45 protein-coding genes are annotated in these 45,873 nt (G+C 64.1%); 19 read left to right on the top strand and 26 right to left on the bottom strand.

The window, feature by feature from the left end:
* From sdhD to accD, 17 genes are all read left to right on the top strand, one after another.
* A partial coding sequence (gene sdhD / locus ACMUOY_RS07475) for a succinate dehydrogenase, hydrophobic membrane anchor protein (RefSeq protein ID WP_413892074.1) occupies positions 1–166 on the top strand: 166 nt, incomplete at its 5' end.
* A gap of 28 nt (positions 167–194) precedes the next feature.
* On the top strand, positions 195–2,003 hold the full coding sequence (gene sdhA, locus ACMUOY_RS07470) for a succinate dehydrogenase flavoprotein subunit (RefSeq protein ID WP_413892071.1): 1,809 nt from the start codon (positions 195–197) through the stop codon (positions 2,001–2,003).
* A 25-nt stretch (positions 2,004–2,028) separates the two neighbouring features.
* Entirely contained in the window at positions 2,029–2,733 is a 705-nt protein-coding gene (locus ACMUOY_RS07465; RefSeq protein ID WP_413892070.1) for a succinate dehydrogenase iron-sulfur subunit, read from the top strand.
* A gap of 12 nt (positions 2,734–2,745) precedes the next feature.
* Positions 2,746–3,069 carry a succinate dehydrogenase assembly factor 2 gene (locus ACMUOY_RS07460; protein WP_413892069.1) on the top strand — a complete coding sequence of 108 codons (324 nt, stop codon included), beginning with the start codon at positions 2,746–2,748 and terminating at the stop codon, positions 3,067–3,069.
* A gap of 25 nt (positions 3,070–3,094) precedes the next feature.
* Positions 3,095–4,405, top strand: coding sequence for a citrate synthase (locus ACMUOY_RS07455; protein ID WP_413892068.1), 1,311 nt, complete (start codon positions 3,095–3,097; stop codon positions 4,403–4,405).
* A gap of 316 nt (positions 4,406–4,721) precedes the next feature.
* On the top strand, positions 4,722–5,672 hold the full coding sequence (locus tag ACMUOY_RS07450; RefSeq protein WP_413892067.1) for a LysR family transcriptional regulator: 951 nt from the start codon (positions 4,722–4,724) through the stop codon (positions 5,670–5,672).
* Between the two features lie 34 nt (positions 5,673–5,706).
* Positions 5,707–7,167: a 3-isopropylmalate dehydratase large subunit gene (gene leuC, locus ACMUOY_RS07445; RefSeq protein ID WP_413892066.1), complete on the top strand. Its 1,461-nt coding sequence runs from the start codon at positions 5,707–5,709 to the stop codon at positions 7,165–7,167.
* 11 nt (positions 7,168–7,178) lie between these two features.
* A complete protein-coding gene (locus ACMUOY_RS07440) occupies positions 7,179–7,307 on the top strand; it encodes an entericidin A/B family lipoprotein (protein ID WP_413892065.1) in 129 nt (42 codons plus the stop codon).
* 3 nt (positions 7,308–7,310) lie between these two features.
* Positions 7,311–7,961: a 3-isopropylmalate dehydratase small subunit gene (gene leuD / locus ACMUOY_RS07435; protein ID WP_413892064.1), complete on the top strand. Its 651-nt coding sequence runs from the start codon at positions 7,311–7,313 to the stop codon at positions 7,959–7,961.
* Between the two features lie 71 nt (positions 7,962–8,032).
* Positions 8,033–9,103: a 3-isopropylmalate dehydrogenase gene (leuB, locus tag ACMUOY_RS07430; RefSeq protein WP_413892063.1), complete on the top strand. Its 1,071-nt coding sequence runs from the start codon at positions 8,033–8,035 to the stop codon at positions 9,101–9,103.
* Positions 9,104–9,429: 326 nt separating this feature from the next.
* On the top strand, positions 9,430–10,560 hold the full coding sequence (gene asd, locus ACMUOY_RS07425; RefSeq protein WP_413892062.1) for an aspartate-semialdehyde dehydrogenase: 1,131 nt from the start codon (positions 9,430–9,432) through the stop codon (positions 10,558–10,560).
* 189 nt (positions 10,561–10,749) lie between these two features.
* Positions 10,750–13,563, top strand: a complete 2,814-nt coding sequence (locus tag ACMUOY_RS07420; RefSeq protein ID WP_413892061.1) for a FimV/HubP family polar landmark protein — start codon at positions 10,750–10,752, stop codon at positions 13,561–13,563.
* A gap of 36 nt (positions 13,564–13,599) precedes the next feature.
* Complete coding sequence (truA, locus tag ACMUOY_RS07415) at positions 13,600–14,382, top strand: tRNA pseudouridine(38-40) synthase TruA (RefSeq protein WP_413892060.1); 783 nt, start codon at positions 13,600–13,602, stop codon at positions 14,380–14,382.
* Positions 14,370–15,158, top strand: coding sequence for a phosphoribosylanthranilate isomerase (locus ACMUOY_RS07410; protein ID WP_413892059.1), 789 nt, complete (start codon positions 14,370–14,372; stop codon positions 15,156–15,158). The genes truA and ACMUOY_RS07410 overlap by 13 nt, the downstream gene beginning before the upstream one ends.
* A gap of 9 nt (positions 15,159–15,167) precedes the next feature.
* A complete protein-coding gene (gene trpB / locus ACMUOY_RS07405; protein WP_413892058.1) occupies positions 15,168–16,463 on the top strand; it encodes a tryptophan synthase subunit beta in 1,296 nt (431 codons plus the stop codon).
* A complete protein-coding gene (gene trpA / locus ACMUOY_RS07400; RefSeq protein WP_413892057.1) occupies positions 16,460–17,269 on the top strand; it encodes a tryptophan synthase subunit alpha in 810 nt (269 codons plus the stop codon). The genes trpB and trpA overlap by 4 nt, the downstream gene beginning before the upstream one ends.
* A 49-nt stretch (positions 17,270–17,318) precedes the next feature.
* The gene (gene accD, locus ACMUOY_RS07395) at positions 17,319–18,191 is read left to right on the top strand and encodes an acetyl-CoA carboxylase carboxyltransferase subunit beta (protein WP_413892056.1); all 873 of its coding nucleotides are present in this window, start codon (positions 17,319–17,321) and stop codon (positions 18,189–18,191) included.
* Between the two features lie 35 nt (positions 18,192–18,226).
* On the opposite strand, the gene ACMUOY_RS07390 is transcribed toward accD, so the two are convergent.
* Entirely contained in the window at positions 18,227–18,775 is a 549-nt protein-coding gene (locus tag ACMUOY_RS07390) for a YggT family protein (protein ID WP_413892055.1), read from the bottom strand.
* 81 nt (positions 18,776–18,856) lie between these two features.
* On the opposite strand from ACMUOY_RS07390, the gene ACMUOY_RS07385 reads away from it, so the two are divergent.
* Entirely contained in the window at positions 18,857–19,495 is a 639-nt protein-coding gene (locus tag ACMUOY_RS07385; RefSeq protein ID WP_413892054.1) for an LON peptidase substrate-binding domain-containing protein, read from the top strand.
* A gap of 67 nt (positions 19,496–19,562) precedes the next feature.
* Here ACMUOY_RS07385 and ACMUOY_RS07380 read toward each other — a convergent pair whose 3' ends face one another.
* The 14 genes from ACMUOY_RS07380 to ACMUOY_RS07315 form a co-directional block, all read right to left on the bottom strand.
* Positions 19,563–21,371, bottom strand: a complete 1,809-nt coding sequence (locus ACMUOY_RS07380) for a polysaccharide biosynthesis protein (protein ID WP_413892053.1) — start codon at positions 21,369–21,371, stop codon at positions 19,563–19,565.
* Positions 21,358–22,863: a DegT/DnrJ/EryC1/StrS family aminotransferase gene (locus ACMUOY_RS07375; RefSeq protein ID WP_413892052.1), complete on the bottom strand. Its 1,506-nt coding sequence runs from the start codon at positions 22,861–22,863 to the stop codon at positions 21,358–21,360. Before ACMUOY_RS07375 ends, ACMUOY_RS07380 begins: the two co-directional genes overlap by 14 nt.
* Positions 22,860–23,570, bottom strand: a complete 711-nt coding sequence (locus ACMUOY_RS07370; protein WP_413892051.1) for an acetyltransferase — start codon at positions 23,568–23,570, stop codon at positions 22,860–22,862. The genes ACMUOY_RS07375 and ACMUOY_RS07370 overlap by 4 nt, the downstream gene beginning before the upstream one ends.
* Complete coding sequence (neuC, locus tag ACMUOY_RS07365) at positions 23,536–24,681, bottom strand: UDP-N-acetylglucosamine 2-epimerase (protein WP_413892050.1); 1,146 nt, start codon at positions 24,679–24,681, stop codon at positions 23,536–23,538. Before neuC ends, ACMUOY_RS07370 begins: the two co-directional genes overlap by 35 nt.
* Positions 24,681–25,718: an N-acetylneuraminate synthase gene (gene neuB / locus ACMUOY_RS07360; RefSeq protein ID WP_413892049.1), complete on the bottom strand. Its 1,038-nt coding sequence runs from the start codon at positions 25,716–25,718 to the stop codon at positions 24,681–24,683. Before neuB ends, neuC begins: the two co-directional genes overlap by 1 nt.
* Complete coding sequence (locus tag ACMUOY_RS07355; protein WP_413892048.1) at positions 25,715–26,422, bottom strand: cytidylyltransferase domain-containing protein; 708 nt, start codon at positions 26,420–26,422, stop codon at positions 25,715–25,717. Before ACMUOY_RS07355 ends, neuB begins: the two co-directional genes overlap by 4 nt.
* Before the next feature lie 8 nt (positions 26,423–26,430).
* Positions 26,431–27,081, bottom strand: coding sequence for an imidazole glycerol phosphate synthase subunit HisH (gene hisH / locus ACMUOY_RS07350; RefSeq protein ID WP_413892047.1), 651 nt, complete (start codon positions 27,079–27,081; stop codon positions 26,431–26,433).
* Complete coding sequence (hisF, locus tag ACMUOY_RS07345) at positions 27,078–27,833, bottom strand: imidazole glycerol phosphate synthase subunit HisF (RefSeq protein ID WP_413892046.1); 756 nt, start codon at positions 27,831–27,833, stop codon at positions 27,078–27,080. Before hisF ends, hisH begins: the two co-directional genes overlap by 4 nt.
* A gap of 9 nt (positions 27,834–27,842) precedes the next feature.
* The gene (locus tag ACMUOY_RS07340; RefSeq protein ID WP_413892045.1) at positions 27,843–29,159 is read right to left on the bottom strand and encodes an N-acetyl sugar amidotransferase; all 1,317 of its coding nucleotides are present in this window, start codon (positions 29,157–29,159) and stop codon (positions 27,843–27,845) included.
* A 71-nt stretch (positions 29,160–29,230) separates the two neighbouring features.
* Positions 29,231–30,430 (bottom strand): UDP-glycosyltransferase, encoded by a 1,200-nt coding sequence (locus ACMUOY_RS07335; protein WP_413892044.1) that lies wholly within the window; start codon positions 30,428–30,430, stop codon positions 29,231–29,233.
* Complete coding sequence (gene asnB / locus ACMUOY_RS07330) at positions 30,427–32,238, bottom strand: asparagine synthase (glutamine-hydrolyzing) (protein ID WP_413892043.1); 1,812 nt, start codon at positions 32,236–32,238, stop codon at positions 30,427–30,429. Before asnB ends, ACMUOY_RS07335 begins: the two co-directional genes overlap by 4 nt.
* 89 nt (positions 32,239–32,327) lie before the next feature.
* Complete coding sequence (locus ACMUOY_RS07325; RefSeq protein ID WP_413892042.1) at positions 32,328–32,882, bottom strand: sugar transferase; 555 nt, start codon at positions 32,880–32,882, stop codon at positions 32,328–32,330.
* Positions 32,879–33,712, bottom strand: coding sequence for an aldolase/citrate lyase family protein (locus tag ACMUOY_RS07320; RefSeq protein WP_413892041.1), 834 nt, complete (start codon positions 33,710–33,712; stop codon positions 32,879–32,881). Before ACMUOY_RS07320 ends, ACMUOY_RS07325 begins: the two co-directional genes overlap by 4 nt.
* A gap of 12 nt (positions 33,713–33,724) precedes the next feature.
* The gene (locus tag ACMUOY_RS07315; RefSeq protein WP_413892040.1) at positions 33,725–35,311 is read right to left on the bottom strand and encodes a lipid II flippase MurJ; all 1,587 of its coding nucleotides are present in this window, start codon (positions 35,309–35,311) and stop codon (positions 33,725–33,727) included.
* Between the two features lie 130 nt (positions 35,312–35,441).
* Here ACMUOY_RS07315 and lysS point away from each other — a divergent pair, with 130 nt between their 5' ends.
* Positions 35,442–37,007: a lysine--tRNA ligase gene (lysS, locus tag ACMUOY_RS07310; protein WP_413892039.1), complete on the top strand. Its 1,566-nt coding sequence runs from the start codon at positions 35,442–35,444 to the stop codon at positions 37,005–37,007.
* Between the two features lie 91 nt (positions 37,008–37,098).
* Here the strand turns inward: lysS and ACMUOY_RS07305 are convergent, their stop codons facing one another.
* The 11 genes from ACMUOY_RS07305 to ACMUOY_RS07255 all read right to left on the bottom strand — a co-directional run.
* Positions 37,099–37,437: a hypothetical protein gene (locus tag ACMUOY_RS07305; RefSeq protein WP_413892038.1), complete on the bottom strand. Its 339-nt coding sequence runs from the start codon at positions 37,435–37,437 to the stop codon at positions 37,099–37,101.
* A gap of 65 nt (positions 37,438–37,502) precedes the next feature.
* Positions 37,503–38,585, bottom strand: coding sequence for a beta-hexosaminidase (nagZ, locus tag ACMUOY_RS07300; RefSeq protein WP_413892037.1), 1,083 nt, complete (start codon positions 38,583–38,585; stop codon positions 37,503–37,505).
* An 84-nt stretch (positions 38,586–38,669) separates the two neighbouring features.
* Positions 38,670–39,062, bottom strand: coding sequence for a holo-ACP synthase (gene acpS / locus ACMUOY_RS07295; RefSeq protein WP_413892036.1), 393 nt, complete (start codon positions 39,060–39,062; stop codon positions 38,670–38,672).
* A gap of 10 nt (positions 39,063–39,072) precedes the next feature.
* A complete protein-coding gene (locus ACMUOY_RS07290; protein ID WP_413892035.1) occupies positions 39,073–39,825 on the bottom strand; it encodes a pyridoxine 5'-phosphate synthase in 753 nt (250 codons plus the stop codon).
* Between the two features lie 35 nt (positions 39,826–39,860).
* Complete coding sequence (gene recO / locus ACMUOY_RS07285) at positions 39,861–40,640, bottom strand: DNA repair protein RecO (protein WP_413892034.1); 780 nt, start codon at positions 40,638–40,640, stop codon at positions 39,861–39,863.
* A 118-nt stretch (positions 40,641–40,758) separates the two neighbouring features.
* A complete protein-coding gene (era, locus tag ACMUOY_RS07280) occupies positions 40,759–41,715 on the bottom strand; it encodes a GTPase Era (protein WP_413892073.1) in 957 nt (318 codons plus the stop codon).
* A gap of 35 nt (positions 41,716–41,750) precedes the next feature.
* Positions 41,751–42,437, bottom strand: coding sequence for a ribonuclease III (rnc, locus tag ACMUOY_RS07275; RefSeq protein ID WP_413892072.1), 687 nt, complete (start codon positions 42,435–42,437; stop codon positions 41,751–41,753).
* Positions 42,438–42,439: 2 nt separating this feature from the next.
* Complete coding sequence (locus ACMUOY_RS07270) at positions 42,440–42,799, bottom strand: DUF4845 domain-containing protein (protein WP_413892033.1); 360 nt, start codon at positions 42,797–42,799, stop codon at positions 42,440–42,442.
* A 24-nt stretch (positions 42,800–42,823) separates the two neighbouring features.
* Positions 42,824–43,789: a signal peptidase I gene (gene lepB, locus ACMUOY_RS07265; RefSeq protein WP_413892032.1), complete on the bottom strand. Its 966-nt coding sequence runs from the start codon at positions 43,787–43,789 to the stop codon at positions 42,824–42,826.
* Complete coding sequence (gene lepA / locus ACMUOY_RS07260; protein WP_413892031.1) at positions 43,789–45,597, bottom strand: translation elongation factor 4; 1,809 nt, start codon at positions 45,595–45,597, stop codon at positions 43,789–43,791. The genes lepB and lepA overlap by 1 nt, the downstream gene beginning before the upstream one ends.
* A 12-nt stretch (positions 45,598–45,609) precedes the next feature.
* On the bottom strand, positions 45,610–45,873 hold a 264-nt coding region (locus ACMUOY_RS07255; protein WP_413892030.1), incomplete at its 5' end, for a hypothetical protein.

Below are 45,873 nucleotides of genomic sequence, written 5' to 3'. Positions count from 1 at the left end.
CTTCTGCGTGATCATTGCAATGCTCTACCACGTCTGGGTCGGCATGCGTGAGCTCTGGATGGACTACGTCAAGCCCATCGGCCTGCGTCTGGTCCTGAACACCTTCTCCCTGGTCTGGCTCGTGGGTTGCGCAGGCTGGGCCATTCAAGTTCTGTGGCGCCTGTGAGCCGCGTCGAATCGCAAGGCTGAAATTCATGACCTATTCCAAGAACGAGATTACGAAACGGAAGTTCGATGTCGTCATCGTCGGCGCCGGCGGCTCCGGCATGCGCGCTTCACTCCAGCTGGCGCGCGCCGGCCTGAATGTGGCAGTGCTGTCGAAAGTGTTCCCCACCCGCTCCCACACGGTCGCGGCACAGGGCGGTATCGGAGCCTCGCTGGGCAATATGTCCGAGGACAACTGGCACTATCACTTCTACGACACGATCAAGGGCTCCGACTGGCTCGGCGACCAGGATGCGATCGAATTCATGTGCCGCGAAGCCCCCAAAGTCGTGTACGACCTTGAGCACATGGGCATGCCCTTCGACCGCAATCCTGATGGCACCATCTATCAGCGTCCATTCGGCGGCCATACGGCCAACTACGGCGAGAAGCCGGTGCAGCGCGCCTGTGCGGCGGCTGACCGCACTGGTCACGCCATGCTGCACACGCTGTACCAGCAGAACGTCAAGGAAAAAACCAGCTTTTTCGTCGAATGGATGGCCCTGGATCTGATCCGTGACGCCGAGGGAGACGTCGTCGGCGTCACCGCGCTGGAAATGGAGACCGGCGACCTGCACATCCTGGAGGCCAAAACCGTGCTGCTGGCCACCGGTGGTGCCGGGCGCATCTTTGCAGCTTCCACCAACGCCTTCATCAATACGGGCGATGGGCTGGGCATGGCGGCACGCGCTGGCATTCCGCTGCAGGACATGGAGTTCTGGCAGTTCCACCCGACGGGCGTTCATGGCGCCGGCGTGCTGCTGACCGAAGGCTGCCGTGGCGAAGGTGCCATCCTTCTGAACAGCAATGGCGAACGCTTCATGGAACGCTACGCGCCCACTCTGAAGGATCTGGCCCCGCGCGACTTCGTGTCTCGCTGCATGGACCAGGAAATCAAGGAAGGCCGGGGCTGCGGCCCCAACAAGGATCACATCCTGCTCAAGCTGGACCATCTGGGCGCTGAAACCATCCACAAGCGGCTGCCCTCGGTCTACGAGATCGGCGTGAACTTCGCCAACGTCGACATCACCCGCGAGCCGATTCCGGTGGTGCCCACCATCCACTACCAGATGGGCGGCATTCCGACCAACATCAATGGTCAGGTGGTCACGCAAAATGCGGACAACAAGAGCGAAGTGGTCAACGGGCTCTATGCCGTCGGAGAGTGCTCCTGTGTCAGCGTGCATGGTGCCAACCGCCTTGGCACGAACTCCCTGCTTGACCTGCTGGTGTTCGGCCGCGCCGCCGGCAACCACATTGTCGAGTTTGCGTCCCGGAGCAAGGCACACAAGGCGCTGCCCGCTGACGCCGCCGACCGCACCCTGGAGAGGCTGAACCGCCTGGAATCCGACGGCAGCGGCGAGTACGCTCAGGATGTCGCCAACGATTTGCGCGCCTCCATGCAGTTGCACGCCGGCGTGTTCCGCACGCAGGCCAGCATGGATGAAGGTGTCAAGAAGATCGCTGCCATCGCTGATCGCGTGAAGGCGATCGGCCTGAAGGACAAATCACGTGTTTTCAACACCGCCCGCATCGAGGCACTCGAAGTGGAAAACCTGATCGAGGCCGCGCAGGCAACCATGGTGTCTGCGGCGGCGCGGCATGAATGCCGTGGCGCCCACACCGTCAATGACTACGAACGACCGGCCGACGATGCCGTGTCGCCGCTGGGTCGTGACGACGCCAACTGGATGAAGCACACCCTGTGGCACAGCGCCAGCAACAGCCTGACCTACAAGCCTGTCAATCTCAAGCCTCTGACGGTGGACAGCGTGCCGCCCAAGGTCCGGACGTTCTAACCCGCAGCCTCACACGAGAAGATCCATGCAAAAACGCACATTCCAGATCTACCGCTACGACCCGGAGAAGAACACCAAGCCCTACATGCAGACCATCGAGGTTGAACTCGACGGCAACGAGCGCATGTTGCTGGACGCCTTGATGAAGCTCAAGGCCATGGACCCGACGATCTCATTCCGTCGTTCGTGCCGCGAAGGGGTCTGCGGATCGGACGCCATGAACATCAACGGCAAGAACGGTCTGGCCTGCCTGACCAACATGAACACGCTCAAGGGCACCATCGTGCTCAAGCCCTTGCCGGGTCTGCCGGTGATCCGGGACCTGATCGTGGACATGACGCAGTTCTTCAAGCAGTACAACTCGATCAAGCCGTACTTGATCAACGACAACGTGCCACCGGAGAAGGAGCGGCTGCAAAGCCCCGAGGAGCGCGAAGAGCTCAACGGCCTTTACGAATGCATCCTGTGCGCGAGTTGCTCCACCAGTTGCCCGAGCTTCTGGTGGAACCCCGACAAGTTCGTTGGGCCGGCCGGTCTGTTGCAGGCCTACCGCTTCCTGGCCGATAGCCGCGATCAGGCCACTGGCGAGCGCCTGGATAACCTCGAAGACCCCTACCGCCTGTTCCGGTGCCACACGATCATGAACTGTGTCGATGTTTGCCCCAAGGGTTTGAACCCGACGCGTGCCATTGGAAAAATCAAGGAAATGATGGTCCTGCGGGCCGTCTGACGGAACCGATCAATGAGCGACGCCTTTCTCCCTCAAGGGGCGCCCGGCGAGTTGCTCGACGAGCGGGACCTGAGCAAGCTGCGCTGGCGGTGCCGGCGTGGCCTGCTGGAGAACGACTTGCTGATCGAGAGGTTTTTTGAGCGATATGCCGGCAGTCTGACGGTGGGACAGGCACGGGGATTGCATGCTTTGATGGAGTTGGCAGACAACGACCTGTTGGACTTGTTGCTCTGGCGCAAGGAACCCGGGGTTGACATTACTACAATGGAAATGAGCGAAGTGCTGGGGATGTTGCGTGGCGGGCGTGTTGGCGCCCGAGAGCAACTCGCCGGTTGATGGGCAAGACAATCAAGGAACTAAAATGAAACTTTCTGATAACAAAGCCACCTTGTCGTTCAGCAACGGCAGCCCCAGCGTTGATCTGCCTGTGTACCAGGGCAACATTGGTCCGGACGTCATCGATATCCGAAAGCTGTATGCACAGACGGGGATGTTCACCTATGACCCCGGCTTCCTGTCGACGGCATCGTGCCAGTCGGCCATCACCTACATCGATGGCGACAAAGGTGAGTTGCTGTACCGTGGATACCCGATCGAACAACTAGCCACCAGCTGCGATTACCTGGACACCTGCTATCTGCTACTCAAGGGCGAATTGCCCAATGACAAGGAGCGCAAGGACTTCCACAAGCTCGTGATCAACCACACCATGGTCAACGAGCAGATGCAGTTTTTCCTGCGTGGCTTCCGCCGGGACGCCCACCCGATGGCCGTACTCACGGGCTTGGTCGGCGCACTGTCGGCCTTCTACCACGACAGCACGGACATCAACAACGCCGAGCACCGCGACGTTGCGGCGATCCGCCTGATCGCCAAGATGCCCACGCTTGTGGCCATGGCCTACAAGTACGGCATCGGCCAGCCTTTCATGTACCCGAAGAACGACCTGAGTTACGCCGGGAACTTCCTGCGCATGATGTTCGGCACGCCGTGCGAGGACTATGTGGTCAACCCGGTCATCGAGCGGGCGATGGACCGGATCTTCATCCTGCATGCGGACCACGAGCAGAACGCATCCACCTCGACGGTGCGTCTGTGCGGCTCGTCCGGCACCAACCCGTTTGCCGCTATCGCAGCCGGCGTGGCCTGCCTGTGGGGCCCCGCGCACGGAGGTGCCAACGAAGCCTGCCTGAACATGCTGGAAGACATCCAGCGCCAGGGCGGCGTGTCCAAGGTTGGCCAGTTCATGGAACAGGTCAAGGACAAGAACTCCGGCGTGAAGCTGATGGGCTTTGGCCACCGCGTGTACAAGAACTACGACCCGCGCGCAAAGCTCATGCAGGAAACCTGCAACGAGGTTCTGGCCGAACTGGGCCTGGAGAACGACCCGCTGTTCAAACTGGCCAAGGAACTCGAAAAAATTGCCCTGGAAGACGAATACTTCGTCTCGCGCAAGCTCTACCCGAACGTCGACTTTTACTCCGGTATCGTGCAGCGCGCCATTGGCATTCCGGTCAACCTGTTCACCGGCATTTTTGCCCTTGCCCGCACTGTCGGATGGATTGCCCAGCTCAACGAGATGATCAGCGATCCGGAGTACAAGATCGGCCGACCGCGCCAGTTGTTCACCGGCTCCGTCCGGCGCGACGTGAAGCCACTGTCCCAGCGCTGATCCGCACTGCCTTGGCATCAACCCGCGCGGTGGTCACACCGGCGGGTTTTTTCTTATCCGCTCCTTTTTCAGTAGCCGCCAGTGACCGAATGATGCTGGGACGTGCCGAGAATTTTCCGCATTATTCTGGAACGACGTCGCACGGGGCTTGACCCCGCTCTCCCGCGGCTGCGGGGCGCTCGGATGTCACTGATTCAAGCCCGTTCAGGGCAACACACCACAATTGGGCAATTCTGTCATCGTCGTTAGAGACGACGAGAGCCATCCAAATAGTAGAAAATTTGAAGTCTTCTCTGATCGAGAAGACTTTGACACCATGAAGGTTTCCGAACGCAACTTCACCCGCCGGATCGATCTGACCTCATTGCAGCTGTTCGTCGCAGTCTGCGAGTTGGGCAGCATCGGCAAGGCCGCAGAGCGCGAATTCATCGCCGCGTCAGCGGTGAGCAAGCGCCTGAGCGATCTGGAGACCACCCTCGACACGCCCCTGCTCTACCGACACACCCGCGGCGTGGACTTGACCCCGGCCGGCGAGAGCCTGCTGCACCATGCGCGCTCGGTCCTGTTCAGTCTGGAGAAAATGCAGGGCGAACTCAGCGAGTACGCCGATGGGGTCCGTGGCCATGTGCGCGTGCACGCCAGCATCTCCGCCATCGTGCAATTCTTGCCTGAGGATCTCGGTGCCTTCATCCGTGATCATGGCGGCGTCAAGATCGACTTGGAAGAACACTTGAGCACCGAAGTGGTGCGTGCGGTTCGCGAAGGCGCGGCCGACCTCGGCATCTGCAACGCCAGCGCCTTGACCACGGCTGGCGCCAGCGAACTGCAGAGCCTGCCCTACCGGCAAGACCAGTTGGTGTTGATCGTGCCGGCCGGCCACCCCCTGTCAGGACGGGGTGCGCTGCCTTTCGAAGACAGCCTGGATTTCGACCACGTCGGTCTGCATGCCAACAGCTCGATCTACCTCGCAATGCACCAGGCAGCCACGCAAAGTGGTCGCGCCATCAAACTGCGCATTCACGTCACCGGACTGGATGCCATGTGCCGCATGATCCACAACGGCTTGGGCGTGGGCGTGATGCCGCGCCGCGCCTTCGAGCTGATGCATGGCGTCGGCGATCTGGACTGCGTGCTGCTGACTGACGCCTGGGCACATCGGCAAATCGACCTCGTCGCACGCGACTTCACCACCCTGCCCGTCACCGCCCGCGCCCTGGTGGACCACCTCGGACGCGACGCTCCCGGCGCGATGGCGGCCGCCGAATAAAATCAACCCCTTGCCCTGAAAGACGATGGAACGCATGACCTCGCCCACCCGCACCCTGTACGACAAGATCTGGGACGAACACGTCGTCCACGCCGAAGAGGATGGCACCGCCATCCTGTATATCGACCGCCATCTGGTGCACGAAGTGACCAGTCCGCAGGCCTTCGAAGGCCTGCGCCAGGCCGGCCGCAAGATCTGGCGGGTGAGTTCGGTCGTGGCCACCGCCGACCACAACACGCCCACCACCGGCTGGGAGCGGGGTTACGACGGCATCACCGATCCGATCAGCCGCGAACAGGTCACCACGCTGGACGCCAACATCCATGAATTCGGCGCCGCAGCGTTCTTCCCGTTCCTGTCGAAGCGCCAAGGCATCGTGCATGTCATCGGCCCGGAGAGCGGCGCCACGCTGCCCGGCATGACAGTGGTCTGCGGCGACTCCCACACCTCCACCCACGGCGCATTCGGCGCCCTGGCCCACGGGATCGGCACCAGCGAGGTCGAACACGTGCTCGCCACCCAGACCCTGCTCGCCAAGAAGGCGAAGAACATGCTGGTGCGGGTCGACGGCCAGACCGCCCCCGGTGTCACGGCCAAGGATATCGTGCTGGCCGTCATTGGCAAGATCGGCACCGCCGGCGGCACCGGCTACACGATCGAATTCGGTGGTTCGGCCATCCGGGCCCTGTCGATGGAGGGTCGCATGACCGTCTGCAACATGGCCATCGAGGCCGGCGCGCGCGCCGGGCTGGTGGCCGTGGACGAAAAGACCATCGACTACGTCAAAGGCCGCCTGCTGGCCCCAGGCACCGACGCCGCCACCGGCAAATTCGTGGGTGGCCCGGAGTGGGATCACGCAGTGGCCTACTGGAAGACGTTGCACTCGGACGCTGGCGCCCACTTCGACACCGTGGTGGAGCTCGACGCCGCCCAGATCGTGCCGCAGGTCACCTGGGGCACCTCGCCGGAAATGGTGCTGGGCATCGATGCCCGCGTGCCGGATCCGGACCGGGAGAAGGACCCGAACAAGCGCGGCGCCATCGAGCGCGCACTGACCTACATGGGGCTCGCCCCCGGCAAGCCGCTGAACGACATCACGGTCGACAAGGTGTTCATCGGCTCCTGCACCAACAGCCGCATCGAAGACATGCGCGAGGCCGCCGCCATCGTGAAGAAGCTCGGCCGCAAGGTTGCGCGCAACGTCAAGCTGGCCATGGTGGTGCCGGGTTCCGGGCTGGTGAAGGAGCAGGCCGAGCGCGAGGGTCTGCACGACATCTTCACCGCGGCCGGCTTCGAATGGCGGGAGCCCGGGTGCTCGATGTGCCTGGCCATGAACGCCGACCGGCTGGAGCCAGGCGAACGCTGCGCCTCCACCAGCAACCGCAATTTCGAAGGCCGCCAGGGTGCCGGCGGTCGCACGCACCTCGTCAGCCCGGCCATGGCCGCCGCCGCCGCCGTGCACGGCCACTTTGTCGACATCCGCCCCTTCGTCTGAAAGGATTTCCCATGAAACGATTTGCCACCCTGTTCGCCCTGGTCGGCCTGTTTGCACTCACAGGCTGCAACACCGTCAAGGGCGTCGGCCAGGACGTGCAGAAAGCCGGATCCGCCATCGAAAACGCCGCCAAGAAGTAAACCATGCAGAAATTCAACATACACAAAGGCCTCGTGGCCCCGATGGATCGTGAGAACGTCGACACCGATGCGATCATCCCCAAGCAGTTCCTGAAGTCAATCCGCAAGACCGGCTTCGGCCCCAACCTGTTCGACGAGTGGCGCTACCTGGACGCCGGCTTCCCCGGTCAGGACCCCGCCACCCGCAAGCCCAACCCGGATTTCGTTCTGAACCAGCCGCGTTATGCCGGCGCGTCGATCCTGCTGGCGCGCAAGAACTTCGGCTGCGGCTCGTCGCGCGAGCACGCGCCCTGGGCGATCGACCAATACGGCTTTCGCGCCATCATCGCGCCCAGTTACGCCGACATCTTCTTCAACAACTGCTTCAAGAACGGCCTGCTGCCCATCGTGCTGCCCGAATCCGTCGTGGCCCAGCTGTTCGACGAGGTCTATGCCTTTCCCGGCTACGAACTGACCATCGACCTGGAGCGGCAGGTGATCGTCCGTCCGCAAGGCGCCGAAATCCCGTTCGAGGTGCAGCCGTTCCGCAAGTACTGCCTGCAGGGCGGGCTGGACGACATCGGCCTGACGCTGCGCCAGGCCGACCGCATCCGCTCATTTGAAGCCAATCGGCTGGCCACCAAGCCCTGGCTGGCCCATACGGCAACCGTCTGAGCACTTTTCTTGCCATTCAGGCCACTTCCCAGCGTGGAATGGTCATCCATTGCTACTAATTCCATATCAACATGAAAATCGCAGTTCTCCCCGGTGACGGGATCGGCACCGAAATCGTGGCGGAAGCCGTCAAAGTCCTGAAGGTGCTCGGCCTTCCTTTCGAGATGGAGACCGCCCTGGTCGGCGGCGCGGCCTTCGAGGCCCACGGCCACCCGCTGCCTGAGTCCACGCTGAACCTGGCCAAGGCGGCCGACGCCGTGCTGTTCGGTGCCGTGGGCGACTGGAAGTACGACAAGCTCGATCGGCCACTGCGCCCGGAGCAGGCCATCCTGGGTCTGCGCAAGAACATGGGCCTGTTCGCCAACTTCCGCCCGGCCATCTGCTACGAGCAACTGGTCAGTGCCTCCAGCCTCAAGCCCGAACTGATTGCCGGCCTGGACATCCTGATCATCCGCGAACTGACCGGCGACATCTACTTCGGCCAGCCCCGCGGGCGCCGCACGGCTGTGGACGGCCATTTCCCTGGCGCCGAGGAAGCCTTCGACACCATGCGCTACAGCAAGCCCGAGATCGAGCGCATCGCCCACGTGGCCTTCCAGGCTGCCCGCAAGCGCAACAAGAAAGTCACCAGCGTGGACAAGGCCAACGTGCTGGAAACCTTCCAGTTCTGGAAGGATGTGGTCACCGAAGTCCATGCCCAGTACCCGGACGTCGAGCTGGAACATATGTATGTCGACAACGCTGCCATGCAGCTGGTGAAGAAGCCCAAGGCCTTCGACGTGGTGGTCACCGGCAACATGTTCGGCGACATCCTGTCGGACGAAGCCTCCATGCTCACCGGCTCCATCGGCATGTTGCCCTCGGCCAGTCTGAACAGTCGCAACCAGGGCCTGTACGAACCCAGCCACGGCAGCGCGCCGGATATCGCCGGCAAGGGCATCGCCAACCCGCTGGCTACCATCCTGTCCGCCGCCATGATGCTGCGTTTCAGCCTGAACCAGGAGGAAGCCGCCCAGCGCATCGAAGCGGCCGTCCAAAAGGTTCTGGCGCTGGGTTTGCGCACACCCGACATCTGGAGCGAAGGAACAACCCAGGTCGGCACAGCCCAGATGGGCGACGCGGTGGTGAAGGCTCTGGGCTGACCAGACGCAGGCACAGGCACAGGGAGAAACGGCTGCGCCGATAGGATTGTTGCGCGCGGCTCACAGGCGAAACACCGTGGCTTCGTTGTTGTAAGGCTTGCCAAAGGCTACATGCGCTAAAATCCAGCCTATGTTTGCCGCCCGCCTGTTCCCCCTGAACCCAGCACCCGCCGCCACGGCCGGTGTGGCTGCGCGCGCAATCTCCACCAAAACCACGACCATTAAGGGCTGATCCGGCCTGGTTCGTCGTGCGCCCTCCCCGGCCAGACGAGCCGGGCAAACAGTCTGGTCTGGCACTGTTTTCTTCATTTGAAAGGGCGTTTGAAATGAGCAAGTTGGTAGGTCTGGTCGGCTGGCGCGGCATGGTCGGCTCGGTATTGATGGATCGCATGTTCGAAGAAAATGACTTTGACCTGATCGAGCCGTTGTTCTTCTCCACCTCCAACGCCGGTGGCAAAGCCCCCGCGATGGCCAGGAACGAGACCACGCTGCAGGATGCGAACAACATCGAAGCACTCCAGCGCTGCGAGATCATCATCACCTGCCAAGGCGGGGACTACACTAACGAGGTCTATCCCAAGCTGCGCGCCGCCGGCTGGAATGGCCACTGGATCGATGCAGCATCGGCCCTTCGAATGCACAAGGACGCCGTCATCATCCTGGACCCGGTCAACATGCCGGTCATCAAGAACGCCCTCACCAAAGGCGGCAAGGAGTGGATCGGCGGCAACTGCACCGTCTCCTGCATGTTGATGGGCGTGGGCGCGCTGTACAAGGCCGGCCTGGTCGATTGGATGTCCACCCAGACCTACCAGGCCGCCTCTGGTGGTGGTGCGCAACACATGCGCGAACTCCTGACGCAGTACGGCACCCTGAACGCGGAGGTGAAAGCACTTCTGGACGATCCCAAGAGCGCCATTCTGGAGATCGATCGAAAGGTGATCGCCAAACAGCGCAGCCTGTCCGGCGCCGAGACAGCCAACTTCGGTGTGCCGCTGGGCGGTTCGCTGATTCCCTGGATCGACAAGGACCTGGGCAACGGCATGTCCAAAGAAGAGTGGAAGGGCATGGCCGAAACCAACAAGATTCTCGGTCTGGGCGAGGGCTTCGGCTCGGCGCCGATTCCGGTCGACGGGTTCTGCGTGCGCGTGGGCGCCATGCGCTGCCACAGCCAGGCTCTCACCTTCAAACTGAAGAAGGACGTACCGGTTGCCGACATTGAAGCCATGATCGCCGCCGACAACCCGTGGGCCAAGGTCGTCCCCAATACCCGCGACGCCACGATTCGTGATCTGACCCCTGTGGCCGTCACCGGCACGATGACGATCCCGGTGGGCCGCATCCGCAAACTGGCGATGGGCCCTGAATACGTCGGCGCCTTCACGATTGGCGACCAACTCCTGTGGGGCGCCGCCGAGCCGCTGCGCCGGATGCTGCGCATTTTGCTTGACGCCTGATCCGGGGAAGCGAGGCTGCGCAAGCCGTAACCTGGGGTAACAGCACGTTGCGACAAGGCAACATGCAACCGCGGCAAGACGCGGCACGATGGAGGGTCACTGAGTTAAACACTGTCTTAGCTTGTCAGCGTAAGGCATTGCTGTTAATGTCAAAAACCACTATTCAGTGTCGAGACTCTCATTCACATGATGAACAAATATCTGCTTGACGATCGGTCAGGGACGGCCGGCAAGACGTGGCGTATGTCACCTCCCTCGCACTTGCGCGCGGCGGCTGTTGCTGTTGCCGTCGTCCTTGGAGCATTCGGCTCCCTCGAAGCGCAGGCGCTGAGTCTGGGCCGCGTAACGGTCCTGTCTGCGCTCGGCGAGCCATTGCGGGCTGAGATCGAGATTCCACAGATCACCGCAGAAGAAGCGGCCAGTCTGAAGACCGGCATTCCAAACCCTGCTGCGTTCCGAGCTGCGGGCGTCGAGTACAACCCGGCTCTTGCCGGTGCCGCCATCACGCTGCATCAGCGCCCCGACGGACGCTCGTACCTGCGCCTGGTAAGCGACAAGACGGTCAGTGAGCCCTTTGTCGACCTGATTCTTGAGGCCCAATGGTCGTCCGGTCGCCTGGTTCGTGACTACACCCTGCTGTTTGATCCACCGAGCATGCGTTCGCCGGCGCCACTTGCGGCAGGAGCCCCGCAGGTATCGACACCATTGGCAGACAGTCCGACCCCTGGCCCTCAAACGCCGCGCGGCACACCCGCGCCTGCAGCCGCCCCGGTTGCAGCGCCTGCAAAACCCTCGCGATCGCAGCCTGAGCGAACGATCGCGGCGGCGCCGGCAAAGGGCTTGGATGCTGGTGGCAAGACCTTGAAAGTACAGGCCGGCGACACGGCCGGAAGAATTGCCGCCGCCAACAAGCCTACAGAGGTTTCACTGGACCAGATGCTGGTTGCTTTGCTGCGGACCAACCCCGATGCATTCATCAACGGAAACATCAACCGGATCAAGGCCGGCGCACTGATTGAGATTCCGACTGCGGAACAAGCCTCCAATGTCCCAGCAGGAGAGGCACGCCAGTTCCTGTCGGTGAAAAGCGCTAATTTCAATGAGTTCCGCCGCCGACTGGCCGACGCGGCGCCCGCGCAGCAGGTCTCGGCGGCAGACCGCCAAGCCTCGGGCCGTGTTCAGCCCAACATCGAGGAGCGGAAAACGGCGACCGCTTCGCCGGACAAACTGACCCTTTCCAAAGGATCGGTCAAAGGTGCGGCACCCGAAGCCCAGATTGCACAGGCGCGCCAAGGCAAGGAAGAGAAGGAACGGGTCGCCGAGTTGTCCAAGAATATCAGCGAGTTGTCGCGCCTCCAGGACAAGGCGGCAGCCACAGGGGCCGCATCGCCCGCCTCGGCTTCCCGTGGCCCGACGGTCGCGATCGGCAGCGCCGCCAGCGCACCGAAGGCAGCGGCACCTGCAACATCAACAAGTGCAGGAGCGAACGCTCCTGCCGCGTCGGCGCCCCCTGCCATGGCCGCCCCAGCCATCAGCTCGGTCAAACCCGGCACGGCCACCGCGCCAATGGCTGCAGCCAGTACTGCGGCATCCGTCGCTGCTGTGGCGAGCGCCGCCAAGCCGGCCATGCCAGCGCCCGCCGCCTCGGCACTGCCGGCCGCTTCTTCCGCCGCGGCCTCCGCCAGCGCCGTCTCGGGCACACCCGCCCAGCCCGCCGCCAGTGCAGCGTCTGCCGCAGGCAGCGCACCTGCAGTCGCAAACACTGCTGCACCTGCGAGCGCCCCGGCCTCCGCACCGGCTCCCAAGCCAAAGGTTGCGGCCGTCAAGCCGCCACCACCAGAGCCGTCGCTCCTGGACGACCTGCTGGAGAACCCGGTCATTCCGGCTGCCGCCGGTGGCTTGCTGGCGCTGCTGGCAGGCTTGGCGTTCTACCGAGCGCGCCAACGCAAGAAATCATCCCAGGTCGACAGTTCGTTCCTTGAAAGCCGAATGCAGCCTGATTCGTTCTTTGGCTCAAGCGGCGGGCAGCGGATCGATACAGCCGATGAGGCACCCACCGGATCCTCGCTCGCATACTCCCCCAGCCAACTGGATGCCGCAGGTGACGTCGACCCGGTCGCCGAAGCGGATGTGTACCTTGCCTACGGTCGAGACCTTCAGGCTGAGGAGATCCTCAAGGAGGCATTGCGGATGAATCCGTCACGCATTGCCATCCATGGCAAGCTACTGGAGATCTTTGCCAAGCGCAGGGACGTGCGCGCATTCGAAGCCCTGGCCGGAGATGCTTTCAAGCTCTGCGCCGGTGAAGGTGCCGAATGGGAACGCATCTGCGAATTCGGCCGTGAGCTCGACCAGGACAACCCCCTTTACCAACCCGGTGGACGTCCCAAGAACAAGGCCGGGACGGCCGATGCCAAAGAGCCCGTGGCCCCGTTCTTCGCATCCAGCACGATCCCAGTGGCACCGCATCCGCACTTCGCCCCCTCATCATCGATGCCGGTTGACCTCGACCTGGGCGACCTCTCGTTCGATAGCCCCAACTCGGCTCCCATAATTGCCACAGCGGCTGCTCAAGCCGATCCGGTGGAGGGTGTCATCTCGGGACCGGTACCGCTCGATGTCGAACTGGGCTGGGACGCACTGGCAACACCAACGGCTGAAGTGCCAAGCACACTCCCTGTGACAACGAGTCCGGTCTCGGTGCAACGAGCATCATTGCCGACCGCGCCACAAATCGCAGCCGAATCCGGGATGATCGAGTTCGACCTGGGCTCCTTGTCGCTGGACCTGGACCGTTCGATGCCTGCGAATGAGATGCCTGCTCCATTGCCGAGTTTGCATGGGTCGAATACCGACCCCCTTGAAACGAAAATGGCATTGGCACAGGAATTCCAATCGATCGGCGATTCGGATGGCGCGCGGACCTTGGTCGAAGAAGTGGTCGCTCATGCCAGTGGTCCGCTCAAGGCCAAGGCTCAGCGCTTCCTCGCCGAGTTGGGCTGAGGCGGACATGCCGCCACGATCACGCGCCCACCTGCCGTGAGACTGGCTCTGGGCGTCAGCTACCTGGGGGAAAACTACCAAGGCTGGCAAAGTCAACCCTCAGGCCAGACCGTTCAGGACAAGCTGGAGCATGCCTTGGCCTGTTTTGCCACGCAGCCCGTATCGACGGTGTGCGCCGGGCGAACCGATGCCGGTGTGCACGGGATCATGCAAGTAGTCCACTTCGATACGGAACTGCAACGCAGCGAGATCTCCTGGGTCCGCGGCACCAACACCTTTCTGCCCACCGATATCGCCGTGCAGTGGGCGCAAGCCATCCCGGATCACTTTCACGCCAGAGCCAGTGCCGTCGCCCGGCGCTACGTTTATGTGCTTCTGGAGTCGGCCGTCCGACCAGGCATTGAAGCCGGTCGTGCCGGATGGGTCTTTCGTCCGCTAGACGGTCCTGCCATGCGACAGGCGGTCACCCATCTCCGGGGGGAGCATGATTTTTCCTCCTTTCGGGCTAGTGGCTGCCAGGCGCTGTCGCCAGTCAAGACCCTCAGCCGCATCGACATTTCCCGCCGCGGTGCCTACTGGCGTTTTGACTTCGAGGCCAACGCCTTCCTGCACCACATGATCCGCAACATCATGGGTTGCCTGGTCAGGATTGGGCAAGGCAACCAGCCGGCCGAATGGATGAGGTTCGTACTGGATGCACGCGACCGAGATGCCGCTGCTCCGACCTTCTCGCCCGATGGTTTGTATTTCCTGGGCCCCGTCTATGAAACCCATTGGGGACTGCCAGAGCGAACCCCGGCGTATGATTGGCTGCCATGACAGCCCATCCCGCTCCTGACCCGGTGCCTCGCGCGCAGGCGGGGGCCAGCGCCCCAGTTCCCGTCGGGACTCCTGCACGCTCCCTGTCGACCCGCACCCGCATCAAGATCTGTGGTCTGACGCGCGAACAGGACGTCGACGCCGCCGTTGACGCCGGTGTCGATGCCATCGGGTTCGTGATGTATGAAAAGAGCCCACGGTACGTCACGCCTCTGCGCGCAGCCGAACTGGCCCGCCGCCTGCCGCCTTTTGTGACTCCCGTCCTCCTCTTCGTCAATGAAAAAACCGCAAATATCGTAGCAGCCTGCGACCATTTGCCGCTGGGAATGCTTCAATTTCATGGCGATGAGAACCCTGCGCAATGCGAAGACGCCGGCCGCGCATGCCATCGCCCCTGGTTGCGCGCTGCACGCATTCCCGTACAGGGATCTTCCGTGTTTGACTTGATAAAATTTGCCACTGATTACTCCCAGGCCAACGCCATCCTGCTCGACGCCCATGTCGATGGATTCGGTGGGGGCGGAAAAACATTCAATTGGTCACTGCTTCCACCAAGCGTCAACGCTCACCTCGTCTTGAGTGGTGGGCTCACACCTGCAAACGTGACCGAAGGCATTCTTCAGGTACGGCCACGCGGACTGTCGCTGGCCGTTGATGTGAGCTCCGGCGTCGAAGCCGTTGGCCCGGACGGCAACGTCCTCAAGGGCATCAAAGACCCGAAAAAGATTGACCAGTTCGTCGCCGCCGTACGCGCGGCTGACCGACAACCTGCCTGAAATCACACCATGTACGAGTATCAACAACCCGATCCGACGGGGCATTTCGGAATTTATGGCGGGAGCTTCGTCAGTGAAACACTGACTCACGCCATCAACGAACTGCGCGAGGCCTACGCAAAGTACCAGCACGACCCCGAGTTCCTGGCTGAGTTCAACTACGAGCTCGCACATTTCGTCGGCCGCCCCTCCCCCGTCTACCACGCCGCACGCACCAGCCACGAGCAGGGTGGCGCCCAGATCTACCTCAAGCGCGAGGACCTTAACCATACCGGCGCGCACAAGATCAACAACACCATCGGCCAGGCCATGCTGGCACGCCGCATGGGCAAGCCCCGCATCATCGCGGAGACAGGCGCTGGCCAGCATGGTGTGGCCACGGCCACCATCTGCGCACGTTACGGGCTGGAATGCGTGGTCTACATGGGCGCCGAGGACGTCAAGCGCCAGAGCCCCAACGTGTACCGCATGAAGCTGCTGGGCGCCACCGTGGTACCAGTTGAATCCGGCAGCAAGACCTTGAAGGATGCGCTGAATGAAGCCATGCGCGACTGGGTGGCCAATGTGGACAACACGTTCTACATCATCGGCACTGTGGCCGGCCCCCACCCCTATCCCATGATGGTGCGCGACTTCCAGAGCGTGATTGGACAGGAATGCCTGACCCAGATGCCCGCGATGCTGTTACGCCAGGGTTTGGCCGCGCGCCAACCCGATGCCGTCGTGGCCTGTGTCGGCGGCGGTAGCAATGCCATGGGGATTTTCTATCCCTACATCAGCCATGAGTCCACACGCCTGATCGGTGTGGAAGCGGCCGGAGAAGGCCTGGACAGCGGCAAGCATTCGGCGTCGCTGCAGTTGGGGAGCCCCGGCGTGCTGCACGGAAACCGCACCTACATCCTGCAGGACGACAACGGCCAGATCACCGAGACGCACAGCATCAGCGCCGGTCTGGACTACCCCGGCGTCGGTCCGGAACACGCATACCTCAAGGACATCGGGCGCGCCGAATACGTCGGCGTCACCGACACCGAAGCGCTGGAGGCCTTCCATTACCTGTGCCGCACCGAGGGCATCATCCCCGCGCTGGAGTCCAGCCACGCCGTGGCCTACGCCATGAAGCTCGCGAAAACGATGCGCCCGGACCAGTCCATCCTGGTCAACCTCTCAGGCCGGGGTGACAAAGACATCGGGACTGTGGCCGACCTCAGCGGCGCAGACTTTTTCTGCCGCCCGAGTTGCCAAGGACAGAGTGTCAAAGGCGGCAAACAGGCGCCAGAACAGATCGTGAAGGTGGTGAAATGAGCCGCATCGAAGCCACGTTGGCGACCCTCAAAGCTCAAGGCCGCAAGGCCCTGATCCCGTACGTCATGGCTGGGTTTCCCTACGCCGATGTCACGCCGGACCTCATGCACGGGATGGTTGCCGCCGGGGCCGACATCATCGAGCTTGGCGTTCCCTTCAGCGACCCGTCGGCGGACGGCCCGGTGATCCAGAAGGCTGGAGAAAAGGCGCTGGCCCTGGGGATCGGCACCACGCAGGTGCTGGCCATTGTGAAGGCATTCCGAACCACCGACAACCGCACGCCTGTGGTGCTGATGGGCTACGCCAACCCTGTGGAACGCTACGACCTGCGCCATGGAAAGGATGCGTTCATCCGTGATGCCTCAGCGGCCGGCGTCGACGGCGTGCTGGTGGTGGACTACCCACCAGAAGAATGCGTGGAATTCGCCGCCAAGCTGCGGGAACACGCCTTGGACCTGATCTTCCTGCTGGCCCCGACCTCCACCGACGAGCGCATGGCACAGGTCAACAGGGTCGCCAGCGGCTACGTCTATTACGTTTCGCTCAAGGGGGTGACCGGCGCCGGCACGCTGGACACCGGTGCCGTGGAGGCCATGTTGCCACGCATCCGCCGGCATGTGAGCCTGCCAGTCGGTGTGGGCTTCGGCATTCGCGATGCGGGTACGGCCCGCGCCGTCAGCCGCGTGGCCGACGCGGTGGTCATCGGCAGCCGGATCATTCAGCTGATCGAGCCTCAGCCGCGCGAGGCCGTGGTCGAGACGGCTGCCGCCTTCCTGCGGGACATCCGCTCGGCGCTGGACGCATAATTCGCCACGGCCTCTATGCCACTGATCCGATCCCGTTGGAGTCCCCCTCATGAGCTGGCTTGAAAAACTGTTGCCCCCGAAGATTCAGAAGTCCGATCCGTCGGAACGTCGCAGCATCCCCGAGGGCCTTTGGATCAAATGCCCCAGTTGCGAGAGCGTGCTCTACAAGACCGACCTGGAACAGAACCAGAATGTCTGCCCCACATGCAGCCACCACCACCGGATTGGCGCGCGCGCACGCCTGAATGCGTTTCTGGATGGCGAGGGGCGCTATGAAATCGGCCAGGAGGTTCTCCCGGTCGATGCGCTCAAGTTCAAGGACAGCCGCAAGTACCCGGAGCGGCTGAAGGAGGCCTTGGAAAACACAGGGGAGACCGATGCGCTGGTGGTGATCGGCGGCGCGGTTCACAGCATCAGCCTGGTGGCGGCCTGCTTTGAATTCGACTTCATGGGCGGCAGCATGGGCTCGGTGGTCGGGGAACGCTTTGTGCGCGGCGTGGAGACCGCGATCGAACAAAAGGTCCCCTTCGTTTGTTTCACCGCAACCGGGGGCGCGCGCATGCAGGAAGGTCTTCTGTCGCTGATGCAGATGGCCAAGACCAATGCCGCACTCACGCACCTCGCAAAGAAAGGCCTGCCCTACATCAGCGTACTGACCGATCCGACCATGGGCGGAGTGAGCGCGGGTTTCGCATTCCTTGGTGACGTGGTGATCGCCGAGCCCAAGGCACTGATCGGATTTGCAGGGCCTCGGGTGATCGAATCCACGGTTCGCGTCACCTTGCCGGAAGGCTTCCAACGGGCCGAGTTCCTGCAGCAGAAAGGCGCCATCGATTTCATCTGCGACCGTCGCGAGTTGCGCAAGACCATTGCCAATACCCTGGCCATGCTCCAGCGCCAGCCGGCCGACGCGGTCAGCTGAGTCCCGCGCCGGCATTTCTCTCAACTGCGGGGCCGTCAGCGCAACATGGACTGCTGCAGCGACGCCAACACCATGGCGGCCACCTGCAGCACCACCAGCAGTACCAGTGGCGACAGATCGATGCCCCCAACCAGTGGAAGGATCCGGCGAAACGGCGCCAGGAAGGGCGCGCACAGGCGATCTATCACCGCACTGAGGGGTGAACCAGCCTGGGTCCACGACAGGATGGCATAGACAATGAGCAGCCCTGTCAGGCCGGAAATCGCCATCTGGACGAGGCCAAAAACCGCCAGTAGGGGTACCCAGCCCACCGCGGCCAAGCCGCCGGCCAGCAACCACAGCAGACCGAACTGGGTCAGATTGAGCAGGTAGGCACCCACCAGGCTGGCCATATCCCAGCGCCCTGTAGACGGCACCACCCGACGCAAATGCAGCACCAGCCCGTCCGTCAACGCAAACACGAAACGGCCCACCGGGTTGCCAAACGGAACCCGCTGGTGCTGCATGTATAGCCGCAAGAGGCAGGCACCGCCGAACAGACTGGTGGCAACCTCGAGCACGAAGGAGATGATTTGATAAAGCATGGACGCTGTTAGGTGGGCTCGTGGGATGATAGCGACAAGCCCCTGCGCCTGCGCGCCCGATGAACCTGAAGCAAGTCTGCAGTGTCCGAAACACTCACGCTGTCGTCCCTGCCCCTTTTTCCCCTGGGCACGGTGCTCTTCCCCGACGGCGTGCTGTTGCTACGCATCTTCGAGGTACGCTACCTCGACATGATCGGGAAATGCCACAAAGCCGGCGCGCCGTTTGGCGTGGTGACTTTGGCGCAGGGCGCCGAAGTCCGTCGACCCGGCGGTGGCGCGGAGGTTTTCTACAGCGTCGGGACGCTCGCCACCATCACGGCGCTGCAAACCCCTCAGCCCGGCCTGATGACAATCCGCTGCCACGGCGAACAGCGGTTCCGCATTTCCAGTTCCAGGCAACTCAAGCATGGCCTGTGGATCGCCGATGTTGGACGGCTGGACGAGGACCTCACCGTCCCGGTCCCCGACGATCTGAAGGCCACCGCCGATGCCCTCGAGCGCCTGCTGGAGTCCCTGAAAGCCCGCCAGACCCCTGACAACGCTCCCCCGCCGCTCCAGGGGCCGATGCGCTTTGACGACTGCGGCTGGCTGTCCAACCGCTGGTGCGAGATCCTGCCCTTGCCGCTGGAGCTGAAGCAGCGACTGATGCAGCTCGACAACCCGCTGGTGCGGCTGGAACTGGTCAGCGACATCCTACACAGAAGCGGTATCACTGGCTGAGGTTCTATCTATTTCGATAGCTGGAAATGACCAGAAGACGAGGGATTGATGCCATTCCTGTCAGAAATCAAGCCTGAAAGCTGTACTCGGGCACCTGGTGTCGCAGCCAGTCGCGCAACAACGCCCGGTCAGGCGCCGGACCAACGGTTTCAATCCACTGCAGCACCTCGGCCGCCACGACCACCTGCTGGCCGCTCGTGATGGCCACGCGCAGCTTGGGGTGCGGCGTCGGCGCGGTAGTCTCATCGTTGGCCAGCAGCTCCTCGTACAGCTTCTCGCCGGGCCGCAGCCCGGTAAACGCGATTGGAATGTCCTGCTCGGTCTTGCCCGAGAGACGAATCAACATGCGCGCAAGCTCCACGATCTTCACGGGCTCACCCATGTCCAGCACGAAGATCTGGCCCGACCGCCCCATCAGCCCGGCCTGGAGCACCAGCTGCGCGGCCTCGGGGATCGTCATGAAATAGCGGACGATGTCCGGGTGGGTCACGGTGACCGGCCCGCCGCGCGCGATCTGGGCCGTGAACAGCGGGACCACCGAACCGCTCGATCCCAGCACATTGCCAAAGCGCACGGACACGTACTCGGTTGCCGTGAACTCCGCCGCCACGCCCTGCACCACCAGTTCGGCCATGCGCTTGGTCGCGCCCATCACGTTGGTCGGGTTGACCGCCTTGTCGGTGGAAATCATGACGAAGCGCTTCGCCCGGCACTGACCCGCCACCCGCGCCGCATGCAAGGTACCCAGCACGTTGGTACGCAGGGCCTCGATCTCGTTGAGTTCCTCCATCAGCGGCACGTGCTTGTAGGCCGCCGCATGGAAAACTACCGACGGTTTGTTCGCCTGGGCGATCGCCTCCAGCCGGGCCGACTCGCGCACGTTGGCCGTGTAGTAAATGCCCTGCATCTGCGGATGCGCCGCGCGAAGCTCCTGCTCCAGCTGGTAGATCGCGTATTCGGACACATCCACGCAGACCAGGCGCGAAACACCAAAGCGGGCGATCTGCCGGCACAGTTCCGAGCCGATGGAACCACCAGCGCCGGTGACAAGTACGGTCTGGCCCGAAAGCAGCTCAGAAAGACCCTTGACGTCAAGCTGCACCGGGTCGCGGCCCAACAGGTCTTCAAGTTCGACTTTGCGCGGACTGGGCCCCTCCTGCCGCAGCCATTCATCGGCCCGTGGCAGCGTCATGAGCGACAGCCCAGCCTCGGCGGATCGCAACAAGACATCGCGCCGTCCAGGCGCCCCTGGCGCAATGGCCATCAAGGCGGTATGAACCCCCACCTCCTCGGCAATATCTGCCAGATTGTTCACGCTGCCCAGTACCTCCACGCCTTGCAGGGATCGCCCTTGCTCCGCCAGCACCGGCGAAACAATCCCCGCAGCGCGCCAGTTGCCCGACCCCTTGAGTGTGCGCAAGGCGTCCGCCGCATCCTGCAATGTGCCGACAATCAACAGCGGTCGCTCACCCGCAGAGGGGGTGGTGCGCTCTGAAAAGGTGCGCCACCCTGCGCGGGCCGCCCCCAGAAACACCAGCACAAGGAGAGGATGAAGCACCAGCACAGAGCGGGGGAAGTTGGGGAACCTTAGCATCAGCAAGACAGCGGCCAAGATCAGCCCGCCGAGGAGTACGCCGGCGCCGAGTTGGCGCAACTCCGGCAAGCCGATATAACTCCAGACATGCCGATACACCCGCGAGATCAGCAGGCCCAGCGCATAGCACGGCAGCACCCAACCTGTAGTCTGCACGGCGAGTGCCTCGAACTCCGGCGGAATGTCGAGGTTGAAGCGCAGCCAGAACGCCGCCCACCACGCCAGCAGCACCAGCGCCATGTCCACCAGCAACAGCAGCAGGGACTCCTTACGCAAGGGCATGCCGATCCTCGGCCATCGCCAGGGCACGCCGCAACAACTGGATCACGCGATACTGCTGCTGCGGCGTCAGGTTGGAGCCCGACGGCAGACAAATGCCGGATTCAAACAGTCGCGCCGAAACATCCACAGAAACCCGGTGCGCAAAATACGGCGCGCCGTCAAACAGCGGTTGCAGATGCATCGGCTTCCAGACCGGCCGCGCTTCAATGGCGTGGCGCTCCAGGAATTTCATGATCAGGTCGCATTTGAGGGCCGCCTCCGGGCCGTCCAGCGTGAAGCAGGTCAGCCAGCGCGTGGAATGGTAGCCCGGCGGCTCGGGCATCCACTGCAGTTGCGCCTGGTCGGCCAGAGCCGCCCGATAGCGGTCAAACACCTGGCGCCGTTGCGCCACGCGCTGCTCCAGAACCCGCAACTGTCCGCGGCCGATGCCCGCCAGCACGTTGCTCATGCGGTAGTTGAAACCCACCTCCACATGTTCGTAGTGGCGCGCCGGTTCACGCGCCTGGGTGGCGAGCTTGCGCGCGCGCACCACCAGATCGGGATCATCGGCCACCAGCATGCCGCCGCCCGAGGTGGTAATGATCTTGTTGCCATTGAAGGAGTACACCGCCAGGCGGCCGAAAGTACCGCTGGACCGTCCCTTGTAGCGCGCACCGAGAGACTCGGCCGCATCCTCGAGGATGGGCACGCCATAATTTTCACAAATCGGCGCCAGGGCATCCATGTCAGCGCTCTGGCCGTACAGGTTGACGACGATGACGCAGCGCGGCAGGCGATTCTCGCGCCGTGCCCAGTCAAAGGCACGCTCCAGCGCGACTGGCGACATGTTCCAGGTTTCGGGCTCCGAATCGATGAACACCGGCCGCGCACCGCAGTAGAGTATGGGGTTGCAACTGCCGACAAAGGTCAGCGAGGAGCAGAACACCGTGTCGCCAGGTTGCACACCGAGCAGCAGCAGGCCCAGGTGGATTGCCGCCGTGCCCGAGCTCAGGGCCGCGGCATGACCGACGCCGACGTGCGCGGCGAGTTCGCGCTCGAAACCATCCACGTGCGGGCCGAGTGGTGCGATCCAGTTAGTCTGGAAGGCGTTCTCGACAAAGGCGGCTTCCTCGTCGCCCAGGTGCGGCGACGACAGCCAGATGCGCTGCGAAAGTTCGCGGCGAAGCACCAGATCGACCGGCCGCCCCGCGCCATCCACCACGGGAACATGGTCTATCTGGTGGGCATCCATCAGCGCCAGAACAGCGGGGGCGGCGACATCCTCACCGACGGTGAGAGCGGCTTGTTCGGGCAGGGCTGCCACCGTCAGCTCATCGCCCAGCTGCTGCAGCCGCGCCCGGCGCAGGTCACCATCGGTCAGCGTGCGCGCAAGCCGACCGTCCTCCCACAGCACCAGAAGGATGCCGCGTGCGGTCTGATCCATGCGTTGCAAGGCATCGTGCAGCGTACAGTCGGGCTGCACGCACAGGGCCCTGAAATCGTTGCTGTTCATCCGATTTTCCTTGCTGGAACACCCACATAGGTCCCCGCCGAAAGCAGTGGCGCCCGCACCACGGCACCTGCGCCGACCACCACGTCGTCGGCTATCACGATCCCCGGCAGCACCACCGCGCTGGCGCCGACCAGCACGCGTTGTCCGACGCGCACCGAACCGCCGAGCGTCGCGTTCGGCGCCACATGGCAGAACGCGCCAAGCTGCACGTCATGATCGACGACGGCGCCATGATTCACGATCACGCCCATTTCCAGCAACGCACCAGGACCCACAATGGCGCCAGCCGCCACAAAACAGCCGCGGCCGATGGCGGCTAGCGGCGATACCATCGCAGCCGGATGCATCACGGTCGCCAGGCGTTCATGGCCCCATGCGCCGGCTTCCTTCTCCCGAGCTGCATTGCTGCCAATGGCGATGTGAACGGCTGAAAGATCCCTCAGCATCGCGTCGCCGACAAGCAGCAAGTCCACCCCCGGCACCAGTTCGCCACGGCAACGCAAGGGATCACGGTCGGAGCCGAAGATCCGCCCTCGCCCCTCGCACAGGAGCGCCGCATCGGCCACCACACGGGCATGGCCGCCCGCGCCGAACAGCAGCAGCGACGCAGGCGCTGCTGCCGCAGCAGGCAGGGGATGGGGGGCGAATGGCGCAGGCACGACGGAAGGGCTGTCAGTAGGTATTGGTTTTTTCGAGGACGGAGGCATCGAGCGGCAGGCTCGGCAACAGCGTGGCGATGCGCTCGCCGGCCCGACCATCCCCATATCGATTGTCACACGCCCACCGGCCATGCGCGATCGCCACCTGCAGTGCGGCGGCTATGGTGACGGCTCCGTTACCCACATCGGTCACGTTCGCATTGCGTTCGCGCAGCCGCTGCCGGTCGCCCACATTGACCACTGGCGTGCCAAAAGACGCCGCCTCAATGATGCCGGCCGACGAATTGCCCACCATCACAGTGCAGTGGCGCATCGCGGCGCAAAACACTGGGCGGGCCAGGTGCTTCACCCGGCGAGAGCCACTCGGCAACGCCAGCGCATCGAGCGCGCGCAGCACCTCGAGCGAGCCGGCATCGGCATTGGGTTCGAGCCACAGCACCGGCAGGTTCACGTCCGACAACGCCTGCAGCATCGCTGCGGTCTGCGCGTAGGCATCGCCGGCCTGCTGCACCACCGGGTGGAACACCGCCAGCGCGAACGCTCCTTCCTTCGGCAGGCCGAGCCTCGCACGGCATTCCTGCGCGTCCATTGCGGCGTCGGCCTCGAGCCCGTCGAGGCCCGGCGCGCCGGTGACAAAGATGCGTTGCGGCGCTTCGCCCATGCGGATCAATCGTTCCCGCGATTCACGGGTGGCAACCAGGTGATACCCGCTCAGCTTGGAGATCGCATGGCGCACCGGCTCATCCACGGTGCCCGAGCGCTCGCCCCCATGCACATGCACGCAGACGATGCCAAGATGCAGTGCGGCGATCGCACCGGCCAGCATTTCGCCACGGTCGCCGAGCAGCAACAGCATGTCGGGCCGCTCGCGCACCAGAAGATCCGTGACGCCCTTGAGGCATTCCCCGACACCGGCCGCCATGCTCTGTGGCGTCCGGCTGCCCACGTCCACCGCAATCTCCCCGCACACCTCAAAGCCCGCGCCGCGAATCTCGTCCACGGTATGGCCGTAACGTGCGTCCAGGTGCATGCCCGTCACGGCCACGCCCAGATCGAACTCCAGCGCCAGGCGCTGCAGCGTGGATTTCATCAAGCCGAAGTCGGCGCGCGTGCCGCTCAGGTAGACCAGCTTGCGCCGATGGGCGGACGGGCTCGGCATCAGCGGGGGGCCGTCTCGATGTGATCCCACTGCAGAACGGCGCCCGGACCCATCGCCTGGCGCACGCGCCGCCCCACCAGCCCCGGCAGTTCGCGCGGGGCAATGCCGGTCGCCGGGCGCCGGCAGGCCAGCATCCCGGCGGTCAGCACCGTGCCTGCCGCAATGGCCTGGGTCGTCACGACGCTGCGTCGCGCCACCCGGGCCGTGTCCAGTTCGTCGGCGCGCGGCGCCTTGACGCCATCGCCCAGCATGGCGCTGACCCGGCGAATGCCGTGCACCATGCGGGCAAAGTCATCGGGCTCCAGCGAGGCACTATGGTCCGGGCCGGGCATGGCGCAGTCCAGCGTCAGGTGCTTCTCGATCACCGTGGCGCCCAGCGCCACTGCCGCCAGCGGCGCTTCGATGCCGAGACTGTGGTCCGAATACCCGATGGCCACGCCCAGCTTCTCGGCCATCTGGCGCATGGCGCTGAGATTCAGGGCTTCGTCAGGCGCCGGATAGGCCGAGGTGCAATGCAGCACGACCACCGCGTCCAGATGACCGCGGGCCGCCCGCACCCAGCCGACCGCTTCGATGATTTCCTCCATCGTGGCCATGCCCGTGGACATGAGCAGCGGCAGCTTCGTGGCGGCGGCGTGCTCCACCAGGGCGCGATGGGTCAGTTCGCCTGAAGACAACTTGAGCCGCTTCACGCCCAGTCCGACCAGCAAATCCACCGCATCGACGGAGAACGGGGTCGAGAAGAACTCAATGCCGATGCTGTCGCAATGCGCCTTGATCAGCTGATGCTGTTGCAAAGACAGCTCCAGCCGCTGCAGCATGACGAACTGGTCGACTTCGCCGGTCTCGCGGGCCTGGTATTGCGCCGTCGGTGCGCCAGGCACGACGAGATCCTCGGCGCGAAACGTCTGGAACTTGACGGCATCGGCACCGGCCTGCCGCGCGGCGTCACACAGGCGCAGGGCCAGTGCCAGATCCCCATTGTGGTTGACGCCGGCTTCGGCGATGACGAACACTGGCGGGACGGTTGCAATCATGGAGTGCTTTCTGCGTGACGCCGGTAGAGCCAGAGCGCGTGCTCAAAGTCCTCCAGATCGTCGATATCGACGGATTTCCAGCGCGGCATGACGAACGGGGCGATGTGAACGCTCCAGAGGCCGTGGATCGCCGCATGAGCCAGCGCCGCACGCTGCCAGACATAGATGGAGCCGTTCAAGGCGTAAACTGCCGGCGCCTCCTGGCGGCGGGTGCTGCCCTGCCCCTTGCTCAGGTGCACCCAGCCCCCGTCGCCCCGCTCCACCAGGTTGAAATAGGGGTTGTCCGCCGCGTCCTTGACACTGACAACGAGATCTGCCTCGGGATGCGCCCGCAGCGCTGCAGAAATGTCCGCGGCATCACGCAATGGGGAGGTCGGTTGCAGGTCCACGACCCGGACTACTGCTTGCCCTTGTCGCTCCAGAAAACGAACCAGGTGCTCAATCACCGGGAGTTTCGGCGCGCAGTCGCCAGCAAGTTCGGCGGGTCGCAAATAAGGAACCGTGGCGCCGGCCGCTCGCGCGACGGCGGCAATGGCTTCGTCATCGGTCGACACGTACACCGCATCGATCTCCGGACACGCGAGCGCCTGCTCGATCGAATGGACAATCAGCGGCTTGCCGGCGAAGTCACGAATATTCTTGCCAGGCAGTCCCTTGCTGCCGCCGCGGGCGCAGATGGTGGCGATGGTCCTGGGTAACCGCATGCGCGCCCTCACAATGAAAGGAACTGGCCGAGAATGCCCAGACCCGCTTCGGCGCTGCGTTCGGGATGAAATTGGCACCCGTAAATCTGGTCGCGCGCCACGGCCGCGCAGATACGCACGCCGTGGTAATCCGTATCCGCAAGCCGGTGCGCTTCATGCGTGGGCACCGGCGCGTAGGAATGCACGAAGTACACGGCCTCGCCGGGTTGTACCGACGCCAGGATCGTGCCGTCCCACGACGCACGCGCGGGCGGACGCGCCAGACCGCTCCAGCCGATGTGCGGCACACGCAGTGGCCTCCCGTCCGGGTCGACTGCGGGCACAGGCTGTACCCGGCCGGGAATCAGCCCCAGCCCGATGTGATCGCCATGCTCCTCACCCACTTCAAAGAGCAATTGCGCCCCCACGCAGATGCCCAGAAAAGGACGCCCGGTATCGACATAGCGCTTGACCAACTCATCAAAGCCGCGCAAACGCAGTTCGGCCATGGCGTCCGCGAACGCGCCCACGCCGGGCAGCACCAGTCGGTCCGGCAAAGTGGTCATTAGCGCGGCCTGATCGGCTACCTGCACGCTGGCCCCGCAGTGCTCCAGCGCCCGCACCACATTGAGCAGGTTGCCGATGCCATAGTCGATCACAGTGACGTGGCGACCGCTCACAATCGCACTTCCACGCCCAGCGCTCGCGCCTGCTGCTTGATTTCAGGCACTGTCATGCGACCCCAGTGCAGGGCATCGGCGATTGCCACGCCAGATGCGCCAGCGTCGCTGGCGCGCCTCAGGTCCGCCGGTTCGCCAAAGCCGCCGCTGGTGATGACCGGCACGTTGACGCGCGCGTTGACTGCGCGCAGCAACTCGATGTCGAGCCCCTTGCGTGTGCCCTCCTGGTCCACCGCCGTCAACAGAATCTCTCCGGCGCCAAGTCCCACGGCCTGGGCAATCCAGTCGATCACGTCCAGGCCGGTGTGCTCCCGGCCATTGTCGGTGTAGGCCTCCCAGCGCCCCGGCCCGGTGCGCTTGGCCTCCACCGACAGCACCATGCATTGCGAACCGAAACGGCGCGCCACCTCGGTAATCAACGCCGGCCGCGCGATGGCTGCCGTGTTGATGGCCACCTTGTCAGCCCCGGAGCGCAGCATGTTGTCCACGTCGTCCAGCGAGCGAATGCCTCCGCCCACGGTGATCGGAATGTAGATCTGGTTCGCCGCTCGCCGGATGATGTCCGACAGGCTGTTGCGCTGGTAAAGGCTGGCCACGATGTCCATGAACACCATTTCGTCAGCCCCCTGCGCGTAATAACGCAAGGCAAACGCATGCGGGTCGCCAACCACGCGCAGTCCTTCCAGCCGGATGCCCTTGATCAGATTGGGACCCTTGATGTCGAGCCGGGGGATGATGCGCAAACCCGCCATAAGTGCGCTTCAGACGCCGTCAAACACGGTGTGGCGCAGTTTCCACTGGCCGTTCTCGCGCTTCCAGAGGTGCGGCGAGCGGAAGGTGTCGGCCAGCCGCATGAAATAGTCGCGGTCCATGACCGGCGCCTCGAACATCTTGCTGGCGCGCCCGAACTCCTTCTCCGGAATGCTCAGATAGCGGAAGATTTCGTCTGCAAAACGCTCGGGGAACTCGCCGTCATAGCGCCGCACCAGCGCAACGCCCTCGTCGCGGTTGATGTCGCCCGAGCGGATTTCCTGCGCGGCGTCGTACGTGGCGCGGCCGATGCCGAACTTGGTGAAGGTGGTGTAGTAATGGAAATCGTCAATACGATCATCGATGCTGTTGTATTTGCTGTACGTGCCAGGGGTGCGTTCAGGCGACGCCTCGAAACCGCCATGCTCCACCGCGTAGTAATAACAGCTCTGCGGATGCCACTTGAGGTAGTAGCCCAGGTAATGCACCTCGACCTGCTTGCGCTGCATCTGCGCAGGGTCTGCCGGCAAATAGGGCAGCAGATCCTGCTCTTCCAGTCCGAAATCGTCATACAGGCTTTGCACCGACGTGCCGCCCAGATAGATTTCCGCCTTGTTGGCCGACGTGAAGTACGACCAGTCACGCTGCGCGCTCGTGGTGTCGCCGATCGGGTTGCCGTATTCAGCTTCGTTCTCGCCGTACACCACGAACGGAATGTCGTGCAGCAAGGCCATCTTGGGCGCCAGTGATTTCTGGCCGAACATGAACGCCTGGAAGGGGTGGAACAGGTTGTCCACGGCCAGGCGGGTCAGCAGACGGTGCACCCGGCCGTTGGGCGTCATGAGGTAGTTGTCAAACCCCGCGTGCAGCCAGGACTGGAAGTTCTTCCAGCCCCATTCCGTGTAGACATGGGGCGCCCAGGTCACGGTCAACGGGTGCATGCCAAAGCGCGTCTTGAGGATGTGCGAGGCATAAAAACTGTCCTTGCCGCCAGAACCGGGCAGCAGGCAATCGTAACCCGACTGGCTGCGAAACTTGTCGCACAGGACAGCCAGCTGGTCTTCCCGGTCCTTCCAGTTGATCGTGCCGTGCTTCTGCTCGGCAAAACGGCAGGCATCGCAGACCCCTTCTTCGTCAAACGCAATCGTGGCCTTCTTGCTGGCCTTGGTGTGCTGGTACTCCACGGCCGAGTTGGGCCGCTGGTTGGAGATCACACACTTTTTGCAGAAATGCAAATAACGCGGCAAACCGTACATGACCCGCGCGTCGTCATCGCTGGCGTCAAATGCCGAAAAATCAACGGAAACGGGGTTGGGGATGAGTGACATTCGGCTTTGAGTGAGGGCTGTTGCAGAAGAAACCGCTGACTTCCAGCGATCCTGAAAGCAAGCCTTGTGGATTATAGGAATCTGCCCATGACGGCAAGCACCTGCCGGGTCGCGGGTACCTGCCCCTGCACGGCCAGACGGGGGGCGCCGATCCAGCGTTCCAGCGCCTGGGAAATCTCAGCCACCGGTACGGCAGCGTCGGCGATGCCATAGCGCGCCAGCGGCATGGCCTGATCGAAGACCGAGCCCAGCACCTGAATCAGTCGGCACCCGGCCAGATGACCTTCGAGCCCGACGGTTGAAGTGAGCGTGACGACCAGATCGGTGGCGTGCAGCAGGGACGCCAGCGGCCAGTCCTGGCCGGTGAGCACAATGCGGGGATCTGCGGGAAACACCGGCAAATCCTCACCCGCTCGGGGGCGGATGCACAGCACGCAGTCCGTGCGGGACAGCACCCACTGCATCACCGCGGCCAGCGCGCGCTGTGGCAGGGTCGGGTCGCCCGGGCGGCCGTCAAAAGGGTGAAACGCCGGTTCAACCTGGGTGGGCCACAGGATGACGTGGCGGTCCAGCCAGCCACGTTGCTCGCGGATCTGCCGCCCCTGCGCCAGCGCTGCCGGGGCATTGAGCGCATCGAAACCCGGATTTCCTGTCACGACCACCTGGTCCTGCGAACGCCCTGCCGCTATCAGGAACTGCCGCACGGATTCGTTCAGGACACAGACCTGGTCCGCATAATCGGGTGCGCCAATCCATTTGACTTCATCGATGGCGAACAGGTCCACCACGCAAATGGACGGAATGCCGAGTTGCCGGGCTGCCAGCACGGCCGCCCGTTCTGCCCGGGGCGAATTCGTGCAGACCACCAGATCGGGCGCCACCTGGCGCAGGATGCGATGCAAGGTCCGGACTGGCAAGAACGCCTGGCGTCCGAATTGCCGGTAGGCCAGCCCGGCTTCTTCAGGCCCCACATCAGCGATCAGATCGGCCATGGACAGGCCAAGGTAAGCGACGGTCTCCTGCGGATCGGCCGCTGGCCCGCCCAGCCCCTGCATCATTTGCAGCCCCAGCGCCAGTGCCGCGCCATCGGCTTCGGTGACGAAGTCCCTGAACTGGAGCACTTCCAGGCCGGCCGCGCGGGCCACGGGTGCCGCCGTCGTCAGCGCCAGCACCACGGGCTTGGCCATGCCATTGGCCGCCAGCGCCTGTGCCAGGGGTACGACCATCTTGATGTGGCCGCTACCGTAGGCCACAAACAGCACCTTTTTCATGGGTAGGCCGGCCCGGCAGCGCCGTCGGCCGCCCACAGCGCCAGCGCCGCCAGGGCCCGCAGTTCGCGCGTGAAGTTGGCGTCGCCGGTGCGATGCCGCTCCAGCATCGCCGCCACGACGGCAGGCTCGAACAGTTTTGCGATCAAATCGCTGCCCTGCAAGGTGTCGCGCAGCCAAGTGTAGCTCCCATGGCGGAACCAGTCGCCCACGGGCACGGTGAACATCTGCTTTGTGCGGTACGCCAGGTCCTCGCCGATCAATGGTGCGGCGGCGCGCTTGAACCAGTGCTTCTTGTCGCCCTGCGCCGAGAGCTTGGTCGTGCCCCGGGAGCGGAAGGCGAACTCCATCATGCGCCAGTCGAGGAACGGCGTGCGCGCCTCGATGCTCACCGCCATGCCCATCCGGTCGGGCTTGACCAGGTTGTTGCCGGACAGCAGCAGCTGCATGTCCAGGTACAGCGCCTGGTTCACGCGATCGAAGTGCTGCGCCTCGTCGAACCAGGGCTTGGCGGCGGCGGTGAAACTGTCGATGCCTTCGAGTTGCCGGCGGACTTCGGGCCGGTACAGCGCCAGCTTGGACGCCGGCGAAAACAGCGAGATCGAATCGAAGTAGCGGCGCTGGAACGCGTCTGCCGACAGGGAAGCCGAATCGGGTTGCGCGAAAAAAGCAGCGTATTTGTCGTACCCCGCAAACAGCTCGTCGCCACCGTCGCCGGTCAGCACGACCTTCACATGTTTCGCCGCCAGTTCGCTGACACGCAGCGTGGGCATGAAAGACGCATCGCCATGCGGCTGGTCGAGGTGGTGCAGCACGCGCGGCCACTGCGCCAGCATGTTGAGCTTGGCGATCTCGCAGGTGTGCTCGCAGCCGACGCGCTGTGCCGCCTGCAAGGCGAACGCCGACTCGTCATAGCGCGGGTCTGCGAAGCCGATGCAGAAGGTCTTGACCGGCCGGTCCACGTGGCGCGCCATCAGGCCGACGATGGTGCTCGAATCGACGCCACCCGACAAGAAGGCGCCGAAGGGCACGTCGGCGCGCAGGCGAATGCGCGTGGCGTCGTCCAGCAGGGCCATGAATTCCGCCGCCCAGTCGTCGAAACCATAGTCTTGCTCGCGCTGGTCGGCCAGGCTCCACCAACGCCAGGTCTGCACCGGCCCGCCGCGCGTGAATTTCATCCACATGCCGGGCATCACATGCTTGACGCCCTGGTAGGCCGTCCACGGCGCGGGGATGTAGTTGAACGTGAGGTAGTGGTGAATCGCTTCCAGATCGATAGCAGATGAAGACCAGGGGGCGCTGGGAACCTGCCAGAAAGCCTTGATTTCCGAAGCAAACAACATGCGCTGGCCGTCGTCCATGACGTAGAGCGGCTTCACGCCGATGCGGTCACGCGCCAGGTACAGCGCGTCCTCGCGCGCATCGTCGATGGCGATCGCGAACATGCCGTTCAGGCGCTTCAGGCAGGCGATGCCTTCGCGCTCGTAGAGGCGCAGGATGACCTCGGTGTCCGACGCGCTCCGGAGCAGGACACCCTGCGCGCGCAGCTCGGCGGCCAATTCCACATGGTTGAAGATCTCGCCGTTCTGCACCACGGCGATCTGCCCGTCGTCGCTGACAAAGGGCTGGTGGCCGCCGCCGATGTCGATGATGGACAAGCGCCGGTTGCCGATGGCCACACCGCGCGCGGCCGGGTGCCAGATGCCCTCATCGTCCGGGCCGCGGTGCACGAGGCTCTGCGCCATCGCGCGCAGGACGCCGTCCTGCAGCGGCTGGCGCGAGCGATCCCAGTAGCCGAAGATGCCGCACATGGCTCAGGCCTCCCGCCGGGCCGCGCCAAGGAGGGCCCGCACCCCCCCGGAGGGCAGCGAAACCAAGAAAGGACGGGCGTGGACGCTCATCAGTTGCTCCCTTTGCCCGTGAGGCGCCCCAGCGTCCACGCCATGATCTTCAGGTCGAACCCTACCGACATCTCGCGCGTGTAGCGCAGGTCCAGTGCCAGACGCTGCGCCTCGGTCCCCTCGGAACGCAGCAGCGCCTGGGCCAGCCCGGTGATGCCGGGCCGCACGCTGCAGCGCTGCGCCCAGTCGGCGTCGCTGTAGAGCGCCCGCTGCGCCGGCACGTCGGGGCGCGGGCCGACCAGGCTCATGTCGCCGCGCAGCACGTTCAGGATCTGCGGAAGCTCGTCGATGCTGGTGCGGCGGATAAAGCGGCCCACCCGGGTGACGCGAGGGTCGCTGGTGGACGTGAAATACGGGCCGATGGACGCCGCGTTCTTCACCATGCTGCGGAACTTCAACATGCCGAACTCGCGCCCGTGCAGGCCGAGCCGGGTCTGACGAAACAGGACCGGAAAGCCGCTTTCAAGCGCTATCGCCAGCGCTGCGCCGAACAGCACGGGGCTCAGGATCAGCAGGGCCACCAGGGACAGGGCGAGGTCCAGGGTGCGCTTCAAGCGGCGGCCTCCGCAGCGCGCCGCGCCATGGCAGCGCCAATGCCTTCAATCACCGCGGCGATACGCACCCGGTCCTGCTCGACCTGCGTTGCCGTGCGGCGCGACAGTTCGGCTTCCGCCCGCCGCAGTGCTGCCACCTCGGCCTCGAACGGATGCGCCGCGCTGCCGGGCTCGTCGGGCCGGTGAAACGTGCGCGACAGGATCACCGCCTGCGAGCCGAGCCGCAGGTGCTCGGCCAGCACGTCGCGCCCAGGCAGCAGGCCTTCATCGAGGCGCGCGATGCCGCCAAAACCGAAGCGAAGGCCGTGGCCCTGGGCGGCCCGGGCGACGCGCTCGACGATGCCCAGCGCGAGCGGCTCGAACATGAAATGCAGTCCGAGGGAAAGATGCAGGTCGTTCAAGCCCACGAACACCTCGTGCAGGCCCGGCGTGCCGATCCAGTCGTCCAGCGTGGCGAGCGCGCTCGCCGTTTCCAGCAGCGCAACGAGGGGCGCCCGGCCGGCCACCAGCGCGGAAAACGCCCGCAACTCCTCGCCGCCGGTGAACATCGGCAGCATCAGCAGGTCGGCACCGCGTGCCAGCACGGCCTGCACCTCGGCCGCACTGTCCGGGTTCATCGGGTTCACGCGCACCATCAGCCGGGCGCGCTTCAGAACGGCCTTCACACGCGCCACGTCGTCCATCTGGTGCACGCTGATGAAGGTGTTGCGCCCAGCCTGGCGTTCGGCCTTGCCCAGGCGCTCCAGATCGACGAAGACACGCACGCCATCCAGAGCGTCGCAGCGGCGCGCAAAATCGGGGTCGTTGGTGATCTGGAACAGTTCGATCATGGCAGCGCCGGATTATCGCCGCAGCGCCTGCCGCAGATCGGGTCCGGCCATCGCCCCGAGCCCCACCATGGCCAGCGCTGCCGCCAGGGCCAGGGCCAGGGCAGGCATGCCTTGCCCCGCAGACGCCGGCAAGGCGCCGGCCGCCTGCGCCAGCGCCAGCATCCCCAGCGCAGCGCCCGTCACGACCATCAGCCGTGCCGGCAGCCAGCGCCGCACCACCGGACCCAGGGCGACCAGGATGCCCAAGGCCACCCCGGCCAGCACCGCGTTGAGCGCCCCCATCAGCCGCAGCCCATCGCCGCCGGCCCAGCCCGCCGCAGCCAGCAACGCGCCCAAGGCCAGGGCATAAGCCCCCGCCGCCCAGCGCATGCGCCCCTGCGTGGCCAGCACGGTCAGCGCCACGGCGATCAGCGCCTGCGGCAGCAGCCCCCAGGCGCCCGCGGCGCCCCAGGCCGCCACGCGCGCGAGCGCATCCGGCCCCATGCGACCCCAGCCGAACAGCAGCTGGGTGAGCGCCGGCGCGCCCAGCAGCAGCCCTGCTGCTGTTGCGCAGGCCAGCGTCCAGGCAAGTGCAAAGGCATTTCGGACCGCTTGCGTGGCGTCGGCGCCGGGCTGTCCTGCCGCACCAGCGTCCCTGGCGAATGCCTGGGTGATGGCTGGAAACGCCAGCGTTGCCACCAGCTGAATCGCCAGTATCAGGGGCAGCTCGACCAGTTTCCAGGCATAGTTGAAGGTGGCCAGCGCGCCCTCCCCGCCGCTTGACGCCATGGAACGCGCCGCGAACGGCAGCGCCAGCGGCAGGCCGGCGGACAGCGCGGCCCACAGCCACACCGAGGTCGCCGGCAGATGCGCCGGGGTGGGCACCGAGCGCTGCCTTGGGTCAGCTACCAGGGGCAAACCCGGCCTTTGCATGCCGGGGGCCTCGTTCCGGATCTCGGGCATGGTTTCGTCGCGTCTGATGACCGCTGCCGCAAGCCCCGGCCGGGCGCGCTGCCGCCAAAAAAGCCAGCCGAGCCGCAACCCCATCGCCAGCAGGAAATACCCGCCCAATTGGACCAATCCCTGCGTCGAAGGGTCATTGAAAGCTATCAATAAAAGAGCAGCCACCAGCACCCCATTGACCACCAGATTGGCGCCGTACATTCCGACGAAGTCGCGCTCATGCTGCAGGCGCGTGGCCCACAGCGCGGCCAGCAGCGCGGCTGGAAGCGCCAGCGCGCTCCAGCCCAGCGACTGGCCGGCCAGGCCGCGCAAATCCGGCGCCAGTCCCGCCGCCAACAGAACGACAAGTGGCCCCCGGCCGATCCAGATCGCCAGCCCCAGCATGCCGCCCAGCGCCAGCAGGGCCAAAGCCACGGCGCGCTGCGTCGCGGCCTGCGCCGCCGGTGCCTGCTTTGCCCAGTGCGGCAACAGCACGTAAGCCAAGGCGCCGCTGGCAAGCAATCCTGCCAGCCAGTCAGGCAGCGCGAGCATCAGCACAGCCACATCCCCCAGGCCCGAGGTGCCAAAGGCTGCCGCCTGCGCCGACTCGCGCGCCAGGCCCAGCAGCCGGCTGGCCAGCAGCAGGGCAAGGGACAGCGCGCCAGCTTTGAGAAACATGGCCTGAATTATCGATTGACGCCCATGGCCTGCCGCGGGCAGTCGTGTGCAAAAAACTAAAATATAGGGTTTAGGCAAGAAATGCCTCCCGCGCGGCACCTCGGTGCCGGGCCTCAACCCACGGTTCCCCATGTCTGACCCTCAAAACACGCCAGCCCCCCAGGACGAAAACCAGCTCATCGCCGAGCGCCGCGAAAAGCTCAAGGCGCTGCGCGAAGCCCAAGCCCAGGGCAAGGGCGTGGCCTTCCCCAACAACTTCAAGCCCGAGGACCACGCCACCGCCCTGCTGGCCGCGCACGGCGAAAAAACTGCGGAAGAACTGGCCGCCGAGGGCACGGCGCCGATCTCCGCCAAGATCGCCGGTCGCATGATGCTCAAACGCGTAATGGGCAAGGCCAGCTTCGCCACGCTGCAGGACAGCTCGGGCCGTTTCCAGATCTACGTGACGCGCGACGACATCGGCGAGGAACGCTACGCCGCCTTCAAGCACTGGGACCTTGGCGACATCGTCGGCGCCGAGGGCCACCTGTTCCGTACCCGCACTGGAGAGCTCTCGCTGCACGTCACCAGCTTGCGCCTGCTGACCAAGAGCCTGCGCCCCATGCCCGACAAGTTCCATGGCATCGCCGACCAGGAGGTCAAATACCGTCAGCGCTATGTGGACCTGATGACCGATGAGGCAGCCCGCAAACGCTTTGCCGCGCGCAGCCGGGCTGTCAGCGGCATCCGGGAGTTCATGGTGACGAACGATTTCCTGGAGGTCGAGACGCCGATGCTGCACCCGATCCCGGGTGGCGCCAACGCCAAGCCGTTCAAGACGCACCATAACGCGCTCGATCAGGAGATGTTCCTGCGCATCGCGCCGGAGCTGTACCTCAAGCGCCTGCTGGTGGGCGGTTTCGAGCGGGTGTTCGAGATCAACCGCAGCTACCGCAACGAAGGCATCTCGGTGCGCCACAACCCCGAGTTCACCATGATGGAGTTCTACGCGGCCTACTGGAACTACCTGGACCTGATGGACTTCACCGAGGCCCTGATCCGCGATGCGGCCGTGAAGGCGGTCGGCACGCTGCTATTGACCTACCAGGGCCGCGAGGTGGATCTTTCCCAACCCTTCGTGCGCATGACCATCCGCGAGGCGATTTTCCAGCACACGGAAGCCGGCGCCCATGTGGACGACGCCACCTGGCTGATGAGTGCGCTGAAGAAGCTCGGCATGACCGAGGCCAAGGACAAGCTGTCCACGCGCAGCCTGGCCAGCCTGCAGGTGCTGTACTTTGAAGAAACGGTGGAAGACAAGCTCTGGCAGCCCACGTTCATCATGGAACACCCGACCGAGATTTCACCGCTGGCGCGCGCCAACGACGCCCGCCCGGAGGTCACCGAGCGCTTCGAGCTCTACATCACCGGCCGCGAATTCGGCAACGGCTTCAGCGAGTTGAACGACGCCGAAGACCAGGCCGCACGCTTCATGGCCCAGGTGGCCGCCAAGGACAGCGGCGACGACGAAGCCATGTTCTATGACCACGATTTCGTGCGGGCGCTGGAATACGGCATGCCGCCCGCCGGCGGCTGCGGCATCGGCATCGACCGCCTGATGATGCTGCTGACGGACAGCGCCAGCATCCGCGACGTGATCCTCTTCCCGGCGCTGCGCAACGAAGCACCTGCCGCCGAGCGCAAACGCGAAGCCTGACCGGCGGCACCCATCGCACTGGGCCTGGCGGAGGGTCCATTTACAGATTCAGTGTCGCCAACAAGGCGTCACCATTTGCGGCCAACGACCCTCAGTGCGGCGGGATGTCGCGCGGCGTTACATCCTCGACATCGGCCGATGCCGGCCTCGCACCCCGTGCAGTCGGCGCGCCCGATGGGCCTGGTGTACCTGGGGGTTTCGTACGGTTCGTCCAGCGTTCTGAACTCGCCCGTGAAGCGTCTCGGTAGCGTTGCCAGACCATCACCGGGGCCGGCTTGCGCCCGGTCAGCAGCGAGCGCAGCAACATGAAGAACACGGCGATCAGGCCGGCCGCCAGCAGGCTCAGGGCAAACGCAAGGGCAAAAAGCCCGAACACCAGGCGCAGCACCCACGAGACAAGCTGGTTGGCCATATCAGAAATCAGGGACATGAGGCCGGAGCCGGCAAGGCTCCAAGAGTTCGGCAAAACGGGAGATGGGGCTGGTACAGCGCCTTTCAAGGCAGCAGCTCCAGCGCATGGATGTATTCGGGCGAGCACATCAGGTCATCCCACGGCAGCGCCGGCGAGTGCGGCAGCAGAGCCAGACGCCGCATCTCGCTGGCCTCGCGGGGCTGCCAGCGCGCCTTGAGCTGGGCTTCGGCCAAGCCATCGAGCAAGGCATCGACCGCGACGCCGCCGTCCAGGCTCTGGTTGCACAGCAGCACCAGATCACACCCAGCTTCCAGAGCCGCCACCGCCGCTTCGGTGTATGTGACCTCGCGGCCGTCGATCTGACGAGCGCCCGCCATCGAGAGGTCGTCGCTGAAGATCGCGCCTCCGAAGCCGAGCTGGTGGCGCAGGATGTCGTTCAGCCAGCGACTGGAAAACCCGGCCGGCCGTGCGTCCACCTTCGGATAGATCACATGGGCCGGCATGACGCTGTCCAGCGTGGTGTTGAGCCACCCGTAAGGCGCGGCGTCATCGGCCAGGATGGCCTTGAGGCTGCGCCGGTCCACCGGGATGTCGGTGTGCGAGTCGGCCCGGACAAAGCCATGACCGGGAAAGTGCTTGCCGCAGTTGGACATGCCGGCGCGCAGCAGGCCATGCATCAGGCTCTTGGCCAGCAGGCTGACCACGCGCGAGTCGCGGGCGAAGGCGCGGTCTCCAATGACCGCACTGTCGCCATGGTCCAAGTCCAGGACCGGTGTAAAGCTGAGGTCCACACCACAGGCGCGCAATTCGGCCGCTAGCACGTAGCCGGCGGCACTGGCGGCGTTGGTGGCGCGCATCGCGCCGCTTCCGGGCCCGCCCTTACCGTCATGCATCCAGAGCTCGCCCAGAGCGCGCATCGGCGGCAGGTGGGTGAAACCGTCGGTGCGAAAGCGTTGCACGCGCCCGCCTTCGTGATCCACGCAGATCAGCAGGTCGCCCCGCACGCGTTTGATCTCGGCGCACAGGGCGTCGAGTTGGGCGCGGCTCTCCCAGTTGCGAGCAAACAGGATGATCCCGCCGGTGAGCGGGTGCCCGAGGCGCTGGCGGTCCGCAGCAGTCAGCCGGGTGCCGGCAATATCGAGGATGACGGGGGCAGCGTGCGTCATAAAGGCTCCGGAATATAGGTACGAATAGTCATCAATTGATAGCAAACAGTGACCCATCGACGCTGGGATGGTGCAGATATTTCTTCAATTCGTCTCCACGACGCAGAAACTGGCGGCGTAGTCGGTCTCGTCGGTCACGCTGACGTGCGCGGTGAGGCTCCTCGCCTCAAACCAGTCCTTCAGGCCCCCATGCAGCACAAGGGTTGGCTTTCCACTGGGCAGCTTCCCGACTTCGCACAGGCGCCAGCTCATGGGCATGCGCATGCCCAGACCGATCGCCTTGCTGAAGGCCTCTTTCGCAGAAAACCGCGTGGCCAGGAAGCGCACGCCCCGTTCGGGCCAGCGCGCGCTGCGGGCGCGCCACTGGACCAACTCCGCATCACTCAGGATCTTGTGGGCAAAGCGCTCGCCATGGCGATCCAGACTGGCGCGGATGCGGCGCACGTCGCAGATGTCGGTGCCGATGCCGTAGATCATGTGTGAGCGTTCAAGGGGCGCGCACCCGCGCGGCATCGGTGCAGGCGAGGTAGCCCTTGACAGTCTCGGTGTAGCCCAGCTCCAGCGCGTCGCCGATCAGCGCGTGACCGATCGACACCTCGGCCACGTCCGGCACGGCGCGCAGGAAATCGGTGAGGTTGTCACGGCTCAGGTCGTGCCCGGCATTGACGCCCAGGCCGGCATCCCGCGCGGCACGCGCCGCCGCCGCGTACCGGCGCAACTGCTCATCCTGCCCCGGCTGGCCCCAGGCGGCGGCATAGGGCTCGGTGTAGAGCTCCACCCGGTCGGCGCCCACCGTCCGGGCCAACGCCATTTGCGCAGGCAGCGGGTCCATGAACAGGCTGACCCGCACCCCCAGCGCGCGGCACTCGGCAATCAACGGTCGCAGGCGGTCGGCATCGGCCGGGAAACTCCAGCCATGGTCGCTGGTGAACTGGCCCTCGCTGTCGGGCACAAAGGTGGCCTGGTGCGGGCGGACCTGGCGCACGAAGTCCATCAGGTTGTGAAAGGGATTGCCTTCGATGTTGTATTCGCGGTCGGGCCAGCCTTTCAGCAACTCGGCAAGGTCGAACACGTCCTGCGCGCGGATGTGGCGCTCGTCCGGGCGCGGGTGCACGGTGATGCCGTGCGCACCGGCCTGCAGGCATTGGGTGGCCGCGCGGGTGAGGCTGGGAATGCCCAGGTGGCGCGTGTTGCGCACCAGGGCGACTTTGTTCAGGTTGACCGACAGGGCTGTTTTCATGGTGGGCAAGCGGGCGGGGTTGCAGCGCCGCACATTTACAGATTCTGGAGATCCATCATCATCTGGCGCGTGCGCAGCGTAGTGACCCCGCAATGGTAGTTCAGCAGCGCGCGCAATTGCGGGCGCAACTCCGACATGAGCGGCCCGCTGGCGCGCAGTACGGACAGGAAAGCGGCGCCCTCGCCGAGCGCGGCCTGCAGGCTTTCCCATTCGGCGCCGCGCAGGCTGGCGCGGTCGTCGTCATGGAATGCGCGCAGCCCCCCCTCGGGCACCAGGCAGTAGCGGCCTTCGGGCGCCAGGGGCTCCAGCGTGAGTGTCTGGGCATTGAGCAGTGGCAGCAATCCGATCTCCCGCAACAGCAATAGTTCGAACGCGCGCAGAGCCACATGCAGGACTTCGCCCTGCAACGCAGGACCAATGCCAGTGGGGCTGCCGTGCCCGGCCAGCACCTGCACCACCGACGCATAGGCGTCGAACAGACCAGGGTGGGGGTCATCTCGCGCCAGCAAGCGCAAGAGAAGTTCGTTGAGGTAGTAGCCTGACAGCAGGGCGTCACCCGTGGGCATGACATGCCCGCCCACCCACTCCGCACCCTTGAGCGTGCGGATCTCGCCATCGCCGCCAAAGCTCAGGTGCAGCGGCTGCAGCGGCAGCAGCACCGGGCGAAAGCTGGAGCTCGGCCGCTTCGCTCCCTTGGCCACCAGGGCAATGCGCCCATGGTGGCGGGTGAAGACCTCCAGAATCAGGCTGGACTCGCTCCAGTCGTAGCGGTGCAGGACGTAGGCCGGCTCTTCGGTGACGCGCTTGGCGGCCACGGCTCAGCGAGACATGACAAACATGCGGGCAGCCAGTAGCCGCACCGGGCCGCCCCAACCAAGGCCAGCCCCCTCGGGGGGCAGCGCAGTACACGAAGTGACAAGCGTGGGGGCAACTTTACTCATAGCCAAACGACCGGACGCGGGCCTCGTCATCGGCCCAGCCCGACCGGACCTTCACCCACAATTCGAGAAACACCTTGCAATCCATCAGGCGCTCCAGTTCCTGGCGCGCTTCGGTGCCGATGCGCTTAAGCCGCTCGCCTTTCTCGCCGATCACCATCGCCTTATGGCCGTCTCGCTCCACGACGATGGTGGCGGCAATGCGTGCGAGCCGGCTCTTGTTGCGGCCAAACTCGTCCTCGAACTTGTCGATCACGACCGTGGAGGTATAGGGCAGTTCGTCGCCAGTGAAGCGAAACAGCTTCTCGCGAACGATCTCGCTGGCCAGGAAGCGCTCGCTGCGGTCGGTGAGCTCGTCCTCGCCATAGGCCCACGGCTGCTCGGGCAGGTATTTTTCGCAGATTCCGAACAGGCGCTCGATGTCTTTGGCGTTCTTGGCCGACATGGGCACAAACTCTGCAAACGGGTGGCGTTGCTGCATGGACTGCAACCACGGCGCGATCTCGGAACGGCGATGCACCGTGTCGAGCTTGTTGGCAATCAGCAGCGCCGGCACGCCGGACTTGAGCAAGGCCAGCACGCGTGCATCGGCCGGCGTGAAGCTGCCCGCCTCCACCACGAACAGCACCAGATCCACATCACCCACCGCGCCCTGAACCGTCTTGTTCAGCGACTTGTTCAGCGCGGTGTTGTGCAGCGTCTGAAAGCCCGGTGTGTCAACAAACACGAACTGTGTGGCGCCCCGGGTGGCAATGCCCGTGATCCGATGCCTCGTAGTCTGCGCCTTGCGCGAGGTGATGCTGATCTTCTGTCCGACCAGGGCATTCATCAGCGTCGACTTGCCGACGTTGGGCTTGCCGACAATGGCAATCAGGCCGCAGCGTCTGCCCTCGGGAGACGCGCTTTCGCCCCCATCGCCATTTTTCGGACCATTTTCGGCGTTTCCCAGCATCAAAAAGTCATCGGTTGCTTGCTTTTTTGTAGCGTTCATCTTGGGTTCCGGGTCTTCAGGATCTCCAGCACGGCGGCAGCAGCAGCCTGCTCGCCCGCCCGCCGGGAACCCCCGATGCCGCGCTCGGACAACCCCAGCTCGGCAATCTCGCATTCCACATCGAAGGTCTGCTGGTGGGCGGCCCCCTGCGTCTCCACCACCCGGTACGCGGGCAGCCGCATCTTGCGCGCCTGCAGCCACTCCTGCAAGCCGGTCTTCGGATCCTTCGCAGCCGCCTGCATGGTGGCCTTGATCTCCACACCGTCGAACAGCCGTCGCACCAGGGCCTGCGCCACACCATAGCCGGCATCGAGGTAGACCGCGCCGAGCACGGCTTCCAGCGCGTCGGCCAGGATGGACGGGCGCCGTTGCCCGCCCGAGCGCATTTCGCCCTCGCCCAGGCGCAGTGCCTCGGCCAGCCCGAGACTCAGCGCCAGGCCATGAAGCGTGTCCTGCTTGACGAGATTGGCTCGCACCCGTGACAGATCGCCTTCAGGCAGAGTGCTCAGGCCTTCGTAGAGCAGGTGGGCAACGGCCAAGTTGAGCACCGAATCGCCCAGGAACTCCAGGCGCTCGTTGTGATCGGCCGAGAAACTGCGATGGGTGAGCGCCTGGACGAGCAACTGCGGGTCGGCAAACTCGTGCTGCAACCGCTCCTGCAGTGCCAGCAAGACCGGAGGCAGGCTCACCGCGAACGTCCGCGGTACTTCAGCACCAGATAACCCGGTCCCACCAGGTGGATTTCCTTGTCGTAAGCGAAGGAAACGACGACCTTGTCATTCTCCTTGGTGACCTCCAGTTCTTTCGGCTTGATGGACGTGATGTCATCGATCGCAGCCGCCTTCTCGAAGATCAGGCGCACCTCAGGCACGGTAGAGCCGGCACTGGCCTTGTTCACCGCTTTTACCACCGCTTGGTACTCGACCACGGTGGGAAAAATCTGGGCACCCACCACCATCACGCAAGCGACGATGGTGCCCACAAAAAGCAGCCCCAAGAAGGAAATGCCCCGCTGCCCTGAACGTGTACGAAATGCCTGCGCCATATCACCCTCTCCCCGTCAAGCGAGTCAATTGAACGAGCCAATGCGCTTCAGGTTGCCGAAGTTCATCCAGACAAAGAACGCCTTGCCAACGATGTTGCGGTCCGGCACGAAACCCCAGTACCGCGAATCCAGCGAATTGTCGCGGTTGTCGCCCATCATGAAATAGTGCCCCTGGGGGACCTTGCACACCACCCCTTCGACACTGTAACGGCAGTTCTGCCTAAAAGGGAAGTCGTCGGCGCCTGCAATCATCGCCGGACGGGCAGGATCATTCAGCAAGCGGTGCGGCTTGTCGGACAAGGCTTCTTCGAACTGCGGAAAATAGCGCATGGCGTCTTCATCGAAGTACTCCGGCAACGCGGTCGTGGGTACCGGCTTGCCATTGATCGTGAGCCGCTTGTTGAGGTAGGCCACCTCGTCGCCCGGCACGCCAACGACGCGTTTGATGTAGTCCAGGCTGGGCTTGGGCGGATAGCGGAACACCATCACGTCGCCCCGCTGGGGCGGGTTGCCGTCGGTGATCTTCTGGTTGATCACGGGAAGCCGAACGCCATAGGTGAACTTGTTGACCAGGATCAGGTCACCCACCAGCAACGTCGGAATCATGGAGCCGGACGGAATCTTGAACGGCTCGAACAGGAACGAACGCAGCAGGAACACCACCAGGATGACCGGAAACAATCCGGCCGTCCAGTCCAGCCACCAAGGCTGCATGATCAGGCGGTGCTTGGCTTCGGCAATATCGCCATCAACCTGCGCAATGCCCATCTTGTTGAGGTCCGCGCGGCGTTGCACGGCCTGCTCCTCCAGCGCCTGCGCCGCCTTGAGTCGTTGCGGCAGGAAATAGAAGCGCTCGGCCAGCCAATACAGGCCGGTGACCACCGTGGCCAGGAACAGCAGGAGCGCGAAATTGCCTTCCAGCATGCCGAAATACCAGGCCCCGGCATAGCCGGCAAAGGCGGCAAGGATCAGCGCGGTGAGATATTGCATCAATCTTCCACCCGCAGAATGGCCAGGAACGCTTCCTGGGGAACTTCGACCGAGCCAATCTGTTTCATGCGCTTCTTGCCTGCTTTCTGCTTCTCGAGGAGTTTGCGTTTGCGGGTGATGTCACCCCCGTAACATTTTGCCAGCACGTTCTTGCGCAGGGCCTTGATGGTTTCGCGCGCAATGATGTTGGCGCCGATGGCGGCCTGGATCGCCACGTCGTACATCTGGCGGCTGATCACCTCGCGCATCTTGGCCACCACGGCGCGCCCGCGGAATTGCGACTGCGAGCGGTGCACGATGATGGACAGCGCATCCACCTTTTCGCCGTTGAGCAGGATGTCGACCTTCACCACATCGGCCGCGCGGTATTCCTTGAACTCATAGTCCATCGAGGCATAGCCTCGCGACACGGACTTCAGCTTGTCAAAGAAGTCCAGCACGATCTCGGCCAGCGGCATCTCGTAGGTCAGCATCACCTGCCTCCCGTGGTAGGCCATGTTCATCTGCACGCCGCGCTTCTGGTTTGCCAGCGTCATGACCGGACCGACATATTCCTGCGGCATGTAGAGATGCACGGTCACGATGGGTTCACGAATCTCGTCCAGACGCCCCTGGTCCGGCATCTTTGACGGGTTCTCGACCATCCGAACTTCGCCGTCCGCCTGGACCACTTCATAGACCACGCTGGGTGCGGTGGTGATCAGGTCCTGATCGAACTCCCGTTCCAGCCGCTCCTGAACGATCTCCATGTGCAACAAACCGAGGAAGCCGCAGCGGAAGCCAAATCCGAGTGCCTGGCTGACCTCGGGCTCGTAATGAAGCGACGCATCATTGAGCTTGAGTTTCTCCAGGGCGTCGCGCAAGGAGTCGTATTCGCTGGCTTCGGTCGGATACAGACCGGCAAAGACCTGAGGCTGGATCTCCTTGAAACCCGGCAGTGGCTCGCTGGCCGGGCCGAGGTTGTTGGGCAGCTTCTTCTCCAGTGTGACGGTGTCGCCCACCTTGGCAGCCTGCAGTTCGCGGATGCCGGCAATGATGTAGCCCACTTCGCCCGCCTCGAGCGCGTCGCGTGGTTGGTTGCCCGGCGTGAACACACCCAGGTTGTCTGCGTTGTAGACCGCACCGGTGGCCATCAGTTTGATGCGCTCACCGCGTGCGAGGCGACCGTCCACCACACGCACCAGCATCACCACACCGACGTAGCTATCGAACCAGCTGTCGATGATCATCGCCCGCAACGGCGCCTCGGGCTTGCCTCTGGGCTGAGGGACGCGCGCGACCACCGCTTCGAGGATATCGTCGATGCCCAATCCGGTCTTGGCCGAACACGGGATCGCATCGTTGGCATCGATCCCGATGACGTCCTCGATCTCGGCCTTGGCGTTGTCGGGATCGGCATTGGGCAGGTCCATCTTGTTCAGCACCGGCACCACCTCTACGCCGAGGTCCAGCGCGGTGTAGCAGTTGGCCACGGTCTGTGCCTCGACACCCTGGCTGGCATCGACCACGAGCAACGCACCCTCGCACGCGGACAAGGAACGGCTCACCTCATAGGAGAAGTCCACATGCCCCGGCGTGTCGATCAGGTTGAGGTTGTAGACCTTGCCGTCGCGAGCCTGGTACTTCAGCGCGGCGGTCTGTGCCTTGATGGTTATCCCACGCTCCTTCTCGATATCCATCGAGTCGAGAACCTGCTCACTCATCTCGCGTTCACTCAACCCGCCGCAACGCTGAATCAGGCGGTCTGCCAGCGTCGACTTGCCGTGATCGATGTGCGCAATGATTGAAAAATTTCTGATGTGATTCATCAACGACGAGTTTCAAGTAATTGAATTAGAACAACCGGCCAAGAAAAAAGGGCGCGTCGAGTACTGACGCGCCCTGAACCAACAATCATTGGCAACTGCGATATGTTGGAGCTTCATTGTAGGCAAAAAGCCCCGAACGTACAGCCCGTAAACCGCTGATTGGACGTCGTTGCGCACCCGCAACACACAACTTATCAACAACTTATCAACAAGTTTTGGAATGCGCGAAATGAACAACTTGTGGGTGATCGGCAATCGAAGCGCGGAAGCCTGAAC

Source organism: Candidatus Skiveiella danica, assembly GCF_022705245.1.
Lineage (GTDB): Bacteria > Pseudomonadota > Gammaproteobacteria > Burkholderiales > Burkholderiaceae_C > Skiveiella > Skiveiella danica.
This window is presented reverse-complemented; position numbering and strand designations above follow the sequence as displayed.

Bases quoted from the DNA above. Each gene is read 5' to 3' on its own strand.
- ACMUOY_RS07450 (WP_413892067.1), top strand. From the start codon at position 4,722: ATGAAGGTTTCCGAACGCAACTTCACCCGCCGGATCGATCTGACCTCA.
- ACMUOY_RS07440 (WP_413892065.1), top strand. From the start codon at position 7,179: ATGAAACGATTTGCCACCCTGTTCGCCCTGGTCGGCCTGTTTGCACTC.
- neuC (WP_413892050.1), bottom strand. From the start codon at position 24,681: ATGCCGAGCCCGTCCGCCCATCGGCGCAAGCTGGTCTACCTGAGCGGC.
- acpS (WP_413892036.1), bottom strand. From the start codon at position 39,062: ATGATCTACGGCATCGGCACCGACATCTGCGACGTGCGCCGCATCCGC.
- ACMUOY_RS07375 (WP_413892052.1), bottom strand. From the start codon at position 22,863: ATGAACAGCAACGATTTCAGGGCCCTGTGCGTGCAGCCCGACTGTACG.
- neuB (WP_413892049.1), bottom strand. From the start codon at position 25,718: ATGATTGCAACCGTCCCGCCAGTGTTCGTCATCGCCGAAGCCGGCGTC.
- ACMUOY_RS07290 (WP_413892035.1), bottom strand. From the start codon at position 39,825: ATGAAAACAGCCCTGTCGGTCAACCTGAACAAAGTCGCCCTGGTGCGC.
- asnB (WP_413892043.1), bottom strand. From the start codon at position 32,238: ATGTGCGGCATCTTCGGCTACTGGGATCGCTCGCGCCAGCCGCTGCAG.
- leuB (WP_413892063.1), top strand. From the start codon at position 8,033: ATGAAAATCGCAGTTCTCCCCGGTGACGGGATCGGCACCGAAATCGTG.
- lepB (WP_413892032.1), bottom strand. From the start codon at position 43,789: ATGCAATATCTCACCGCGCTGATCCTTGCCGCCTTTGCCGGCTATGCC.
- trpA (WP_413892057.1), top strand. From the start codon at position 16,460: ATGAGCCGCATCGAAGCCACGTTGGCGACCCTCAAAGCTCAAGGCCGC.
- ACMUOY_RS07370 (WP_413892051.1), bottom strand. From the start codon at position 23,570: ATGCCTCCGTCCTCGAAAAAACCAATACCTACTGACAGCCCTTCCGTC.
- ACMUOY_RS07420 (WP_413892061.1), top strand. From the start codon at position 10,750: ATGAACAAATATCTGCTTGACGATCGGTCAGGGACGGCCGGCAAGACG.
- ACMUOY_RS07320 (WP_413892041.1), bottom strand. From the start codon at position 33,712: ATGATCGAACTGTTCCAGATCACCAACGACCCCGATTTTGCGCGCCGC.
- ACMUOY_RS07460 (WP_413892069.1), top strand. From the start codon at position 2,746: ATGAGCGACGCCTTTCTCCCTCAAGGGGCGCCCGGCGAGTTGCTCGAC.
- ACMUOY_RS07315 (WP_413892040.1), bottom strand. From the start codon at position 35,311: ATGTTTCTCAAAGCTGGCGCGCTGTCCCTTGCCCTGCTGCTGGCCAGC.
- ACMUOY_RS07380 (WP_413892053.1), bottom strand. From the start codon at position 21,371: ATGCCCTTGCGTAAGGAGTCCCTGCTGCTGTTGCTGGTGGACATGGCG.
- ACMUOY_RS07270 (WP_413892033.1), bottom strand. From the start codon at position 42,799: ATGGCGCAGGCATTTCGTACACGTTCAGGGCAGCGGGGCATTTCCTTC.
- lysS (WP_413892039.1), top strand. From the start codon at position 35,442: ATGTCTGACCCTCAAAACACGCCAGCCCCCCAGGACGAAAACCAGCTC.
- ACMUOY_RS07465 (WP_413892070.1), top strand. From the start codon at position 2,029: ATGCAAAAACGCACATTCCAGATCTACCGCTACGACCCGGAGAAGAAC.
- lepA (WP_413892031.1), bottom strand. From the start codon at position 45,597: ATGAATCACATCAGAAATTTTTCAATCATTGCGCACATCGATCACGGC.
- asd (WP_413892062.1), top strand. From the start codon at position 9,430: ATGAGCAAGTTGGTAGGTCTGGTCGGCTGGCGCGGCATGGTCGGCTCG.
- sdhA (WP_413892071.1), top strand. From the start codon at position 195: ATGACCTATTCCAAGAACGAGATTACGAAACGGAAGTTCGATGTCGTC.
- ACMUOY_RS07335 (WP_413892044.1), bottom strand. From the start codon at position 30,430: ATGAAAAAGGTGCTGTTTGTGGCCTACGGTAGCGGCCACATCAAGATG.
- ACMUOY_RS07340 (WP_413892045.1), bottom strand. From the start codon at position 29,159: ATGTCACTCATCCCCAACCCCGTTTCCGTTGATTTTTCGGCATTTGAC.
- leuC (WP_413892066.1), top strand. From the start codon at position 5,707: ATGACCTCGCCCACCCGCACCCTGTACGACAAGATCTGGGACGAACAC.
- hisF (WP_413892046.1), bottom strand. From the start codon at position 27,833: ATGGCGGGTTTGCGCATCATCCCCCGGCTCGACATCAAGGGTCCCAAT.
- ACMUOY_RS07305 (WP_413892038.1), bottom strand. From the start codon at position 37,437: ATGTCCCTGATTTCTGATATGGCCAACCAGCTTGTCTCGTGGGTGCTG.
- nagZ (WP_413892037.1), bottom strand. From the start codon at position 38,585: ATGACGCACGCTGCCCCCGTCATCCTCGATATTGCCGGCACCCGGCTG.
- era (WP_413892073.1), bottom strand. From the start codon at position 41,715: ATGCTGGGAAACGCCGAAAATGGTCCGAAAAATGGCGATGGGGGCGAA.
- ACMUOY_RS07355 (WP_413892048.1), bottom strand. From the start codon at position 26,422: ATGCGGTTACCCAGGACCATCGCCACCATCTGCGCCCGCGGCGGCAGC.
- ACMUOY_RS07455 (WP_413892068.1), top strand. From the start codon at position 3,095: ATGAAACTTTCTGATAACAAAGCCACCTTGTCGTTCAGCAACGGCAGC.
- ACMUOY_RS07390 (WP_413892055.1), bottom strand. From the start codon at position 18,775: ATGCTTTATCAAATCATCTCCTTCGTGCTCGAGGTTGCCACCAGTCTG.
- accD (WP_413892056.1), top strand. From the start codon at position 17,319: ATGAGCTGGCTTGAAAAACTGTTGCCCCCGAAGATTCAGAAGTCCGAT.
- leuD (WP_413892064.1), top strand. From the start codon at position 7,311: ATGCAGAAATTCAACATACACAAAGGCCTCGTGGCCCCGATGGATCGT.
- trpB (WP_413892058.1), top strand. From the start codon at position 15,168: ATGTACGAGTATCAACAACCCGATCCGACGGGGCATTTCGGAATTTAT.